Source organism: Psychrobacter sp. 5A.1 (assembly GCF_030407455.1).
GTDB lineage: Bacteria > Pseudomonadota > Gammaproteobacteria > Pseudomonadales > Moraxellaceae > Psychrobacter.
Genome location: NZ_JASDDJ010000003.1, coordinates 1 through 57671, shown reverse-complemented (window position 1 = coordinate 57671; position 57671 = coordinate 1). Strand labels below are relative to the sequence as shown.

General features: G+C 43.8%; 50 protein-coding genes (1 of these 50 running past the window's edge). 39 read left to right on the top strand and 11 right to left on the bottom strand.

Annotated elements, in window-relative coordinates; all coding sequences use genetic code 11:
- Both QL982_RS01165 and QL982_RS01160 read left to right on the top strand, forming a co-directional pair.
- Positions 1–826 carry the 3' portion of an FAD-dependent monooxygenase gene (locus tag QL982_RS01165; RefSeq protein WP_290161701.1) on the top strand. 461 nt of this gene lie to the left of the window's left edge, so the window shows 826 of its 1287 coding nt (coding positions 462–1287); its start codon lies beyond the left edge, outside the window; its stop codon occupies positions 824–826.
- Between the two features lie 56 nt (positions 827–882).
- A complete protein-coding gene (locus QL982_RS01160; RefSeq protein WP_290161699.1) occupies positions 883–2166 on the top strand; it encodes a hypothetical protein in 1284 nt (427 codons plus the stop codon).
- 67 nt (positions 2167–2233) lie between these two features.
- On the opposite strand, the gene QL982_RS01155 is transcribed toward QL982_RS01160, so the two are convergent.
- On the bottom strand, positions 2234–3145 hold the full coding sequence (locus QL982_RS01155; RefSeq protein ID WP_290161697.1) for a lysine exporter LysO family protein: 912 nt from the start codon (positions 3143–3145) through the stop codon (positions 2234–2236).
- A gap of 360 nt (positions 3146–3505) precedes the next feature.
- Between QL982_RS01155 and QL982_RS01150 the strand changes: the two genes are divergently transcribed.
- From QL982_RS01150 to QL982_RS01140, 3 genes are read left to right on the top strand one after another with little or no spacing between them, the layout of a single operon-like run.
- Complete coding sequence (locus QL982_RS01150) at positions 3506–6346, top strand: alpha/beta fold hydrolase (protein WP_290161695.1); 2841 nt, start codon at positions 3506–3508, stop codon at positions 6344–6346.
- 3 nt (positions 6347–6349) lie between these two features.
- Positions 6350–7537, top strand: coding sequence for a patatin-like phospholipase family protein (locus QL982_RS01145; RefSeq protein ID WP_290161693.1), 1188 nt, complete (start codon positions 6350–6352; stop codon positions 7535–7537).
- Complete coding sequence (locus QL982_RS01140; RefSeq protein ID WP_290161691.1) at positions 7534–8349, top strand: SDR family NAD(P)-dependent oxidoreductase; 816 nt, start codon at positions 7534–7536, stop codon at positions 8347–8349. Before QL982_RS01145 ends, QL982_RS01140 begins: the two co-directional genes overlap by 4 nt.
- A gap of 79 nt (positions 8350–8428) precedes the next feature.
- Here the strand turns inward: QL982_RS01140 and QL982_RS01135 are convergent, their stop codons facing one another.
- The 3 genes from QL982_RS01135 to nadA all read right to left on the bottom strand — a co-directional run bounded on the left by QL982_RS01135 (position 8429) and on the right by nadA (position 12405).
- Positions 8429–9304 carry a phosphatidate cytidylyltransferase gene (locus QL982_RS01135; RefSeq protein ID WP_290161689.1) on the bottom strand — a complete coding sequence of 292 codons (876 nt, stop codon included), beginning with the start codon at positions 9302–9304 and terminating at the stop codon, positions 8429–8431.
- Positions 9305–9383: 79 nt separating this feature from the next.
- Positions 9384–11294, bottom strand: coding sequence for an L-aspartate oxidase (gene nadB, locus QL982_RS01130; RefSeq protein WP_290161687.1), 1911 nt, complete (start codon positions 11292–11294; stop codon positions 9384–9386).
- A 1-nt stretch (position 11295) separates the two neighbouring features.
- Positions 11296–12405 (bottom strand): quinolinate synthase NadA, encoded by a 1110-nt coding sequence (gene nadA, locus QL982_RS01125; RefSeq protein ID WP_290161777.1) that lies wholly within the window; start codon positions 12403–12405, stop codon positions 11296–11298.
- 333 nt (positions 12406–12738) lie between these two features.
- Between nadA and QL982_RS01120 the strand changes: the two genes are divergently transcribed.
- The 4 genes from QL982_RS01120 to QL982_RS01105 all read left to right on the top strand — a co-directional run bounded on the left by QL982_RS01120 (position 12739) and on the right by QL982_RS01105 (position 17369).
- A complete protein-coding gene (locus QL982_RS01120) occupies positions 12739–13770 on the top strand; it encodes a hypothetical protein (RefSeq protein ID WP_290161685.1) in 1032 nt (343 codons plus the stop codon).
- Positions 13771–13930: 160 nt separating this feature from the next.
- The gene (nadC, locus tag QL982_RS01115) at positions 13931–14791 is read left to right on the top strand and encodes a carboxylating nicotinate-nucleotide diphosphorylase (RefSeq protein ID WP_290161683.1); all 861 of its coding nucleotides are present in this window, start codon (positions 13931–13933) and stop codon (positions 14789–14791) included.
- A 280-nt stretch (positions 14792–15071) separates the two neighbouring features.
- Positions 15072–15713, top strand: coding sequence for a MarC family protein (locus tag QL982_RS01110; RefSeq protein WP_197100642.1), 642 nt, complete (start codon positions 15072–15074; stop codon positions 15711–15713).
- A gap of 273 nt (positions 15714–15986) precedes the next feature.
- Positions 15987–17369 carry an NAD(P)/FAD-dependent oxidoreductase gene (locus tag QL982_RS01105; protein WP_290161679.1) on the top strand — a complete coding sequence of 461 codons (1383 nt, stop codon included), beginning with the start codon at positions 15987–15989 and terminating at the stop codon, positions 17367–17369.
- Between the two features lie 197 nt (positions 17370–17566).
- On the opposite strand, the gene QL982_RS01100 is transcribed toward QL982_RS01105, so the two are convergent.
- Positions 17567–18169 (bottom strand): LysE/ArgO family amino acid transporter, encoded by a 603-nt coding sequence (locus QL982_RS01100; protein WP_290161677.1) that lies wholly within the window; start codon positions 18167–18169, stop codon positions 17567–17569.
- A gap of 182 nt (positions 18170–18351) precedes the next feature.
- Here QL982_RS01100 and QL982_RS01095 point away from each other — a divergent pair, with 182 nt between their 5' ends.
- The 3 genes from QL982_RS01095 (at position 18352) to QL982_RS01085 (ending at position 20568) form a co-directional block, all read left to right on the top strand.
- Positions 18352–19083, top strand: a complete 732-nt coding sequence (locus tag QL982_RS01095; RefSeq protein WP_290161775.1) for a hypothetical protein — start codon at positions 18352–18354, stop codon at positions 19081–19083.
- A 204-nt stretch (positions 19084–19287) separates the two neighbouring features.
- Positions 19288–19971: a hypothetical protein gene (locus tag QL982_RS01090; RefSeq protein ID WP_290190124.1), complete on the top strand. Its 684-nt coding sequence runs from the start codon at positions 19288–19290 to the stop codon at positions 19969–19971.
- A gap of 45 nt (positions 19972–20016) precedes the next feature.
- Positions 20017–20568, top strand: a complete 552-nt coding sequence (locus QL982_RS01085) for a hypothetical protein (protein ID WP_290165253.1) — start codon at positions 20017–20019, stop codon at positions 20566–20568.
- Between the two features lie 135 nt (positions 20569–20703).
- Here QL982_RS01085 and rluB read toward each other — a convergent pair whose 3' ends face one another.
- Complete coding sequence (rluB, locus tag QL982_RS01080) at positions 20704–21651, bottom strand: 23S rRNA pseudouridine(2605) synthase RluB (protein WP_290165255.1); 948 nt, start codon at positions 21649–21651, stop codon at positions 20704–20706.
- 431 nt (positions 21652–22082) lie between these two features.
- Here rluB and folD point away from each other — a divergent pair, with 431 nt between their 5' ends.
- A complete protein-coding gene (gene folD, locus QL982_RS01075) occupies positions 22083–22961 on the top strand; it encodes a bifunctional methylenetetrahydrofolate dehydrogenase/methenyltetrahydrofolate cyclohydrolase FolD (RefSeq protein ID WP_290165257.1) in 879 nt (292 codons plus the stop codon).
- A gap of 99 nt (positions 22962–23060) precedes the next feature.
- Positions 23061–23579: a phosphate-starvation-inducible PsiE family protein gene (locus tag QL982_RS01070; protein WP_290165259.1), complete on the top strand. Its 519-nt coding sequence runs from the start codon at positions 23061–23063 to the stop codon at positions 23577–23579.
- 74 nt (positions 23580–23653) lie between these two features.
- Here QL982_RS01070 and corA read toward each other — a convergent pair whose 3' ends face one another.
- Both corA and QL982_RS01060 read right to left on the bottom strand, forming a co-directional pair.
- On the bottom strand, positions 23654–24868 hold the full coding sequence (corA, locus tag QL982_RS01065) for a magnesium/cobalt transporter CorA (protein WP_290165262.1): 1215 nt from the start codon (positions 24866–24868) through the stop codon (positions 23654–23656).
- Between the two features lie 85 nt (positions 24869–24953).
- A complete protein-coding gene (locus tag QL982_RS01060; protein WP_290165264.1) occupies positions 24954–25343 on the bottom strand; it encodes a DUF2237 domain-containing protein in 390 nt (129 codons plus the stop codon).
- A gap of 488 nt (positions 25344–25831) precedes the next feature.
- Here QL982_RS01060 and QL982_RS01055 point away from each other — a divergent pair, with 488 nt between their 5' ends.
- The 13 genes from QL982_RS01055 (at position 25832) to QL982_RS00995 (ending at position 42989) form a co-directional block, all read left to right on the top strand.
- Complete coding sequence (locus QL982_RS01055; RefSeq protein WP_290190123.1) at positions 25832–27127, top strand: ATP phosphoribosyltransferase regulatory subunit; 1296 nt, start codon at positions 25832–25834, stop codon at positions 27125–27127.
- Positions 27128–27308: 181 nt separating this feature from the next.
- A complete protein-coding gene (locus QL982_RS01050; RefSeq protein WP_290165266.1) occupies positions 27309–28598 on the top strand; it encodes an adenylosuccinate synthase in 1290 nt (429 codons plus the stop codon).
- A 218-nt stretch (positions 28599–28816) separates the two neighbouring features.
- Positions 28817–29233, top strand: a complete 417-nt coding sequence (locus tag QL982_RS01045; RefSeq protein ID WP_290165267.1) for a lysozyme inhibitor LprI family protein — start codon at positions 28817–28819, stop codon at positions 29231–29233.
- A gap of 795 nt (positions 29234–30028) precedes the next feature.
- Complete coding sequence (gene ndk / locus QL982_RS01040; RefSeq protein ID WP_194362836.1) at positions 30029–30460, top strand: nucleoside-diphosphate kinase; 432 nt, start codon at positions 30029–30031, stop codon at positions 30458–30460.
- A 401-nt stretch (positions 30461–30861) separates the two neighbouring features.
- Positions 30862–32091: a 23S rRNA (adenine(2503)-C(2))-methyltransferase RlmN gene (rlmN, locus tag QL982_RS01035; RefSeq protein WP_290164707.1), complete on the top strand. Its 1230-nt coding sequence runs from the start codon at positions 30862–30864 to the stop codon at positions 32089–32091.
- Positions 32092–32303: 212 nt separating this feature from the next.
- Complete coding sequence (gene pilW / locus QL982_RS01030) at positions 32304–33239, top strand: type IV pilus biogenesis/stability protein PilW (RefSeq protein ID WP_290164708.1); 936 nt, start codon at positions 32304–32306, stop codon at positions 33237–33239.
- Complete coding sequence (locus QL982_RS01025; RefSeq protein WP_290164709.1) at positions 33230–34051, top strand: helix-turn-helix domain-containing protein; 822 nt, start codon at positions 33230–33232, stop codon at positions 34049–34051. The genes pilW and QL982_RS01025 overlap by 10 nt, the downstream gene beginning before the upstream one ends.
- Positions 34052–34193: 142 nt before the next feature.
- A complete protein-coding gene (ispG, locus tag QL982_RS01020) occupies positions 34194–35309 on the top strand; it encodes a flavodoxin-dependent (E)-4-hydroxy-3-methylbut-2-enyl-diphosphate synthase (protein ID WP_290164710.1) in 1116 nt (371 codons plus the stop codon).
- Positions 35310–35426: 117 nt separating this feature from the next.
- Positions 35427–36716, top strand: coding sequence for a histidine--tRNA ligase (gene hisS / locus QL982_RS01015; RefSeq protein WP_290164711.1), 1290 nt, complete (start codon positions 35427–35429; stop codon positions 36714–36716).
- A gap of 84 nt (positions 36717–36800) precedes the next feature.
- Positions 36801–37595 (top strand): tetratricopeptide repeat protein, encoded by a 795-nt coding sequence (locus QL982_RS01010; RefSeq protein WP_290164712.1) that lies wholly within the window; start codon positions 36801–36803, stop codon positions 37593–37595.
- Between the two features lie 126 nt (positions 37596–37721).
- Positions 37722–38930: an outer membrane protein assembly factor BamB gene (bamB, locus tag QL982_RS01005; protein WP_290164713.1), complete on the top strand. Its 1209-nt coding sequence runs from the start codon at positions 37722–37724 to the stop codon at positions 38928–38930.
- Positions 38931–39403: 473 nt separating this feature from the next.
- Entirely contained in the window at positions 39404–40825 is a 1422-nt protein-coding gene (gene der / locus QL982_RS01000) for a ribosome biogenesis GTPase Der (RefSeq protein WP_290164714.1), read from the top strand.
- Between the two features lie 193 nt (positions 40826–41018).
- Complete coding sequence (locus QL982_RS00995; RefSeq protein ID WP_290164716.1) at positions 41019–42989, top strand: HAMP domain-containing sensor histidine kinase; 1971 nt, start codon at positions 41019–41021, stop codon at positions 42987–42989.
- 337 nt (positions 42990–43326) lie between these two features.
- Here the strand turns inward: QL982_RS00995 and QL982_RS00990 are convergent, their stop codons facing one another.
- Entirely contained in the window at positions 43327–44493 is a 1167-nt protein-coding gene (locus tag QL982_RS00990; protein ID WP_290164717.1) for a D-alanyl-D-alanine carboxypeptidase family protein, read from the bottom strand.
- A 774-nt stretch (positions 44494–45267) separates the two neighbouring features.
- Entirely contained in the window at positions 45268–45702 is a 435-nt protein-coding gene (locus tag QL982_RS00985; protein ID WP_290164848.1) for a hypothetical protein, read from the bottom strand.
- Between the two features lie 501 nt (positions 45703–46203).
- Here QL982_RS00985 and surE point away from each other — a divergent pair.
- The 12 genes from surE (at position 46204) to modB (ending at position 56911) form a co-directional block, all read left to right on the top strand.
- Entirely contained in the window at positions 46204–47070 is an 867-nt protein-coding gene (gene surE, locus QL982_RS00980; protein ID WP_290164847.1) for a 5'/3'-nucleotidase SurE, read from the top strand.
- 64 nt (positions 47071–47134) lie between these two features.
- On the top strand, positions 47135–47890 hold the full coding sequence (locus QL982_RS00975) for a peptidoglycan DD-metalloendopeptidase family protein (protein WP_290164846.1): 756 nt from the start codon (positions 47135–47137) through the stop codon (positions 47888–47890).
- A 69-nt stretch (positions 47891–47959) separates the two neighbouring features.
- Complete coding sequence (locus tag QL982_RS00970; protein WP_290164845.1) at positions 47960–49258, top strand: lytic murein transglycosylase; 1299 nt, start codon at positions 47960–47962, stop codon at positions 49256–49258.
- Between the two features lie 578 nt (positions 49259–49836).
- Positions 49837–51132, top strand: a complete 1296-nt coding sequence (glp, locus tag QL982_RS00965; protein WP_290164844.1) for a gephyrin-like molybdotransferase Glp — start codon at positions 49837–49839, stop codon at positions 51130–51132.
- Between the two features lie 130 nt (positions 51133–51262).
- Entirely contained in the window at positions 51263–52375 is a 1113-nt protein-coding gene (moaA, locus tag QL982_RS00960) for a GTP 3',8-cyclase MoaA (RefSeq protein WP_290164843.1), read from the top strand.
- Positions 52376–52504: 129 nt separating this feature from the next.
- The gene (gene moaB, locus QL982_RS00955; RefSeq protein WP_290164842.1) at positions 52505–53035 is read left to right on the top strand and encodes a molybdenum cofactor biosynthesis protein B; all 531 of its coding nucleotides are present in this window, start codon (positions 52505–52507) and stop codon (positions 53033–53035) included.
- Positions 53036–53092: 57 nt separating this feature from the next.
- Entirely contained in the window at positions 53093–53797 is a 705-nt protein-coding gene (locus tag QL982_RS00950; RefSeq protein WP_290164841.1) for an NTP transferase domain-containing protein, read from the top strand.
- Positions 53798–53827: 30 nt separating this feature from the next.
- Positions 53828–54334 (top strand): cyclic pyranopterin monophosphate synthase MoaC, encoded by a 507-nt coding sequence (moaC, locus tag QL982_RS00945; RefSeq protein ID WP_290164840.1) that lies wholly within the window; start codon positions 53828–53830, stop codon positions 54332–54334.
- Positions 54335–54419: 85 nt separating this feature from the next.
- Positions 54420–54701 (top strand): MoaD/ThiS family protein, encoded by a 282-nt coding sequence (locus tag QL982_RS00940; protein ID WP_290164839.1) that lies wholly within the window; start codon positions 54420–54422, stop codon positions 54699–54701.
- A 77-nt stretch (positions 54702–54778) separates the two neighbouring features.
- Positions 54779–55270 carry a molybdenum cofactor biosynthesis protein MoaE gene (locus QL982_RS00935; protein ID WP_290164838.1) on the top strand — a complete coding sequence of 164 codons (492 nt, stop codon included), beginning with the start codon at positions 54779–54781 and terminating at the stop codon, positions 55268–55270.
- Entirely contained in the window at positions 55263–56135 is an 873-nt protein-coding gene (gene modA, locus QL982_RS00930) for a molybdate ABC transporter substrate-binding protein (RefSeq protein ID WP_290164837.1), read from the top strand. The genes QL982_RS00935 and modA overlap by 8 nt, the downstream gene beginning before the upstream one ends.
- Before the next feature lie 74 nt (positions 56136–56209).
- Positions 56210–56911, top strand: coding sequence for a molybdate ABC transporter permease subunit (gene modB / locus QL982_RS00925; RefSeq protein ID WP_290164835.1), 702 nt, complete (start codon positions 56210–56212; stop codon positions 56909–56911).
- A gap of 289 nt (positions 56912–57200) precedes the next feature.
- Here modB and QL982_RS00920 read toward each other — a convergent pair.
- Positions 57201–57671: hypothetical protein (locus QL982_RS00920; RefSeq protein ID WP_290190122.1), on the bottom strand; the 471-nt coding region annotated here is incomplete at its 5' end.

The following is a 57671-nucleotide window of genomic DNA, read 5'->3' as shown; positions in this document are numbered from 1 at the left end:
AGTCACAAACATGGATTGGCTGGGTGCGCAGCAAGGCTATCGTGTGACTTTAGACAATCATACGACTATTGACGCAGCACTACTGGTCGGTGCTGATGGTCGGGGTTCATTTGTGCGTAAACAGGCAGCGATTGGTCTAGACACACTCGATTATAATCAAACCGCGATTTGTTGTGCGATTCATACCGAAAAACCGCATCAAGCAACCGCGCGTCAGGCGATGTTGCCCACGGGTACACTGGCGTTATTGCCATTAGCGGATATTACCGATGACGATAAAGCCAATCCACAGCATTGGCAATCGATTGTATGGACATTGCCACGCAATCAAGCATTGGCGTTGATAGAGGAAGATGGCCGCGTTATCGCTGATAAACTGGCTGCTGCCTGTCATTATGAGCTAGGCGCTATCAGTCAGATTGAATCCATTGCTAGCTTTCCGCTAACCGCGCAACAAGCGAAAAGCTATGTCGCTGATAACTTGGTATTAATCGGTGATGCGGCACATGGTGTGCATCCGCTGGCGGGTCAAGGGCTGAATCTGGGCATGCTTGATGTGCAAGTATTGAGCGAGCAATTAGCGCATGATTTTACTCGTAGTGGCGGTACGATTTGGGGCAGTAATCAAACGTTGCGTCGTTATGAGCGTCTGCGTCGTCCGCATAATAGCCTGATGATGCACAGCTTTTCTGCCCTTAACTGGTTGTTTGCAGGGTCGCTGGCGCAATTACGTCCCGTACAGCAGATACGTAGCGAAGGCATGTACCGTGTTGGCAAAATGAAGCCATTGATGCGCTTGTTTGCTAAGCAGGCGAGTGGGGTCTAAGCGCCTAAAGCTTAACCACCGTCTATCTTAAACCAAATACCCTAAGGTAACCCCTTATGCTCATCCCTAAATACTGGGCGCAATATAAGCAGCGCTTTGAATTGTCAGAAACAGCTGATAACGCATCCGATGACTTTAATTCTAAGCAAGCAACTATTAAGCGCTATGGTTGGTCAGATATCAGTCAAGCAGATGCCTTGGCTCATGCTAAGGCTCGAGTGAAAGAAGCTCATCAACGCTGGCTAGATGGTGAGGATATTGTCAGACGTGAGCGTAGGGAAGAGTATAACGAAAGTAATGGCATTCCCATTCGTGAGCAGATTATTTCTGAACAGAATTTTTCAGAGAATGGCTTAACTACAACTGGTTTAGAGAATAAGGCCTATAATACGCAGTTGATTGTCACGCGTAACAGTTACGGTGCACAGGTTGCCAATGTCAATGATATTGCGATTATCGATGTTGATAATAACGACTTATTGCATCAAAAATATCCTGATGAGTATGACAGTCATGGCTTTATAGGGGTAGTTAGGAAGTCGAATAATGTCTCAAATAAATCTAAGGCAAACGACCCGGATCAGTCATCACTAAATAACTATGATAAACCAGTATCGATGAAATCATTTGTATGGACTGTCGTGATTGCGGCAATTATTTTAGCAACTTTTATCGCGATGAAATCATTATCATGGCTATGGCTGCTTTTATTTTTAGGAGTAGCGACGGCAATACTATGGCAGCAAGCCAGTAAGTATGATCAGGAACAGCATCAAAGATATATGGGTCATATTGCCTCATTGCAGACCTATATAATGGACTTGATTCAACAACGCATTATCAGCCATCCACAGGAGTCCTTTCGTTTATATGAGACACCTGCAGGCTTTCGTATTATTGCTACCCACGATACTATCTCGTCAAGTGATGCATTAGTTGCGGACTGGTTTGAGTATTTTCATGCAGACACTAATTACGTGCGTCTCTGTCAAGCGCAGCAGTGCTTTCGAGCGCGGCTAACTGCTAAGCCGTGGCGTATGGCTGAGGTTGAGGATAAAAAACTGACTAAAGAGATCCCTGCCAAAAACTTTTGGTTTGATGTCGAGAGTATGAACGTAGATAGTAGTATTGAGCAACGTCAAAAAGAGTTAAAGGCTCGGAAAGAGTGGATTAACAATTACGATAAGTATGCTAAAAACTATAGAGCCTGTCGCTATGTGGAGCGCTTTACTGGTAAAGAAGGTATTGATAGAAATACAGCCTCTACGCAAGCCATTGATGCTTTTATCAAGTGGCATGACGATGCCTGTCAGGTGGATAAAGAGCTGGAGATGGCTTAGGGCGTGTTCAACGCGCCCTAATCACTAATCATAATGACACGCCCTATATGTGAGTCAAAACTTAACGTTACCCCAAAGACGAGAACAACACCATTAGTACGGGCGAGACAATATTAATCAAAAAGCCAAAACTAATCGCCAATGGCACGACCTTTAGACCGCCTGATTGTTGAATGATTGGCAAGGTAAAATCTAGGCTGGTCGCGCCACCAAGCCCTACCGCTGCTGATGGGTATTTGCGCATAAATACGGGAATAAATAGTAACGCAAAGAACTCACGTACCAAGTCATTGAATAAGGCGACACTACCCCAGACCGCGCCATAAGCGTCTGTCATCACAATGGCGGATAGGGAGTACCAACCAAATCCTGATGACAGTGCCAAGCCTTTCGTCCACGATACATCCGTAAACAATAGCGCAAAAACAAGCCCACCGACCAATACTGATAGCGTAAAAATGATGCTCATTTCTACGCCGCGTTTATTGAGGAGCACTTCCTTTAAGGTAATTCCTGAACCTTTTAAACCGATACCGACCAATAAAATCAAGATCATCAGCATGACGGTCATAGAGTTTTCGTGCGGCATATAATCAGCGGGTAGGAAATAGCCAATTGCCATGCCGATTACTACGCAAACGACTTGGGCGAGGCTGCCTCGAATACTGACGCGATGCTCTTTGGATTTTACGCTGGGTTTTTTGGCATGCCATGGGCGCAGGTGATCGAACAACATCAGCCCAAATAAACCCATGCCAATTGTCAGTATCGATAATACAGTGACATACAGCGCAATTTCACCCAGCTGATTACCTAGCCCTTCTACCTGTGACAGCTCAATACCGATCAGTGCCAAGATGACGTAAACCAAATAAGATAAGCCTTTGTCAGCCAACTTCGTCATGGTGGGATTAGAAGGAATGGCAAAGCCAATAAACATTGGCATTAGGACCAGAACAAGGGTAATGAGGCTTTGCATGATGATAGGCTCGCAGCGTTTTTAACAAGGCGTTTTTAAGAAGCTGAAGATTGTATCATATCAGGCTAGCAATACTGACATGAGCAACTGATATTCATGGTAAATCAGGGTCTTTATTGATGCAGAAGTGAAGGCTTAGACGGTTATATAGTCAATCCACTATGAAAGTATGACAGCGTTAACCTCGCTTGAGGTATCACACATACAGCTGCACTCGGTTGCCTGGACTCTCTTCTAAACTATAGTCATGATAATAGTTGTCTTTTTAAACATATTTGAGCAATTTTGAATGATTGGTAATGCTTTACCTAACAAACTTTTGTTGTTACATTATGGCATCAAAAATATTTGGCTAGCATCATGTCGCTATATCAGCTCAAATCTCAATTTCAAGATCAATTGCGCCCGATAAGCGATACCTTAGTTGAGAAAAATTTTACGGCCAATCAAGTAACCGTATCCGCAGTATTATTGAGTGTGGGTACAGCGTATGTGATTGCCAAGCCAGCAGCTGAGCAGCAAGCGCTATGGCTTTTACTGCCATCATCATTGTTCGTGCGTATGGCGCTCAATGCCATCGACGGTATGATGGCGCGTGAGCATGGTCAGGCGTCAACGCTAGGAGCCATGCTGAATGAAATGGGCGATATTATTGCCGATACGGCATTATTGGCGAGCCTGACCCCTCATGTTAGTAATAAAAAATGCTCAAGCGCAGTAGTTGATTCACCGACTAATTCATCGGCTAATGTATTAACTAATGTACCAACCCATCAGCACCATATTGCCAGTCTCATCGCGCTTAGTATTGGCACCGAGCTACTTGGTATCGCTAGCCATACGATGTTAGGCATGCGGGCTAACCAAGGGCCATTGGGCAAAAGTGATCGTGCTTTGGTGCTAGGCGTGCTTGGTGCTTTTATGGGTGTTAAAGCTAAAGCACCAGTATGTATTAAAGCACCGATGTCATTGCCTCATATCAGAAAGGGTCGATTATTTATACTGACAGAGGTAATGCTACTAAAGACTTGCCTCAACCGCATGCGTTATATGGCAGCGTTGTACTTGATGCGTGACCCACCTTTGCTTCGGTCTGTGAATTCAGACAGTTTTAAATTGACCAAAGAAGCGTCAGATAACTCCATTTCTCTCATGAGTCGTCATACTGAGTTTGGTCAAGCTGATACGTTATCTGTTGATGGTTCTACAGCAACCCTTTCTATGTCAAATTCTGCTACTCAAACTTCCTTTTTGGAGTCCAACACGATGCCCGTTACACCTAGCAACGATCAACTCAATAACCAAAATCAGCTCAAGAGCCAATCAACACTCGCACAAGATGACATTGGTTTTGACTCGCCTGTAATCAAAATCATAAATGGTGAAAGTTGCTACAACGCTTATGACGGCACTGCTATTTATTATCGCTATTGGTTAACGATGCCTTTAGCCGATATAAAAAAATCGCACATAAACAAAGCCAGTCAGCCTCTGCGTCAAGTTATTCTATTGCATCGTGGACACGAGCATTCGGGTCGATTAGCAGAGTTAGGAGAGCAGTTTGCAACAGCTGGCTATCAAGTCTTTGCTTGGGATGCGCGCGGCAATGGGCGCTCGGGTGGTATCAAAGACCATGCCGAGAGCGTCACTGAGCTTGAGCGCGATTTAGACGGTTTTGTGCAGTTGGTCATCGGGCAAACGGGTATTGCTATCGAGGATACCTTAATCGTCGCCAGCAGTATCGGTGCGGTGCTTGCAGCAGCATGGGTACATGACTATGCGCCCAGTATTCGCGGGATGATACTCGGCACACCTGCGCTAAGCATTCGCTTATATATGCCTTTTGCGATACCGTCATTAAAGGTAGCACGGACATTGGGTTTGATGTCGCGTGTTAGTAGCTATGTCAAAGCGCAAGTATTGACTCATGATAAAGACGCGCAGCAAGCTTATAATGCTGATCCATTGATATCGAATAGCATTTCAACCGACTTACTCATCGATACCCATGCGACGGGTCAGCGCTTGCTAGACGATGCAGGGGCTATCACTGTACCGACGTTTGTATTGTGTGCAGGCAAGGACTATGTGGTCGATAAGCAGGCTGAACGCACGTTTTATGAAGCGATTAATACACCTACCAAACGCTGGCAGTTGTACCCAGACAGCTATCATGCGATTTTTCATGAGACCAATAAAGCAGATGTCTTTTCCGACTGCATTGATTTCGCTGAGCAAGTATTTAGCACACACGTCCAAGCACCTGATTTGAGTACCGCTCATTTGAATAGCGCCAGTAAAGACAAGGTAGACCGCTTAGCGATTAAGCCGTTTAATCCGAGTTTTGCCATTACGCGTTTTGCGATGCAGAAGTTCGGTCATGTCAGCGATGCGATTGCGACAGGGCTTGAGCATGGATTTGACTCGGGTCATTCGCTGGATCATGTTTATTATAATCAGCCCAGTGGTCAGAATAAATTTGGTCACGCAATCGATAAATTTTATTTGAACAATATCGGCTGGCAAGGTATTCGTATTCGCCGTGAGCATATATTAGAGCTGGCACGTTTAGCACTCGCAGATATCGAAGAGAAAAACCAGAGTAACGCCAAACCATATCAACCAAAACTGTTGGATATCGCTAGTGGCCATGGTTTTTACGCATTTGATTTGTTGACAGCGTTTACCGATTTGCATGCGGAGCTACGAGATTATGAGATGCATAATATTCAGGCACTGCAAGCAAAAGCGGAGCAGTTAGCGATTGCTGATCGAGTCATTGCTTGTCAAAAGGATGCGTTTGATGCCAAAAGTTATCAGTCGGTAGAGAAGGTAAGCACAAACGTTAAAGGAAAACCGTTGAAAACGTCAGGCTTTGATATTGCCATCAGCTCAGGCGTGTTTGAATTGTTTTCTGACAATACACTACCCGAAACGGCATTGGCGGGGATTTATGACAGTTTAAAAGCGGATGGCTATTTAATTTATACCAATCAGCCGTGGCATCCTGAGCAAGAGTTTATCAGTAAGACGTTGAACAATCATCGTGGCAGCAGTTGGGTGATGCGTTGTCGCTCGCAAGCCGAGATGGATCAATTGGTTGAGCGTGCTGGCTTCAAGAAAGTCGCCATGCGTATCGACCGTTTTGGTATCTTTACCGTATCATTGGCGATTAAAACGGCACCAATCGATGATAAGTAACAAATGACTAATAACCGTACCAAGCCGTACGAGCGTGTCCAACTTTTTTCCGGAGGTGGCTCACGTTTTGGTTACTATCTGGGTAGTTATGCAGCCCTAGTGGCACATGATTTGACGCCAGATATTATTGTCGGTACTTGCGGTGGGAGCTTATCCGCTTACTTGGTGCAACTTGCGCCTGACCCCAAAGATTTGCAAGCGCTGATGTGCAGTCGCGAATTGTCTCGTACCATTGCTGCGATTAGGCATGTCGCGCCAGATGAAGCCAACAGGCGTGCAAAAATGCGTTATATGACCAGTGCGCTCAACCGTTGGCGATTGTCAAAGCAACAAGGCAATGGACAAAGACAGCAGCAAGCAGACAGCTATGGGCAATTATTAGACGAGTTACAGCAGTTGGCTATGTTTCGTATCGATGACGAGGCGCGATGGCTTGATGAGCTGTCTAGCTTTGCATCTAGCGAAAATGGCAGTCGTCAGTCTAATGCTAGCATCCCTGAGATAGCCATCATTGCCAGTCGTCTTTATCAAGCGCCTATTGATGGTTTATATAATGAACAATTAAAGCTACAAGAATTATTATTTGCACCGCCACGCTTTGAGCATTCTGCATCAAATCTGACTGACGAGAAATTGAGATCACCAGCGCAGGCATTTGCAAATGAGCGCATACATCCGTCTGTAAAGGTAGAAACACAATGGGATTTTGCCCCAGTGGTTCGTGCTTCTATGGCAGACATGTATTACTTGCCGCCCACACACATCACAGCGGTTGGCTGGTGCTTAGGTGGGGTGATTAATCTCACACCGATTGAGCTAGCCTGTCAGTTGGGTGATAGCGTATTTGCAGAGACTAAGGCAGGGTATGACTCATGGCTGGCTGCTCCCGCGATTCAGCGTGTTTTTGGTTTTGATCCTAATGAGCGACTGGCAGCAGTACACGGTTATCAACCGATGGAAGTGTCGTCGCACACTAATACTGCTAGCGAAAAACATTGGCTACACTGGCTACCCTTTGCCGATAATGCGCAGCAGTTAGCGGGCCAAAATGTGCAAAAGCGTTTTAATATAAAACAAATGACTGTTGAGCTGATACACAGTAATTACGACGGCTTTGTGCAGCAAATGCAGGCGCAATGGCAATATGGCTACCAGCGTACGGCTGATTACATACAGCAGCATAATTTATGAAAACTCACGTAGAAGATACCGCTGAAAATCATACGCCGCATATTATTGTCGTTGGTGGTACGAGTGGTCTTGGCTTGGCATTGGCTCTGCATCATTTGCAGCTTGGCTGGCAGGTGAGCGTTGTTGGTAGTAACGAGGCAAAGATAGCCGACATTAATAACCAGCATCCTACCATCGTGACTTATGCTTGCGACTTAACGGATGTTATCCAAACACAGAGTTTGTTAGATAAATTGTCAGCTACAAGCTTTCAAAGGCTTGTCTATAGTGCTGGCAGTTATACCAATGAGCGTGTTCATCATCTAAACCAAGCAGACAGTGATAAAATGCTAGCGATTAACTTGCAGGCATTTGCGCAGGTTTTTAGATGGGCAAGCGCGCAGTCAAAGCAGCAACATCAGTCATTGGGCGTTAGCAAAAGCGATAGACCAAGCCTAATTTGTATTGCCTCTATCGCTGGCACGATGGATTATCCTTATGCCAGTCTTTATGCAAAGAGTAAGCGCGCGATGATTGCGGCTGCTAGCGCTTATCGAGCAGCACTTGCGCCTTATAATATCCAAGTGAATTGTATTGCCTCAGGCTATATCGATACCCAAGCATTGCGCGATTTAAATGACGGTGATGCCAGTCATAAACCCTTTATCATGAGCACGCCAACAGCGGTTGATGAGGTTATGCAGGCGATTTATAATGATGTTGCATTGGCAATATTCCCACGCTCAATGCGCTATATTACTCGGGCGTTAAACCACTTACCCAAGCCATTACTCAATTGGATATTGCGCAGTAAGCTAGATAAGTCTTCTTAACCAAGCATTGTCTTAATCAAGCATTGTCTTAATCAAGCATTGTCTTAATCAAGCACTGTCCTAATCAAAAATGGGCTGCTCATCCAAACAGCCAATAAAGCAAGGTAAATACGGGCACTCCAATCAGTAAGCTGTCTATCCGATCTAATACGCCGCCATGTCCAGCGAGCATCGTTCCAGTGTCTTTTACGCCATGTTGACGCTTAAATGCTGACTCTAATAAATCTCCCGCGATACCACTAACTGCCAAACCGTAGGCTGCTAATAAACAAAGCCACCCGCTAAAAGGCGTGAGCCATAATCCTAACGATGAAGCCAATATAGCAGCACACAAACTGCCAAAAATCGCCCCTTCAATGCTTTTATTTGGGCTAACAGTAGGAGCGAGACCTCGCTTAAACAGTTTGCGTCCCAGTAATCGCCCACATAAATATTGGGCAATATCGTTGAACTGGCTGGCAAAAAATACAAAAAGTAAGATGCCATATTGCTCACGCTGCCATGTCAATTGCTGCAATACGATAAGGCTCAGAATCAGAGAGATAAAGGCGCTACTAAATATGATGTCCAATAGATTGAGACGCGTATAGGCGTGTATCAGTACTGATTTTGGTTTATCAGGTATTATTTTTGGTTGTAGCCCGCGTGCTTGGAGTTTGCTAATCAGCCCCGCTTTGTCATATATGCTCCATACGCGTTTAATCTCATAGCAGCCACGTAGCCCGATTAACATAAAAAACGCAATGAGTACCCATTGATAAGGGTGGCCATGCTGACTATTATCTATTTTGGCGATAACGTAGCATGCGCACAGAGCCACTAACATGAGCCACCAAGAGCGAGCAATCAGATAAATCTTAGGCAAGCGAGTACGTAGACGAGGGATAGCCAGTATGCCCCAAACCAAACTGACCACCGTCATCAGGGCAATCACAAACAACGTATCAGTAGACATGTTTTTAACACTTTGAGAGATATAAAAAGCAGTCATCAACCACTTTAAGAATGACTAGAATGCCAATTGACTACTGCTTTTAGGTGGCAGTCGTCGCTTTTATTGTTCTAGCTCCTGAATGAACAATTATAGGCTGAATGAGCCAGTCAATACTACCTTCTCTCGTGTTTAATAATGGATTAATCACACTCGTCTGAGGTGTGACGGCTAGATTTGGATAATCCTCTCGATAATGCCCACCACGACTTTCAATGCGCTGAGAGGCAGACTGTACAATCAATGTCGCTAATTGTAATTGTCTTGCTAACTGTAAATGTGTAAGCTCATCAATGCTGATATTGCTCTTTTTGCGATTGATATTGCTATCACTATCATTACTATTGAGCGAACTTAACTCAGGTTTTGTCAACCATTGCTGCCATTGTTGTATCTGTTCAAGCGCTTCCTCTAACTCTTTAGCACTACGTGTGATACCCATATTGGCGGTCATCAGCGCTTTTAGTTTTGCAATGATGTCTGTCATATCAGCATCAGAACGGCAGTGCTTATTAGCTTCATGATAATCGTATAAATTTGATGTCGATGATGCAAAATATGGCAGAGTAATAGTTTGGGTGTTTTTCAGTATGGGTGTTTTCCAAATATCATCAGCGCTTACATTCAAATTATGACGATACGCCGATGTATGTAGCTCTGCATCTAATACTTCAATTTCTGTCAAATAACGAGGCAAGTCAGCAGCGATATTTCGTCCTACGACCACACACTCCAATAATGAATTACTTGCTAAGCGATTTGCTCCATGCAAGCCGGTATGAGCAACTTCACCTGCTGCATACAGCCCTGCGACATCGGTCATACCGTTCACAGATGTGACGACACCCCCGCAACTATAGTGGGCGGTAGGAGCGACTGGTATTGGATCCGTCGTGATATCAATGCCAAGCGTTAGCAACGTCTGATAAATTTGCGGAAAATGCTCTTGTAAAAATGGCGCTGGTAGATGACTGACATCAAGATGTACGTAGCCAAGACCATTTACATTAATCTGCTCAGCGATCGCTCGTGCAACGATGTCTCTGGGTGCCAATTCAGCACGCTCATCAACGTCTAGCATAAATCGTCGACCTGTCTGCGGACAGTACAGCCGTCCACCTTCACCGCGTAACGCTTCAGAGATTAAGAAACTGCTGTCATCTAATGCTAAGCCCGTGGGATGAAATTGAATGAATTCTAAATTTGCCAAACGGCAACCCGCTTGCCAAGCCATCATGACGCCGTCACCGACACAAACATTGGGCGCGCTAGCACGTTGAAACAGCTGCCCTAGGCCGCCACTGGCCAGTACGACTGCGCGACTATAAACAGTGAGTTGACGATGACTATTGTGGTCAAAAACGCGTGCACCTTGGCAGTGGTTATCTCTATTGTCTTTCAGCAGACTTAACGCTTCATGATACGGTAATATCGTGATATTACTTGCAGCATGTGCCTTTATAATTAAAGCTTCCATAACGTGCCGACCCGTTGCGTCATCAGCATGAGCCACTCGCCTGCAGCCATGACCACCTTCTTTGGTAAGGTGTAAGCTGTTAATTTCTAAGTTACTAGTATTCAAATCAGTACTATTTAAATCAGTTAAAGTTCTTTGCTTCGTATCTTGTTGTGAGTTCTGAGTAAAAGGGACACCTTGTTCGCATAGCCACTGTATGGCCTGCTGTCCTTCACTTAGTATCTCCGTCGTATTATCAGCATCGCATAACCCTGCGCCTGCGATTAAGGTGTCAGCGACATGGTCGGTCACGGAGTCATTTTGGTCCAAACTTGCAGCGATACCACCTTGCGCGTAATGGCTTGAGCAAACCTCCAAAGCGGCTTTGCTCAGTACCATGATACTTAGCGATTTTGGTAATGATAGCGCAGTACTTAAACCCGCCAATCCTGCACCGATAATAAGTACGTCTGTTTGCCTGACATTATCCGCGCTCATACTAGGCAGCCCCAACATTAGCAAACAGCACACGGTCTTTGACAATATCGCCACTGGCGGCCACGCGTTGCTTTTGTGATTCGGCAAAATCGAGCATCCGTTGTAAAGGTTTTTTGGCTGCTACGGCCAGCTCAGGTGTCATCAGAACCTCACCGCTTTGATTGGTCAAGCATTGCTCGATACCTTTTAAGCCGTTCATTGCCATCCAAGGGCAAAACGCACAGCTCTTACAGCTTGCACTTTCACCAGCGGTTGGCGCTGCCAAAAAGCGTTTGTTTGGCGAGCGTTTTTGCATCTCGTGCAATATGCCCAAATCGGTAGCAACGATAAAGGTATCGGCATCCATCTCATAGGTTGATTGCAATAGCTTGCTAGTAGAGCCGACCACATCCGCTAGCTCAACGACGCTATCAGGTGACTCAGGATGCACCAAGACTTTGGCATCTGGGTATTCCTCTTTTAGTTGCAGGAGTTCAGTTGCCTTAAACTCATTATGTACAAGGCAAGATCCTTGCCAAAGCAGCATATCTGCGCCAGTCTCACCAGCGATGTATTTACCCAAATGGCGATCAGGCCCCCAAATGATAGGCTCGCCTTGAGCATGTAAGTGACGGACGATGTCGATACCAACGGATGAAGTTACTACCCAGTCTGCGCGTGCTTTTACCGCGGCGCTGGTATTGGCATAGACTACAACGGTACGTTCAGGATGGGCATCGCAGAACGCTGAAAATTCATCAGCAGGGCAGCCCAAATCAAGTGAACACTCGGCTTCCAAATCTGGCATCAGTACGGTCTTTTCCATGCTCAATATCTTTGCCGATTCACCCATGAAGCGTACACCTGCTACCACTAATGTCTGTGCACTATGTGCTTGACCAAAGCGTGCCATCTCAAGCGAATCGCCGACACAGCCACCCGTTGCCAATGCCAAATCCTGTATAAAAGGATCGACATAATAATGCGCGACCAATACAGCATTATTGTCTTTCAATAATTGTTTAATATTTTCTTCAACCACGATACGCTCTGAACGCGGCAGATCCACTGGCATCTTAGCTTTGGCATATTCGATATTCATCTGAGTGGCGATGCGATTGTCCGTACTCATGATGGGTGCGTCGTAAGGATAGTTTTTCATAATGGCAGCCTTTGTTGGTGCGATAACGATAAATGTGTGTGCTAAAAATGTGGGAATTGAACATAGTCAATTTATAAGTTGTCTTAATTATGCTCATTTTGAGCATAATTACAAGTATTTTTTTATACTGATCTATTCAATACATTCGGTTTTAGCCTTTCAAAACGGTATATCGATATTGATTTTTTATACTTACAACGACAGACTATGATAGTTTTAGATTCAAGCTATACTAAGCCGTACGGTAGCTATTAACCTTGATAGCCTTTTGTTTTTCAGAGAAAAAGGATAATCCCCAAAGCCATGACGTTGTCTTATTCACATGCGCACCAGCAAGGTAGCGGCACGACAGAAGTGGTCGCCGTGTTGGTCGCTATCACAGATCATATCGCGCGTGTCCTAACCGTTGACCAAGGCAAGCTGTTGCCAAATGGACCACTTATGCCGCTACATCGCTCGCTACAGGCAGGCGTGCGTCAGTGGGTAGAAGAACAAACACAGCAACCGCTCGGATATTTGGAGCAGCTATATACCTTTGTTGACACCAATAGACGTAACATCGACGGTCATGCGTTGGTGTATGTGAGTTATTTGGGCTTGGTGCAAGAGACGCAAACACGGGCACTCCAAAGCAAAGCGCTATGGCGAGATTGGTATGATTATTTCCCATGGGAAAATCACTTGGATGGTATGCCCAGTATCATCATGGACTTCATTGTGCCTGTACTGTTGGAATGGGCCAATACCGCAGAGGATTCGATTGTTCAACAGCGCCGACGTCAGCGTATTGGTTTGTGTTGGGGACTCAGTGAAGCATTTTTGGCAAATGGTCAACTGCCAGACAGCCAATCAGTTAGCGAGCAGGATAATGAAAGCAGAGAATGGATCGCAGAGCATGTATTGCTACGTTATGAGATGCTCTATGAAGCAGGACTGATACCCGAAGCGCCCAATTATCCACCCAACCATCAGGCCGTTGTTTTACCAGAGGACTGGTCACAGCGCATAGGTGTACCGATGTATTACGATCACCGTCGCGTGATTGCCACGGCTATCTCAAGACTGCGCGCAAAGATTGAATACAGGCCGCTTATTTTTGGTTTGATGCCAGATGTCTTTACCTTATCGCAGTTGCAGCAGAGTGTTGAGGCATTATCAGGGGTGCGCTTGCATAAACAAAACTTTCGTCGCTTGCTTGATTCACAGAATCTAGTGATGGAGACTGGGGAGAGTAGCAGTGCTCAGCGCGGTCGCCCTGCCAAGCTGTATCGTTTTCGCCATGATATCGAGCTACAGAGTTTATTGATGGACAGCAAACTTCCCAAGCGCAAATAGTCATTTCAAGCCAGTCCGTTTTATCTCTAAAGTGGTTTGTAAAACGAAAAACTTGTCACCTTTCCTTGCAGGGTCGCTAACTTTGCGCTATATTTATGCTCATTTTGAGTTTAAATATTGAGACGTTTCTATCAATATCATGCCTACATAAGGGTTAAAGATGACAATTGAAAAAGAGCCAGCATTGGATGTGGTATTGCTTAAACCATTGGTTGAAAATGCGCTAATTGAAGACTTGGGTAGGCGTGGTGATGTGACGTCACAAGCCACTATTCCAGCTGAGATGCAAGCGCAGCTACAGATCAAAGCGCGGCAAGCGGGCGTGATATGCGGTATAGATTTGGCACGGTTGTCATTTGCTTTAGTCGATGCACAAATTGAGTTTATTGCACAAGTACAGGATGGCGAGTTGGTTGAAGCTGGCACAGTATTGGCCACCGTTCGGGGTAACGCACGCCACTTGTTGACAGCAGAACGCACCGCACTGAATTTTATGACCCATCTCAGCGGTATTGCGACAGCGACCCGTCAAATTGTTGATAGTGTGGTGCAATATCCTGCGCAAATCACTTGTACACGTAAGACCATCCCAGGCTTGCGTATCGTACAAAAATACGCAGTACGCTGCGGTGGTGGGCGCAATCATCGCTTGGGGTTGGATGATGCGATTTTGATCAAAGACAATCATATCGCCATTGCGGGTGACATCACGACAGCCATTCAGCAAGCACAGAAATTTGCTGGGCATTTGATTCCCATTGAAGTCGAAGTTGATACGCTAGAGCAATTAGCACAGGCACTGGATGCAGGTGTGAGCTTGGTGTTACTAGATAATATGTCGCCTGAAACTTTGTCGCAAGCGGTTGCTATGTGTAAAGGTCGAGCCAGAACAGAAGCTTCAGGTGGTATTACCCCTGAAACGGTACAAGCGGCTGCCAGTACGGGGGTTGATTTTATCGCTATGGGTTATCTAACGCACAGTACCACTGCATTGGATATTGGTCTGGATTTTAGCGCATAAGTAACGGCGTACCAAAAGCGAATAACACGGCCTAGTTTTATCGAAGGCATTATCACTGAACTGATAGATTCACCGCTTATTAAAGGCTTGTTTTCACACAGAAGATTCGACAAGATAGTATATAGGGTCTGTTGAGCAAAGTTAATGATTTAATTGGCTTATCTGCCTATGTTACAATATAAGCGACAAGGCCATTTTAACCATCTATTGGGTCATCGTTGCACTCGCACGATGACCTTATCTTTTTGCCCGGTTTGACGAATAGATAAGCGAGCGCTCAGTGAATACTGAAATCATCAAGATAATCCTAGCCTTTATGGTGTTGATTAATCCCTTTAGCGCTTTGACGTTATTTTTGGATTTGACCCGTGGTTATTCAATGAATAATCGACGCAAAGTGGCGCGTGTGGCTTGTTTAACAATTTTTATCACGATCAGCTTTTTTACGGTCGCAGGTGAGACGCTCCTAAAAGCGCTTGGTATCTCAATTGGCTCGTTTCAGTTGGCGGGTGGTATTCTGGTGTTTTTGATTGCCCTGAATATGATGAATGGTGAAGGTAATCCCGTTAAGCCTGATCAAGAAAACTTCGATGTCGATCATGTACAAGATTCGCCAGTATCAATGGCAGCTGCTGTCGTTCCACTCGCTATCCCAATGATGATTGGGCCGGGCGGTATCTCAACGGTGATTATTTATTCTTCACAAGTTTCTGGTGTACTACAAGTATCGGCCATATTAATAGCTGGGTTGTTGATCAGTTTGTTTTGTTATTTGGCATTGATGGCAGCAGGTCGTATTAGCCGTTTATTGGGTGATACGGGTCTGAACATTATGAGCAGAATCATGGGCATGTTGTTGGCGGCAGTTTCTATTGAAATCATCGTTAATGGTCTACGCACGCTGTTTCCTGCTTTAGTTTAACGAAAAAATTGATTGCCTGTACCTTTGTTTATTTTATTTAGAGTTACCCCTCAATTTTTAGGTTGTAAAGAAAGCTTATATCTTACTTCTACTATTAGCTAAAAACCTCTAAAACGCCCCAAAATCATAAATATTCTATAAAATGGCTAAAAGCGATTTTTATAGAATAGCTATGTCTAAAATAATGTTATCAATCACCAAAAGTATCCGAAAAAATGCTACCTATAAAAACATGTTACAGTGGAGGGACAACTAATATTATAGGAGTTAAACTTGAGTAATAAAAGAATTGCTATTTTAGGGGCAGGTCCAAGTGGTTTAGCACAATTACGCGCTTTTGAGGCAGCACGATTGGCTGGTGCAACCGACCTACCTGAGATAGTTTGTTATGAAAAGCAAAATGCTATCGGCGGTATGTGGAATTATAGTTGGCGTACTGGTTTGGATAGAAACGGTGAACCCGTTCACGGCAGTATGTACCGTTATTTGTGGTCGAATGGCCCAAAAGAATGCTTAGAGTTTGCTGATTATTCATTTGATGAGCACTTTGGTGATGCCATCCCTTCATATCCGCCACGTGAAGTTCTAAAAGACTACATCATGGGCCGTATCGATAAGCAAGACATTCAAAAGTATATCCGCTTTGAATGTCCTGTGCGTTGGGTCTCATTCGATGATGATACGCAGAAGTTTACTGTGACAGTCATGAGCCATAAAACGAACGAGCAAGAAGTCGAAGAGTTCGATTATGTCGTGGTAGCGACCGGTCACTTTTCAACGCCAAATATGCCATATTTCGAAGGTCTAGAGACTTTCCCAGGTCGTATCTTGCATGCTCATGACTTCCGTGATGCGCTAGAATTTAAAGACGAAGATATTTTACTCATTGGCAGTAGTTATTCAGCCGAAGATATTGGCACGCAGTGTTATAAATATGGCACCAAATCAGTGACCATTAGCTATCGCACACAAGCACTGGGTTATGACTGGCCAGAGGGTATCAAAGAAGTGCCGCTCGTCACTCACTTTGAAGATGACGTGGCGCATTTTGCCGATGGTACTAGCCAAAAATTTGACGCAATCATTATGTGCACAGGTTACCTGTTCCATTTCCCGTTTATGCCGGATGAGCTACGCTTACAGACCCATAACTGCTTATATCCAGCCAATCTATACAAAGGGACTTTTTGGCAGCCCAATCCAAAGCTCATTTATTTAGGCATGCATGATCAGTATTTCACCTTTAACATGTTTGATGCTCAAGCGTGGTATGCACGTGATGTCATCATGGATGATATCGAGCTGCCTGATTTGGCGACTCGTGAGGTCGACGAAAAAGAATGGTTGGCAACGTATGCTAAGTGTGTCACGGTCAGCGACTCAATTGACTTCCAAGCTGCCTATATTCGCGATTTAACCAATGCGACAGATTATCCAGAGTTTGCCGTAGAGAAGCAGGGTGAAATCCTAAAAGAATGGCAAAAAGATAAGACCGACAATATTATGACTTTTAGAGAAAAAGGCTATCGTTCAACATTGACAGGTACGCTATCACCCGAATTGCCAGAGCCTTGGCTAGATGTCCTTGATGACTCGCTTGAGCATTTTTTGAACTTAAGCTTTGTTAAGCCTAAAAAGCGCAAGAAAGCATCGTAGATAGATAGTCGCTGCTACAAAGAGCAGTGGCCGTAAAAAATTAGTTGCTATTAAAAGCATCTGATATAAAAAATAAAAAGCCAAATACGTTTAGATGTATTTGGCTTTTTTGTGCGTGGTACATTCAGCGACTATAGTCGGTTCAATATAATGTGGAGACTGACACAGTATCCAATTTATAGAGGATTGGCTATATATCAACTATGATATAAGTGCCAAGCTAAGTAAAGCATCAATATACCCACTAATCCATCAAGTATATTCCATGCCTTTGGTTTGGAAAATAACGGTCTAAGCAGTCGTGCAGCATAACCCAAAGCAAAAAAGAAAAAGAACGAAGCACTGACAGCACCCACACCAAAGGCCAATTTGCTACTAGCACCCGTTGAAACCATACCGACGAGCACCAATGTATCTAGATAGACGTGTGGATTGAGCCAGGTAAAGCCAAAACACAGCAACAGTGCTTTTTTCAAACTAGTGACGGCCTGACCATCGACGGTTAATGCATGTGAGCGTTTGATACTGGCGTATAAACTTTGCAAACCGTAAACCAGCAAAAACAACGCACCTGCGAATCTGGCGATATCTACTGCATGTGGATAACGAGCGGTTACAGCACCAAATCCAGCAACGCCCGCTGAGATTAACAACGCATCACTAACGGCACAGAATAAGCAGATAAAAAAGATGTGTTCACGTTTAATGCCTTGTTTAAGTACAAAAGCATTTTGTGATCCAATTGCTAAGATAAGCGATAGCCCAAGCAAAAAGCCAGAGGTATAATCAGTCACGTTCATAGTAAAGTGCTTATCATTTAGAGAGTAGATGTTTTAGGGTATAGGAATATTGACACTTTGCTTACTGGCAGTGCCAAAAAAAGCTGTTAAGATACGTCATTGAATCAATATATGCAATACTTGCACAATACGAGTGCACGGAACGAGAGGCAAAGTAGGTCATGGTGGTAAGTTTGACAAGAATGCTAAAGTCATTTGGGCAAGCTCAAGAAGACCTGCCAACACAAGCGGCTAAAAATGCTCAACAGATGAGTGTCAGCCAAGATGTAGAGGTGGAGGATAGCAATGATGAAAACGATCAAGCTATCAGTCAGCGCTCTGTGCTAACACCACCTGAGCGTGCAGGTCGTATTCGTGATGCATTAGCACAAGTGAGTGATATTCGAACGCCGACGCCTTTGACCGATCGCTATTTGTCCAATCGTGCCCAAATGCGCCCGACCAATAGACCTCCTTTTGACCCAGATACTTTATGGTATCTCAAACATGGACGCTGTCCGATTATGACTGAGCTTGTTGATGTGGTCGATGAAGCCACCCTAAATGCCATGCCTATTGAGGCTGTCGCAATTCTAGATCGAATTAATGGTAAATTGAAGCGTTACCGTGAATGGAGCAGCGAGCTCAACGAGCAGCAACAGCAGCAGCATAATGAGCGTCAGTTCGTCATCGATAAGCTGGTGTCTGAGAGTATTCCAGAAGCGCTACATCATTATGAGCAACTACAGCGGTTCAGCCCACATCGTACAAAAAACAACACGGTACAAGGTAAGATGACCGCAGGCGATATGTTGACCGATTTGTTTCTTGAGATTGATTATGAGCTTGACGAGTTATTGGATGAGCTGCACCAAACAGTGATGAATCGTCTGGCCTCAACGCATCGTTATGTCAAAAGCCGCACAAAAAGTTAGTGAGTAATGGCTTTTAGTGATCGTTGCCAACTTGAGACAGTTAGGTGTCATTCGATACAATTGACCCAATACGATATGACGCATAACAGTATGATGCACCACAATATAGGGCTTTAATAGAGCCTTATTTTTTTGTTCAACACGCCCCCATATCCATAATAAGAAACTTGCCGCCATACTCTAAAAAGTAATGAGGAATATCTAATGACCCAAATGACTGCGATGCTAGTGATGTTTGTACTATATGGGCTGCTACCAGCAGCTGGATTGTACCTAGGATATCGTGGTCTCAAAAAATTCACTGCACCCAAAATGCTTGAATATAAAGCGATGCCGCAGTTAGGTTATATTCCCGAAAAGAGCTTACCCGTTGAGGTCAAAACAGCCCTCGACCAAATCAATGAAAAAGGTGAGAAGCTGCGTGTCATTTATGGCGATACCAATAATGATGGAAAAATTGATGATAAAGATACCGTTAACGAAACGTATATCATGATTCAAAATTTAATGGACAGACATATTCCGCTTGCCGTGGCGGACTATCGCCGCTTGCATGATTTAGATGTGGGGGATGGTGCGCTCGCTGATACGACCAAGATTAAGCACTCTAACGTCACTGGTAAAGAAGCATTGTTAGACGTACTTGAGACGATTAATACGCAGTTCGATGACCTGCTCAATGCTTCCTATCATCAAGACGGACAAAAGCTGCTCGCGACCAATCGCTATCTACAAAAACGCTTCGATAATCCTGCTGTGAATACAGAGATTCAAAAGCGCGATAGTAATATTAGCAATGCCAGTAGTGATGTGAGCAGTGATGTAAATATTCAAGCGATTGAAAATCCAATGGGTGCTAATGTAAGTGCCGAAGACATTAAACTATAAATGCAGAGTTTTATAATTAAAGGACAAGATGAAGAGTAAGCGTATATGAGCATCTTAATAGGCATTGGCATTGTAACGACAGTCACTACCTTTTATTTGGGTAAAAAAGGCTGGCAAGCTTTCCATAAGGCCGTTGGTATTTCGCCAGGTGTGCTCGTCTATCAGAATGATAATGCACTATTGCCATTATCCAAACTCAGTTGGCAGCAATTAAATTTGCATAAGAAACATCTAAAAAATTTGCCAGAGCTTCAATTGCGCCAATTAAAACGTATTGATGAAAAAGTGAATCACTATCAAGCGTATCAGAAATCACTAAAAGCTCAGCATAAGACGCCTGCGATAACAGAGCAGCAGTTTGTATTGAATAAGATGCTGCATACTCGGCTTCCAGAAATTTTATCCAGTCATTACCATTTAACAAATATAAGCGCCGATAATATAAGTAATGACAATGAAGCGGAAGCCAATGAATTATTACAGAGCGTGTTAAATAATATTGAGCAGCGTTTAGATAATTTGCTGGCGCAAATGGACACGCAGCAGTTGCAGGAGTTACGAGTCATGAAAAACTATATTAATAGTCATGATAGCTAAGTCTACGTCATTAGATTTACAACGACTTGCTATAAATGATACAAAAAAAGCTGCCAATGATGAATAATCACTGGCAGCTTTTTTATGTTTATGCTAAACCTATCAAAGATTTAGAATAATGTTAAACCAACTTAACTAGCGCTTGTCGTCGCGGTCACGGGTATTGCGCGTACCACGGCTGGCAGGGCTAGCACTGCTTTTAGGTTTTGCGCTGCTGTTACGATTGTCGCTACCACTACGGGTATCGCTACGACTGTCAGTAGCGCGACGCGCTTTGAGCGGCTTGCTTCTGATACGCTCTTGCTTTTCTTTGGCTGCGCCATGTAGACCAGTGCCATAACGTGGGCGTAAGCTCACCAAATCCGTCAACGTGTTGATTTCTTTTTTGTCGAGCTCTAAGAAACGACCAGTACGCAACTCTTTTGGTAGGGCAATCGTACCGTAGCGCGTGCGTAGTAGACGGCTAACTTTCAGACCTTGCGACTCAAATAAGCGACGTACTTCACGGTTACGGCCTTCTTTTAGTTGGACGTGATACCACTTATTGACACCTTCACCGCCACCGTCTTTGATATCTTCAAACTTTGCAAGGCCATCTTCTAGCATGACGCCAGCTGTTAATGCACGGGCAATCTCAGGTGTCACTTCACCCAATACACGTACCGCATATTCACGAGTCACTTCACCAGAGGGATGCATCAAGCGATGCGCCATTTCACCATCATTGGTAAACAATAACAGCCCCGTTGAGTTGATGTCCAAGCGTCCGACCATGACCCAGCGATCATGAGTCAGCTTTGGCAAGCGCTCAAAAACGGTTGGGCGACCTTCTGGATCTTTAGCAGAGCAGACTTCGCCTTCAGGTTTGTAATAAGCGATAACACGGCGACGCTTCTCGTTTTCAGAGGTGTATTTAATCTGACGGCCATCAACGCGAATCTCATCGCCTTGCTCGACGCGATCACCAATGGTTGCAGGGCCGTTATTGACAGTGACACGACCAGCTTTGATGACTTCTTCCATCTGACGGCGTGAGCCAAGTCCCATGCGGGCGAGGGCTTTCTGTAATTTTTCGTCTTTCATAATCATAACCTTGAGTCGGTGGGTTTACATTTCTCAATGTAAAAAAATTGGATTGACTATTCTACGCTATTTTGATGGCTTTAGCACGCAAACCTGTTGTTACTAATGGTCGATATCAAGAAAAAGGTGAACGTTAACAAATGAATGCTTATGATAAGGTAGACTCAACACGCCCTAGCCAGAATGATATCTCGCTTGCACTCGGTTTCCTTGTATCGATATGATTGTGGATGGACTATATCTATGAATCATGCCAAACGTAGATAAGTTACTCAAGTACAGTGATGCTGGCTGTATCTTACGCTAGGATTTTTAGCCGCAGGCAGGTACAATATCAGTATAAATCACCCCTTGATCAAGGATAAGACAGGCATGCAAGTAATTGCGGCACTGTCTTTCTTTTTTTTATCGCACCCTCTATTGGAGTTACTATGTCTACTACCCAAGAGTCAGCCACTGTTTTGGACGGCAAAGCCCTTGCCAAACAAATAGAACAACAACTACGCACACGCGTGGATGCTATCAAGGATAAGACTGGACGTACCCCAAGTTTAGCGACGATATTGGTTGGTGACGATCCAGCCTCTGCCACTTACGTCCGTATGAAAGGCAATGCTTGTCAGCGCGTTGGTATGGACTCTATACGTGTTGAGATGCCAAGTGCCACGACCACTGAACAGCTCAAAGCAAAGATAGATGAGCTAAATAACAATCCAGATGTACACGGTATTTTACTACAGCATCCTGTTCCTGAGCATATCGATGAGCGTGCTTGCTTTGAGCAGATTGATTTGGCAAAAGATGTCGATGGTGTGACTTGTCTTGGTTTTGGTCGAATGGGTATGCAGCAGCCTGCCTATGGCTCATGCACACCGCAAGGTATCATGCATTTATTAGAACACTACGGTATCGAGCTTGCGGGCAAAGAGGCGGTAGTCGTGGGTCGCAGTGCCATTTTGGGTAAGCCAATGGCGATGATGCTATTGAATGCCAACTGTACAGTGACTATGTGTCATTCAAGAACCCAAGATTTGGCGTCACATATCCAGCGTGCTGATATCATCGTGGGTGCTGTGGGCGTGCCTGAACTGATTAAAGCCGAATGGATTAAAGCAGGCGCTGTGGTTGTCGATGCTGGTTTCCACCCGACGGATAATGGCGGTATGGGTGATATTGAAATGCAGGGCATGGAAAATATTGCCAGCGCTTATACGCCAGTACCAGGCGGCGTTGGCCCAATGACCATCAACACACTTATTCGCCAAACTGTCGATGCTGCTGAAAAATCAGCAGGTTTGAACGTCCGCTAAAAATATGGCTATATGAATGCTGATTGCCGATAGATAAGGGGCCTGAGGCAACACCGACTCAGGCTACATCAACCACATCTCAGTTGATAGGACCTAAGCATGGCTAAAAAAAACATAGGGGTTCATGAGCGATTACAAAGTATTGGTAGAGAGTTTGTCGATATCTGTCATTACGTTATTTTATTTTTAATCAGTGTGGTAGTCGTTTGGACGGCTGGCAAAGAGTTTGTTGGTATTATTCAAAAAGGTTCAGCGGATTTAAAAGACATATTGATGTTGTTTATTTATCTTGAACTGTTGGCCATGATAGGTATTTACTTTAAAACCCACCGACTGCCAGTACAGTTTTTGATATTTATTGCTATCACTGCATTGTCGCGACATTTGGTGGTTGATGTGCAGGCGGTTTCAGACTATTTTCATTTGTGGCTGCTGGCGACGATTTCTTTGGCTATTTTGATGTTAAGCGCCTCTATCGTAGTGCTGACATGGACGGCAAGGACGTTCGGTCGTCCCGAAGACAATCTCGACCAACAGCATGCAAATCTAACGGTTAAAGCGCTTTTACCAGATGATGCGAAAGTACCAGATAGTCATACGAAACATCGCCGTGAATAATGATCGAGTCGCGGCAAACGGCATAAAAAAAGAGCGACCACTGGTTGCTCTTTTTTTATGCATAGCACATGGTATTACAACCACTTGAGTCTTTTAAAATTGTAGTACAGATAGCTACACAAGGTAATAATTATGGCCATAATAACAAGGTAAGCATACTTCCAATGCAGCTCAGGCATAAAATCAAAGTTCATGCCATAGATGCCAGCGATGGCAGTTGGCACGGCTAAGATACCTGCCCACGCAGCGAGCTTACGTACCACTTCGTTCTGACCCATATTGACCATCGCCATATAGGTATTCATCACCACGCTCAACATCTCATTAAGACCGTTGATGGCATCTAGTGAGTGTAAGAGATGGTCATTAACATCGCGGAAGTAGGGCTTGGCTGCTTGAGAAAACCCAGAGACGATTTCACTCTTCTTATGATTGATAAAAAAGCTACAGATGTCTTGTACGGGCAAGATAATAGCGCGCATATGTACCAGTTGCGACTTGAGCTCGTAGAGGTTTTTTAGGGTGCCTTTATCAAACTCGGAAGTAAACACATAGCGCTCTTGTTCGCGCAAATACCGACCCAATCGATCGGTGATTGGCATATAGTTATCAACGATAAAATCGAGTATGGCGTGCAGCACAAAGATAGGGCCCATACGCAGCTTCTCGGGGCGACGGTGGCAGTGTTCACGGACAGGGGCGTAGGAGTTTGACGGGCCATTACGAATCGTAATCAGGTAGTTTTTGCCCATAAATATCGCAGTCGTGCCATAACGAATGACATTGTCTTCGAGCTTGGCCGTACGTAGCACCACGAATACCATGTCATTGTCGTAGTTTTCGACCTTAGCACGTTGATGATCAGCAAAGGCATCTTCAATCGCCAGCTCATGCAGGCCAAAGGCTTCTTTTACTTTGACCATGGTTTTTAGACTTGGATCATATAACCCAAGCCAAATAAACTGACCATTGTTACTCAGCACACGATGCACATCATTGAGCGCCACTCTGTCAAGATTCTCACCTGTTTTTCGTGAGTAAGCGTAGCAATTGACCACTTCATCCGCACTCGATGATTCAATATCCTCATAGCGCTCGGAATCAGGATCGTAGACCGTCATGGTCTCGATGGTATCCTCAGTGGTGGCGTCTACATCACCATAGATGTAGCTATCATCATCGTCTAGATAGAGATGTTTGTCATCCATGTTGGCATAGATATGACTCATATTGGAGTCAGGAGCAATACGAGCTGTTTTTTTAATCAATTGATTATTATCATTTTCCATATACTTTCCTGTCATATAATAAAAAACTTCAATAATCCAAATATGTCGTGAGCGCTACCACTGTCTTATCGTGTGCCAATGTTAGCTATAAGGCATAGCTTTTTAGCGTGTCGATGTCTACCAATGCCAAGAGGCTCTCATGACAAGCTTCTAGCTTTATTTTCGGTGCAATATCAAAGTCCAATGCTTCAACCCAGCGTAGGGCACAGATGCACCAGTAATCACCAGGTTTGAGACCAGGAAAATTGTATTCAGGTAATGGGGTAATAAGGTCATTACCGCGACTGGCAGAAAAGTTTAAAAACTCGCTGGTCATCTTGACACAAACGGTATGCTGACCGACATCATGGTTGCCAGTATGACAAAAGCCATTGCGATAATAGCCAGTAATAGGATCAAAGCAGCAGCTGGCAAGTGCAGTACCTAGGACGTTGGTTTGATTGGTGGCAGGGTTTGGGTGGTAATCAGATGACATAAGGCTTCCGAGATAAAAATATGTGTTAGTGTATCATGAGTCTGTGCCGAAGACGCTGCCGCAATGACACTCATTATCTTATGGATAACAAAAAATAAATCTCATCGTTATCAATGCAATATCGAGCTAAATATATCACTTATCACGGTGGCATCGACTAAGGTAATAAGTGGCAATTAGGCAGTAATTAGATAGTGATTGTGGCTAATTGTCACTAGGCGAACCTTGAGTGCTATGCTAAACTAAAGCATAAAGTGCCTTGATTATTTGTCGCAATTTTTTAGCGCATAAAGATATTCGTCTTATCATTCTAAATTATACTTATTATTCACCCTTTTGCGGTTACCTGGTTTGTTTATAAATAATTGGGTCAATGATGTTGCGCGTTAAAAATAAAAACACACGGCGTCAATACCTGGCAAAACACCTTTTAAGTACCGCATCAGTACCGCGTTTTTGGTAAGCGATACACCAAACAAGGATTTATTGTGTCTGTTCGTTCTGATTCTGCAAAACCTGCCCAGCCAAATGCTATCAATGAAACAGTGACTCAGTCTGCTGAAAGCAATGCTGCACCCAATCGCATGCCATATTTGAGCAACTTTGGTAGTGATGTTGCCAATAGCTGGTTGTTGCCTGATGGGGTGGTTGACGTGTTGTTTGAAGATGCCCATAAGCAAGAAATGCTTAGACATCAATTGATTGAGCAGCTTATCACTCATGGTTATCAGCTGGTTTGTCCGCCGATGATCGAGTTTACTGAGTCGTTGCTGAGTGATGCCTCAGAAGATCTTAAGCGTCAAACCTTTAAGATTATTGATCAGTTGACTGGCCGTCTAATGGGTGTACGCGCTGATATTACCCCGCAGATTTTGCGTATAGATGCGCATCATGGCGGTACGGGTATTGCGCGTTATTGCTACGTTGGTGATGTGATTCACACTTTGCCATCAGGTCTGTTTGGCTCACGAACACCACTACAATTGGGTGCTGAGATATTTGGCTGTGCGTCATTAGCCGCAGATATTGAGCTGATAGACGTACTATTTACAATGATAAATAAGCTCAATATGAGTGCAGTGCTTCATATTGACTTGGGTCACGTGGCGATATTTAAGCGCTTGGCTGAATTGGCCGAGTTGTCAGACAGTGATACTGAGCAATTGATGTACTTATATGCCAATAAAAACTTGCCAGAGCTCAAGCGTGTTTGCCGCGCCTTACCGATGGGCGATGATTTTTATGTGTTGGCACGTTTTGGTCATGATATCGCAAATTTATTATCAAAATTGTCAGATGCGGCGCAGCAAGACAGCCAAATCGCAACGTCTATCGACGAGTTGCAACGCCTAAAGTCTTACTTAGAAAACCAATGGCAGTGCCCAGTCAGTGTCGATGTGACAGAGCTATCAGGCTATCACTACCATACTGGCATCGTCTTCAATGGCTATATCAATAATGAGACTCAGCCACTGGTACGTGGTGGTCGCTTCGATGGTATGCAAAGTCAGACACAAACGTTGCGAGCAGCCACGGGCTTTAGTATGGATGTCAGCCGCTTGCTGGCTCATACGCAGCTGGATGCACCCGCCGTTGTCTTGGTAGACTTTGCCGCATTGACTAACGCAAATGAAGATGAAATGCAGACGTTATTACAACAAGTTGAGAGTCTGCGTCAGAAAGGCTATCGCGTCACGATGCCATTAGATGCACAGGACAGTCCAGATGACGTCACTCATCGGTTGAGCATGGCAGACCATCAATGGCAGCTAAAAACGGTTTAATTGCTGATGCATTAAGTACAACTGTATTCGACACATGCTATTAAAACGTTAAGTGATTCATTAAATATCTCAGTTTTTCTATTTCATGAATCACTGAGATAAAAAGATATAGTTAACAAAGTCATTTTAATTTTTCAACTGTTATCGCACACACCTCAATACATAAAGGTAAGGATTGATCATGGGTAAGAATGTCGTAGTTTTGGGTAGCCAATGGGGCGATGAAGGTAAAGGTAAAATCGTTGATTTACTAACCGAAAAAGCCTCAGCAGTCGCGCGCTTTCAAGGCGGCCATAACGCTGGGCACACGTTAGTTGTCGATGGCAAAACCACCGTCCTGCATTTAATCCCATCAGGTATCTTGCGTGAAGGCGTGACGTGCTTCATCGGCAACGGCGTCGTGTTAGCCCCTGACGCATTGCTAAAAGAGATGAAAGAGCTAGAAGACAACAACGTACCTGTACGTGAGCGTCTGCGCATTTCACCGAATTGCCCACTAATCATGCCATATCACGTAGCGCTTGACCAAGCACGTGAAGCCAAACGTGGTAGCGGTAAAATCGGTACAACAGGTCGCGGCATCGGTCCTGCGTACGAAGACAAAGTTGCACGCCGTGCCATCAAACTTGCTGATTTATTCCGTGAAGACTTAGAAGAAAAACTACGTAACCTAATCGAATATCATAACTTCCAATTGACTCAGTATTATAAAGTTGAAGCGATTGATTTTGATGAAACGCTTAAGCTTTGCAAAGAATGGAAAGAAGAGATTCAAGGGATGGTTACTGATGTAACTGAAGACCTAAATCAATTGCGTTTGGCTGGCGAAAACCTAATGTTCGAAGGTGCTCAAGGTACGTTACTTGATATCGATCATGGTACTTATCCGTTTGTGACCAGCTCAAGCGTCACTGCTGGTGGCGTGTCTACTGGTACGGGTATCGGTCCATTATATTTAGATTACGTACTTGGTATCACCAAAGCTTACACCACGCGTGTTGGTAGTGGCCCGTTCCCAACTGAATTGTTTGATGATGTTGGTGCTCATTTGGCCAAAGTCGGTCATGAGTTTGGTGCGACCACTGGTCGTGCGCGTCGCTGTGGTTGGTTCGATGCCGAAGCATTACGCCGTGCCGTGGTACTGAACTCTATGTCAGGTATCTGCTTGACTAAGCTTGACGTATTAGATGGTCTTGAAGAGTTGCTAATCGGTGTGGGTTACAACCTACCTGAAACTGAGTGTGCAGGCGCACATGATGCTGAATTCTATGAGTCAGTCACGCCTAAGTACGAAACCATGCAAGGCTGGAGTGAGTCAACCGTTGGTGTAACCAACTATGACGATCTACCAGAGAACGCCAAAAAATACATCAAACGTATCGAAGCCTTGATTGGTTGCCCAGTTGATATTATCTCAACTGGTCCTGACCGCGAAGAGACTATCGTATTGCGCGATCCATATGACGCTTAGTTTTTGCTATAAAGTTGATTAAATTGCTTTTAGTATTAAAAAAATCCCAGTGCATGAGCATTGGGATTTTTTTATGCCTGCTGTCTCAAGACAGGCCCTAGGATAAGAAGAAAGTTATAAGTAATTTAAACAGAATTTACTGACATTATTTTGGTTTAATTTTGTATAATATGCCATAAATGAATGTACTCTTATCAATATATGAAAAGGAATCTGCTATGACAACGAATGTGATTAAGCGCTCTATTCGTAATACTTCTCTTGCAATCATCACATCCGCAGCCTTTATGCTACCTATGCTGTCTTGGGGTGCAGAAAATTGTGATAGACCTAATAATGACTTTGATGGGTTATATTGTTTGACAAAAGTTTATTTGGAAGCAGATAAAGAGCTCAATAACTCTTACAATAAATTAAGCAAACTCCTGAACAGACAGCAAAAATCCACGCTAAAACGTGGACAGCTTGCATGGATGCGTGAGCGCAACGATCGATGTAGCTACAATGATGATGGCGGTTTTTTTGTTAATATGAGCTGTGCTACTAACAAGACAACAACTCGAGTTAACTTTTTGAATGAACGTGTGCGTGAATGTAATGCGGGCAGCTGCCGAGACAGTCGCTTAGATGATTAGTTATTTTGGGTGATAGCGTTAGGGCCTGTCCTCAATTCAAACAATAGTTATCTAACTGGGCTAAAAATGGCTAAATTTTGCCAAACGTTGTCAACAAACATCATCAAATAGCTGGTCAATATAATGTGCGATTAATAAAACCCTTGGCGTGATGTGCTGAGGGTTTTTTCGTTAGTGACATTTATAGAAAAATCTCACTCAGTCTTGCTACTATAAATAATAAATGTGATGAGTAGGGTCTGTTGAACATTCAAATGTGGTGCTGGCAGTCACTATTTTTTAGACAATATGCAGTGAAATTTTTGACGCCTAGTCATTCTAGGTTAAACAATTTCGCCATATATTGGCAGAAAATAGTACTGCCCTGAAAGGCTGATGCTAAAATCACCCCAAACGTTGTTGCAATCCTAGTTAAGGTCTCGACATTATCGTCGGCTTGCGCCTAATTTGGTGCAATTTTAGCAATCAGCAGCCCTAATATTTGAATGTTCAACAGACCCTAATAAAGCAAGTAGATGGATAGTGTGAGCATTCGCTATTGATGAATACTCACCTTGTGGGGAGATTAAATACTGTTATAAATTTACTTTTATGCAAGGTATGGTCATAAATTAACCCTATCATTTATAGCCTTAATCATTATAATAGGCAGCAATCCTATGTTGATGCTCATGGTTATGTATTGATATGACATGAGTTGTGCCAATCAGCTAAAGTCAACATGGTGGCCAAAGCTAAAACAAAGTATCAACCTTTTCATTCTTTATTGAATTTATCATTTATTAGGAGCTTCTCATGGCTAACGAACGTACTCTATCTATCATCAAACCTGATGCAGTTGCTGGCAACCACATCGGCGCTATCTATAGCCGCTTCGAACAAGCTGGTCTAAAAATCGTTGCTGCTAAAATGATGCAACTTGATGATGAAAAAGCAGGCGGTTTTTACGCTGAGCACGCTGAGCGTCCATTTTACAATGATCTAAAATCGTTCATGATGTCAGGTCCAGTATTGGTATCAGTACTAGAAGGCGAAAACGCTATCGCTCAGCATCGTGAAATCATGGGCGCAACTAACCCTAAAGACGCTGCTGAAGGCACTATCCGTGCAGACTTCGCTAGCAGCATCGACGAAAACGCAGTACATGGTTCAGATTCAGCTGAATCAGCAGCACGTGAAATCAGCTACTTCTTCAGCGATGATGAAGTTTGTGCACGTACGCGCTAATATAGTAAACCAACTATAAACAATGACGGCATTAGACTTGTTTGCTGTAACTGCTATAATTAGCTAGTTAGGATTTACACTGGTCTTATTCGTACTGGTTTTATATTTGATTCACTGTATACGACTGACGTAGCAAATTAGCTGTCAATCAGTCGTGTCGCGAGACGGCTTATATCTTATGGGTATAAGCCGTTTTAGCTATTATTCATTGAAATTTTTAATGGCTTGCCTCATTATTAATTTTACGTAGCGTTATCAATCCCTTATCAGCATGTTTTTGTCACTTTGAAAAACCGCGCTCATAACGGATTGCTCATGCACTCATATATTATGTATGTATGACAACATCCATATAAATAATTGCACCGCTTATCTAAGCTCCTGCAAAAAGGTTACCTATTATGTCTACTGTTCAAGCACCCATCCAGCACGTACCTGCTAAGATTACTGATAGCATTAAGTTGGTCGACGAGGCACATGCCAAAACTAATCTATTGGGTATGACGCAAGCGCAACTTGCAGAGTATTTTAAGAGTATTGGCGAAAAGCCTTTTCGCTCAACACAGGTGGTTAGGTGGATATATCAGCAAGGCGTGACAGATTTTGAGCAAATGACCAATTTGAGCAAATCATTGCGTGATAAATTATCTCTCAACGCTTGTGTGATTCCGCCAAAAGTGATTCATCGTCAATATAGTGATGATGGCACGCGTAAATGGGTATTTGAAGTCACGGGTGGCTCATTGGTTGAGACCGTGCTTATCCCTGCAGATGACAGCAAGCTGAATGGACGCAAGACACTATGTGTGTCTTCGCAAGTGGGCTGCGCGCTGGACTGTAGTTTTTGTAGTACCGGCAAGCAAGGGTTTGAGCGTGACTTAACTGCTGCTGAGATTATCGGGCAGTTGTGGGTGGCCAATGCGTCATATATGACTGACGAAAATGACAGCTTAGAAAACGTCGACCATAGCCTATGGGAAAACAATGTCACCAACGTCGTGATGATGGGTATGGGTGAGCCGCTATTGAATTATAAGCCTGTGGTTGGCTCAATGGAGCTGATGTTAAGCGATCATGCTTACGGGTTGTCAAAGCGTCGCGTTACCTTATCGACTTCAGGTGTTGTGCCAAAAATGTATCAACTAGCACAAGATATCGATGTGGCATTGGCTATTTCATTACATGCACCAAATGATGAGCTGCGCAATGAGCTAGTGCCAATTAATAAAAAGTATCCTTTAGAAGAGTTGATTGCTGCGGCAAAAAACTATGTGTTTGACGTCAATCCACGTCACAAAAAGCACGTTACGATTGAGTATGTGATGCTTGATGGCGTCAATGACAGCAACGAGCATGCTCATCAGTTGGTTGCATTACTAGAAGGGCTACCAAGTAAGATTAACTTGATTCCGTTCAATCCGTTTCCGCATGCAAACTATGACAAATCAAGCAACAACCGCATTCACGCTTTTAGTAATATACTGAGCGAAGCAGGTTTTGTTTGTACCATTCGTCAAACCCGTGGCGATGACATTGATGCGGCCTGTGGCCAATTGGTTGGGCAAGTGGCGGATCGTACCAGACGCTCAGCCGCATGGCAGCAGAGTATCAAAGACCGTGAAAACGTTTAGGGGATTCTTCAGAAGATAGCCTTAATATCTGATTGGTATAGATTTTTAGCTCTCTTTTATCTGTCGCAATGGTAATGAAAATGTATCATTAACGGTCGAGATTGAAGAACACAGCAATTAATAACAACTAAATTGTACTTATAGGGGTTAAATCTATTAAACTGATGTTTCTTTGATCGAACGCATTGAATCACAGTTTTATGATGGCGGCTATGATGACTTCTAAAAATTCTTGTCAGTTCAAATATCAAACATTATTTTCTAAAGATGGTAAGCAGTTGATGACAGCAACTTCCCAGATGGCGACGTCGAAGCATGTGATGCTGGCAACGGCGTTTGCGGTGGTTCTGCTGACTGGTTGCCAAAGCACATCGACCAATGATTTGCTGGGCAGCTCTCCTTATCAATCGTCCACGCGCCCAAATAATGATCGGAATTTAGATCAGCAGGAAATTGCCCGTGTGCGTACCTCACTTGCCGCGCAATACATCCGAAAAAACGAGCTTGATACGGCTCAGCGCCAACTCGAAAAAGCCTTTGCTGCTGATAGCCGTTATGCGCCAGCCTATGATATGATGGGCGTTTTGTTGCAGCAAGAAGGCAGCCGACTCAATCTCGAAAAAGCCGATGAGTACTTTAAAAAAGCGATCACGCTCGATAAAGAGTTTGTGCAAGCGCACAATAATTACGGTGTTTATCTGTCACAGACAAAGCGCTACCGTGAAGCGGCAGAGCAGTTTGAGATTGCAGGCGCATCATTAGGCTACGAAGGCCGTATTGGTGCGTTAGAAAACCTCGGGCGCACTTACCTTCAGTTAGATGACCGTAGTGCCGCTTCAAAGGCATTTTTGCGCGCGATTGATGGCAATCGTAATAGCATCATTGCCCATATCGAGTTGGTAGATTTGCTGCTTGAACAGCACCGTGTACCGCAAGCACAGAGACTGTATGACGAGACATTGATGTTGGTGCAGGGGCAGGGTATTAGCCCGCGTTTGCTCTTACAAGGTATCAAACTTGCGGCAGCACAAAACAATATAACGACGCGCCAGCAATTGGCACAGAAGCTTTTATCCGCTTATCCACTAAGCGATGAAGCAAAACAACTTAAGACTTGGCTTAACAATCCAGAGGCACCATGGAAATGATCACCCCATCAACTAACACTCAATCTAACGCTCAGGGATCATTTGGTGCCATGTTGCAGCAAGCCCGCAAAAATAAGCAAGTAAGCTTAGAAGCGGCGGCGGCCGAGCTATTTATTTTAAAGCGTCATTTGCAAGCGCTAGAAAACGAAAACTTTGCTGAGTTACCACAAGCTGCATTTGCCCGTGGTTTTGCGATTAACTATGCCAAATATCTGGGCTTGGATTCAGTCAGAATCGCTAGCAGCTTTGATGCCGCTTATCCCAATGAGCTAAAGGCCAAGTCAACGAGCAACATTGATACACCACTGCGTCCGATGGGAACTTTGCAGCGCGATACCCATAACCGAATTCGTTTTAATCCCCTATTGATCATAGGTGTCATTGGGTTAATTATTTTGGCGGTATTTTTATTCCGTATGGTGAGTAACGCTAGTAAAGAAAACAATCAAGAGCCTGTCTCTACCCTCGAAGATATGTCGTCTATAGAGCAAGCGCAAGGTGCTGCATTCAATAGTGATGCCAATGGTGTTGGTGCCTCAGGTTCAGCATTGAATGTAGGGGATACCAGTGCAACCACTGCTTTTTTGAATGTTAAGCTGACAAATGATGCGGTTATCAGTATTACAGATGCATCTGGCAACAGCCTCATTAGTGGTACTCAATCTCCTGGGGATTATGATCTGTCTGGTATGCCGCCATTTAATGTACAAATTGATAATATCGACAATGTCAGTTTAATGCTCAATCAAAAATCGATTGCCCTAGGGACTTATGCAACTGACAAGCAAGCCACCTTTGAGTTGACACCTTAATGGGTCTCTTAGTTTCATAAACGCTGATTTTTCAATAAAATGCTCACGTGTGTAAGCCGATTTAGCTGGTTTATACCATATGTGCAAACGTCTAATGTGCAAAAGCCTAGCGCTTTTCAATTTTTGATTCAAGGATTTATGTATGTCAATGCCATCGCCTATTAATCGCCGTCTGACCAAAAAAATCTATGTCGGTGATGTCGCGATTGGTGGTGATGCACCAATTAGCGTACAAAGTATGACCAATACCGATACTTGCGATGTGGCAGCAACCGTTGCTCAAATCGAGCGCTGTGTTGAAGCGGGTGCGGATCTGATGCGCGTATCAACGCCAACGATGGATACCGTTAAAGCCTTTGGTGAAATTCGTAAATTGGTGAGCGTGCCTTTAATCGCTGATGTGCATTTTGATCATAAAATTGCTCTGGCGGTCGCTGAAGCAGGTGCGGACTGTTTACGTATCAATCCTGGCAATATTGGCAGTGATGCGAAGGTACGTGAAGTGGTCGCTTGTGCCAAATATCACAATATTCCCATTCGTATTGGTGTCAATGCAGGCTCTTTAGAAAAAGACATCCAGCGTAAATATACTGAACCGACTGGCGAGGCAATGCTTGAATCGGCAATGCGTCATATCGATATCTTAGAGCGTCTTAACTTTGACCAATACAAAGTGTCTGTCAAAGCCAGTAATGTGTTTTTGACATTAGATGCTTATCGTTTGATATCAGCACAAATTGACAACCCTTTACATTTGGGTGTGACGGAGGCGGGTGTATACCGTACGGGTGCCGTTAAATCTGCTATTGCACTGGGTGGATTGTTGCTAGACGGTATTGGCGACACCATTCGTATTTCTTTAGCAGCTGAGCCTGAAGAAGAGATTAAGATTGGTTTTGATATTTTAAAATCGCTTAATATTCGCTCGAACGGCGTAAACTTTATCGCTTGCCCAAGTTGCTCGCGCCAAGAGTTCGACGTGATTAGAGTGATGACGGCTTTAGAATCGCGTCTCGAAGACATTCGTGAGCCGATGAACCTATCCGTGATTGGCTGTAAGGTCAATGGCCCAGGCGAGGCAAAAGAGGCGGATATTGGTATCGTTGGTGCTGCACCTAGATCATTGGTATACCGTATGGGCGAAAAAAGCCATCTTATCGATACAGACAATTTAGTCGATGAAATAGAAAGTATGGTTCGTGCTCATGCCGATGATTTGGCGAAAAAGCGTGAAAATGAAATCATTCGCGTAAAATAAGCCATAGAGCGATGTGATATTTTAGGCCATGACATTCAAGTCAGGTATAAAACTCATTTGAGTGTTTAGACAACAATAATAGAATACTTGTCAAAAATTTAAGGATATGACCGTACCATGATCAAAGCTATTAAAGGGTTCAATGATATTTTGCCTGATCAATCAGCAAAGTGGTTGCATTTAGAAGCGATATTGGCTGATGTACTTGGCAGGTACGGTTACGAGCATATTCGCTTGCCTATCGTTGAACAAACTGATCTGTTTGCACGTGCCATTGGTGGTGCTACTGACATTGTCGAAAAAGAAATGTACAGCTTCACTGATAAATCTGAGCCACCAACGCCATTGGCGCTACGTCCTGAAGGCACAGCTGGGGCAGTGCGCGCGGTTATCGAGCATAACTTATTGCGCGGTGATACCCCGAAACTTTGGTACATCGGCCCGATGTTCCGCTATGAGCGCCCGCAAAAAGGCCGTTACCGCCAGTTTCATCAGTTGGGTGTCGAGAGCTTTGGTAGTGCATTACCAGATGCGGATGCTGAGCTGATTGCGATGACTCACTTGATGTGGCAGGAGCTAGGGCTAAAAGATGAGATGCGTCTGCAATTAAATAGCCTAGGTGAATTGGACGAGCGCTATGCTTATCGCGAAGCGCTGGTCACTTATCTGACGGATAAAAAAGATCAGCTAGACGAGGACAGTAAGCGCCGTTTAACGACCAATCCACTACGTATCCTAGACAGTAAAGAAGCGAACACACAGGCAGTATTGGCAGATGCGCCAAAGCTGGCGGACTTCTTGGGTGAAGAGAGTGTGGCGCATTTTGAGCAAGTCAAAGCCTATTTGACTGCGCTGAATATCGATTTTGAAATCAACCCGCACTTAGTACGTGGCCTTGATTATTACAATAAAACAGTTTTTGAGTGGGTAACAGACAAGCTCGGAAGCCAAGCAACCGTTTGTGCTGGTGGTCGTTATGATGGTCTGATAGGGCAGCTAAAATCAATCGGTACAGATGGTAGTAATCCTGTGAAATCCGAGCCTGGTGTTGGGTTTGCGATGGGGCTGGAGCGTCTGTTATTACTGATGGAAGCGGTAGCACCAATTGCTGATATGCCTGCTTGTGATGTATTCGTTGTGGCGCATCCTGATGTATATAGTGCTGGTATAAGCTATGCACAAAACTTGCGTTATAACCGTTCAGATGTACGAGTAAAAATGGCAAGTGCAACGAGTTTAAAGGCGCAAATGAAAAAGGCAGATAAGTCAGGTGCGGCATTGACGGTTATCATCGCACAGCAAGAGCTAGATGATAATACGATTAGTGTCAAAGACATGCAAACGGGTGAACAACAAACCGTCGCACAAGACTGGCTATCAAGTAAAGACAATTTTTCTCGTAGCTAATGTCTTCTAGCTAAGCATCTCGTAATTGATCGGTTTTGATTTTAGCACTCGCAATTTAATGTAAATTTTATCAGGTAAACATATATGGCTCTGACACCTAATTCGCCGAATGCAGATAACTCTATGCAAGCATTAAAGCAATATGGCAGTTATATCGTCACTGCGATTTTGTTAGCATTGGCCGCCTACTTTGGGTGGACATACTGGCAAGACAATCATGCGCGAGTAGATACCGTCGCTGCCGACCAATATGCCGATATCCAGCAGTTGAATGAAGAGGTCAATTTGGCCTCACAAAACCCAGACTTAGAAACAGAAGCTCAAGAAGCACTTGCAAAGAGTCGCACGCAGTTAGACAAAGATATTGATACTTTGGTGAGCACGCATGGTGAGTCAGTTTATGCGTGGCAAGCACTGATGATAAAGGCGCGCCAACAAGTAGATAGTGATGATTTTTCGGCGGCAACTGAGACATTTAAGCAAGCATTGGCTATCGATTTGGGTGATGCAGGTTTGGAGGCGATTACTCGTTTACGCTATGCAAAAACACTGTTGGCCGCAGGCGATGCTGATGCAGCGTTAGCGCAAGCAAACAATGATATGCCAAGCTCGTTTGAAGCCAGTCAGCAAGAGCTGCTAGGCGACATTTATTTGGCGCAAGACAATAAAGATTCAGCGATTAAGTCTTATACCAATGCTTGGGAGCTATTACGTAGCCGTCAAGAAACGCGTGCAGTATTGGCATTAAAGATGGAAAGCTTGGGCATCACTGCTGAACCGATTGCTGAGCAAACGAGTCTTATTCAAGTGCCCTCTGTTGCTGCGCAGCCGTTAGCTGTGGATAGTTCAAATGATGCAACGGTTGAAGCTGGGCAGTAAGTCAGTAGGATAGTATTGAGAATTGGTAATCATCCAAAGCCCCTTTTTAATATGACCTAATGATTACTCATTTGCTGTTGGCCAATGTACCAATTAATAATAATTTATTTGTAGTGAGAACATATAATGACTCAATCTATTCGCTCTAGCAAAATGTTAAGCACCAAGACCATCAAAAAGACAGTCATGCATGTGGCCGTATTGGCAGTAATGAGCACGGCAGTCATTGGGTGCAACCGCGGTATTAAGCCTGTCGTCAATGATCCCGTCAAATTGGTACAGATTGCGCAGCCAATCAGTGTGCTACAGCCCGTTTTTAGCACCGATGTCGGTAATAAAAAAGTCAGCAAAAAAGATCCGCTTGATTTGCAAGTTGGCTATGCCAATGGTCAGATTGTTACCGCATCACGTGGTGGTGAATTGACAGGATTTAATACTAAAGGCGAGCGTTTGTGGTCAATCAATGTTGGTGATCAAATCACAGGCGGCGTTACGGTAGATGCGCTAAGCCAAACGGCTGTCGTTAGTACTCGCGGTGGTCAAGTAATGGCATTTGACAGTGCAACTGGTGCAAAGCGCTGGCAGCAACAGTTATCAGGCTCTGTTTTGACACCAGCGCTCATTTCCAACAATCGTGTGATACTGTCAGCGAATGATGGATTTTTGCATGGTCTGTCTCTACAAACTGGGCAATCAGTATGGCAGTTTGCGACTCAAGTACCTGCTATCAGTGTCCGAGGTGGTGCTGCGCCAACGCTATTAGATAATGAGACAGCACTACTGGCCACGGCTGATGGTCGTCTGCACGCGATTACGATCGATAATGGTCTTCCACTGTGGTCCAGACGTGTTGGCGTAGGCGCTGGTAGTAGTGAAGTCGAGCGCATGAGTGATGTCGATGGCAAACCTGTCGTAGATAAAAGCCAACTGTTTGCGATCAGTTATAGTGGGCAGTTGCTAGGCATTGATTTGGCCTCGCGTCAGGTCATGTTTGTCAATGAAATGGCAAGTCTCAAATCACTTGCGGTCAACTCTCAGCAAGTCATTGCTACTAGCTTAGAGGGTAAAGTAGTCGCTTATAATCGTAGCAATGGTGAGGTTCTTTGGGAAAGTGACGCCTTGGCGTATCGCGATCTGACCAACCCTGTGATGATTGGAAACTATATCGCGATCGGTGATTTCGATGGCGTCGTGCATTTGTTCGATCCTGCCAGTGGTGATATCGTGAGCCGTGTACAAACAAAAGGCGCGTTGACTAATTTGCAAGTACAAGGCAGTCGCTTGATGACTCAAAGCGCGTCAGGACAGGTTGCGATTTGGCAATTGGCCCGCTAAGGTTTTGATTCATAAGCATTAAATTAAATAGTATGTTTTAATATAGTTGATTCAGTTTAAAAGAGAGCCAAGGCAACCGAGTGCAGATGTATATCTGATACTTCAAGCGAGGTTAACGCTGCAACTCTTTTATAGAGGATTGACTATAGTGCTATTATGCGATTGGGTTGACCTTGATGTTATAAAATACAAACGCTGCTCAGTCAGCGTTTAGTGCCTTGTGTAAATTGCTTGTTTAAACACAGGCTTTCGCGTACTCTATGCGACCGATGCGCTATCCATATGTACTGTATATAATGAGGTCATCTTATATACTATTTTTTGTCGTAAAATAGCCATCTATTATTTTTGCTATTGTTCTATCATTCATTTTAATTTGCGGTCAAGTGCAGCATATTCGCTACTAATGCTATGTCACTGGTTATAAGAATAACTGTACGGCCCGTCATTGTGCCTTTCACTGAGAGTAACCCATGAGTATCAAGCCTGTGGTCGCCTTAATTGGTCGTCCAAACGTCGGTAAATCCACCTTATTTAATCAGTTCACAAAAAGTCGGCAGGCATTGGTTGCTGATTTATCAGGATTGACTCGTGACCGTCAATACGGTGATGCGACCTATGAAGACAAATCCTTTATCGTTGTAGATACTGGTGGTATTGGTGAAGCAGACGACGGTAGTGGCAACATCGATGACTATATGTCTGAACAGTCGCACACGGCCATTCACGAAGCGGACATCATTGTATTCGTCGTTGATGCCCGTGCGGGTATGATTGGCGCTGATGCAGAAATTGGCAAATTTTTGCATACGCTAGGCAAGCCTGTGTATGTCGTTGCCAATAAAGTCGATGGTGTACACGATGCTGCGCCTGCTGAGTTTTATGCATTAGGATTGGGCGAGCCGTACCCAATGGCGGCCAGTCATGGTCGCGGTGTGGGTAATTTGCTTGAAGTATTGACGGCAGATATGCCTGAGCAAGAGAATATTGTAGAGCCAAGAGGCTTGAAGCTTGCCATTATTGGTCGTCCCAATGTTGGTAAATCAACGCTAGTGAACCGCTTGTTGGGTGAAGACCGAGTAGTGGTATTCGATATGCCAGGCACGACGCGTGACAGTATCTACATTCCTTATCAGCGTGAAGGTAAAGATTACGTACTGATTGACACCGCTGGTGTGCGCCGCCGTGGTAAAATCGACGAAAAAGTAGAAAAATTCTCTGTTATCAAAACATTGCAAGCGATTGAAGATTCTAACGTCACCGTTATTGTTATTGATGCCCACGAAGGCATTGTCGATCAAGATTTGCATATGATTGGTTATGCACTTGATGCAGGTCGTGCTTTGGTGGTTGCGATTAATAAGTGGGATGGTCTCACGCAAGATCAAAGAAACTATATCAAGATTGAAATGGATCGCCGTTTTAGCTTTATTCCTTATGTAAAAGTGCATCTGATCTCAGCATTACATGGTACGGGTGTTGGCAATTTATATCCGTCTATCTTGCGCGCGTACAAATCGTCAATGTTTGAAGTATCGACCAATCGTTTGACCCAGATTTTGCAAGATGCTGTGACGGCCAATCCGCCACCGACAGTTGCTGGTCGCCGTATTAAGTTGCGTTATGCGCATATTGGTGGTCACAACCCACCTGTGATTGTTATTCATGGTAACCAAACCAGCGCGCTTCCGAAGAGCTATCAACGTTATCTAGAGAATCAATTCCGTCAAGTATTTAAGCTAGAAGGCACACCTCTTAACGTTATCTTGAAGCAAAATGACAACCCATATGCCAATAAGAGCGATACGCCAACCAAGGCTAAAGCGCAGCAATTGCGTCAGCGTGAGCGTAATCGAACTCAGAAATTCACCACCAAAGACAAGAAGCCTCGTTAATCATAAAGTTATCTGATGTATTATTTGCTTTATCGCATCATAGGGTGCGATAAAGTAAGCTTAGTTTGACACTGTCCTGATGGCTTTTTTTAACGTCCGTCAAGTTGATACCAAAATACCTGAATGTTTCACTTATCACACCGCCTAAATACCTGTAATATAAATAAAAGTTGTCTTAACTCAGTTGAGTGATATGAACAACCGTTCTTCTCAAACCATTCCCATACTTATTTGGCGTTCTGTCATACAGGCTGTAATTTTAGCCGTACTGGCAGGTTTTTTGCTGCCTTTTATTTATGGTTTAGTGCATCACTATCAAGATAAAAATCAGCAGATTCAACAGCTGGCGACACTGCTCACCATTAGTGCATCGACCGCAGATGGGGCAGATATCGTTGCTGAGCAAGTGAGTGTCTTGTTAGAGAATGAGCCGACCATTCAGAGCATCGTATTTTATTCAACCTCTGAGCCAATTGATGACATCAATCAGTCGCTTGATGACTGGAAAAACGCATTGTTTGCCGATACCGTCAGTTTCAACTATCCAGTGATTAGTAAAGATATTGATACCAGTAGTGTGGTGTCAAATAAGTTTGATACCAATCAAGTCTTGGCGATGACTTTATCAGATATTATGAGCGAAGCGTCGGTGACAGATGCATCAACGGATGAAGCGACCCAAAACAGCACATTGATTGGTTATATCAATATTACGATGGATGTTGAGTTACTACGCTTACATTGGTTTCGCAATATTTTGTGGTTGTGGTTAGCAGTAGTCGTGCTGATTGTTATTTTTGCGTTATATATTTTTCGAAAGCTCAATTGGCCTATCAAAGATATCGAAGCATTAACGGATGTTTGTGACATCGTTATAAACAATGCAAATCTAGCGCAGTTACCGGTTATTCAGCAGCGGTTTAATTTTCAAGAATTGGTGCGGGTTCAAAAAGCATTGATTGTGTTGTTCAGTCGTTTACAGGAAGCCAGACAAGGTTATGAAACGCTTGCTGACTTTGAGCAGCAACTGCACAACAAAGATGTATCGCTCGATGTACAACTGCACAATTTTCAAAGCATGATTTCTCACGAGTTAAAAACCTCCTTAAATGCCATCGTGGGCGGGTTGCAGCTATTAGATTATGAGACCCTCAGCAGAGAGCAGAAAGATGCGGTAGAAATTATCAGTAATGGGAGTGATAAGTTGGTGTTGTCCTTAGACAATATTATACAGTTGAACCAAATACAAAAAGGTCAGATTCGGATTCATAAAAATGAATTTAATCCCCTGCAATTAATTGCCGATCTCCTAGCAAAGTTTGAATCCATTGCCACTCAAAAAGGGCTACAGTTCATTAGTAATATTCATCATATAGACTATAGTCTTTATGGTGATTCAGAAAAAATACATCAAATCTTATCGATATTGCTCAATAATGCGATTAAATTTACTCCTATCGGACAGATTACGATTACATCGCAGCTCACACATTTCAATAAGAGTAACCGCTGGCAGATTAGTGTCAAAGATACAGGTATTGGTATCGATAGCGAACATATAGACGATATTTTTAATCCATTTTTTCAGGTAGATTCGTCACAAACACGCCAATATGAAGGGTCTGGAGTTGGCTTACCTATCGTCAAGCAAATGGCGCAGCTGATGGGTGCGACTATTGAGGTCGATAGTGTGTTCGGAGTAGGTTCGCAGTTTACTCTGACCGTAGCGATGCCCAATCAGCAGCAATCCAAACAGCAACGCTTATTGTCTGGGTTGCGCATTGTTTATTACTATTATCATGAGACAGGTGCTTTGTTAAGTGAGTTGGAGTATTTAGGGGCAACGATTGTTTGTCACCAAAATTCACAATTGGTGATGGAGGAAGTGAATAAACGTAAGATTGATATGGTGATGTTTGCTGAAGACGTGTTGCCGAATAAAGCTGAATCATTAGCCAAGCGTATTCGTCAATATGAAGGTGATGAGAGTAATAAGAACGAGCACCGTGCCTTATTGGTCTATTGGTATCCGCACCATCGGGCCCGCTATATAGACAGTTTTGATTATGGTTTGAAAGCGGCAGGCATTGATTATTGTCATATTGCGACTTATAGAGAAAAAGCGCTGAGCGATTTATTAAAGCAATGGTTGGTTTGGACATAGTGCTATTCTTATGAGACCTGCTTAGCCCATTTACCGTTTAGGGTTTAGATTGAGAATATGCTCTAGTCAGGCTTGCTTGGCCTACTGGAGATGGTACTTTATGCTTTTGACCTTTTTTATTATCAATGCTGTTATAAGTCAGAGTAGCCATAAAAAAAGACGCCCATATTAAGGCGTCTTTTTTATTAACGAACGTTCAATCAGCACTATAGTCGGTGAACTACTAAACCGCTACGGCGTTATCCTCCTTAGATGTACTATTTGTACAATCTGCAGTCGGCTGCCTTGTGCCCATTTTAGAGTTCTTTGACTATACTATCTATAGAGGATGTTTTTCTTAGAAAAGGTTCTGTGCCCAACGTACGATATGCTCCCAAGTACGACTCATAAAGCCTGATTGTTCGATATCATTGGTTGCGATGATAGGTACTGAGGCGACTGCTTTACCATCGATAACAGCCATCATCTTGCCAATTTCTTGACCTTTTTTGATAGGTGCTTCTAGGCTCTCAGGAATATCGACCACTGTCGTGATTTTATTTTTTTGTGTTTTACTGGTCAGAATTTGCAAGTTGTCAGCAGTTGCCAGCTCTACTTCCTCTGCTTCCCCAAACCATACGGGGACTTTGCTGACGAATTGGCCTGCTGGTGCCTTGGTAACAGTCGTGAAATGACCGAAGCCCCAGTTCAGTAATTCGCGTGACTGATCGGCACGAGCTTGCTGGCTCTTTGTACCCATGATAACTGAGATGAGACGCATGCCTTCACGGTTACTTGATGCAACCAAGCAGTAGCCTGCCGCATCAGTATGTCCTGTTTTTAGGCCGTCTACCGTAGGGTCAGTTGAGAGCAGTGCATTACGGTTACCTTGTGTGATGCCGTTATAGGTAAATTCTTTTTCTGCATAAATACCATAGTAGTCGCCGCTGTTTTTGATGATAGCGCGCGCAAGCTTGGCAAAATCTAGAGCTGAGGCTTGGTGACCTTCATCAGGCATACCAGTAGAGTTGACGAAATTGGTGTTTTCCATGCCAATTTTTTGCGCTTGCTCATTCATCAGAATGGCAAATGAGGCTTCGCTGCCAGCAATGTGTTCAGCCATGGCTTTTGATGCGTCATTGCCTGATTGAATAATAATACCGCGTAGCATGTCGATGACGCTGGCGGTTTTATTGACTGGTACATACATACAAGACTGGCTACTACTACCACGGCACCATGCGTTTGCACTCATTAGCACTTGTTCATCTTCTTTGAGATCACCTGATGCTAAGCGTTGCTCAATGATATAACTGGTCATCATCTTAGTAAGAGAGGCCGGTGGTAGCGCCTCGTTTGCGTTCTTTTGTGCCAAAATTTCGCCAGTGTTATAGTCCATCAACACATAGGCTGTATTATCCATTTCAGGTGGCTGTATGGCTGCGTTTGCCATTACTGCACTCATCGAGATACTTACACCAACTACCAGCTGTACCAGCTGATTTTTTACACGCTTTACTGTCATATATCATTACACCGCATCATGGAACTAAATGTATCTATCGCTTATGTTCTGTACCAATTTCCATACATTATTTTAAGCAGCATGTCTAAAATGCAATGTTTAAAATAATGTATCACCGAAAATAGTAACGACTGCGCAATAGACATAAAATTAACGCCTTATCTTAGCAAAATGCCTATCGATGGGGAATCGATAAATGCAAAAAATAAGGCAGGTTTGAAAAGAAAAAAGTGTGCCTATTTGAGCGTGGTTTTTACGGCACTTTAAGGGGTATGTGATAGTGGCAAAGCCAACGCTCACAAAAAAGCCTGCTGCACGGCTTGTGATTTACAAGCAACATTACAGCAAGCTTTGATGCTACAGATATCTAAAAAATCAACAGATGATGCTGACTTGTCCAACGTTCTAAAGATAATATTACTTTTGTTTTATTGTCGTTGTTTTTGACTGGGAATATCATTTTAATTATAAGTATCGACTTAATTGAACGTTGACTCATGTCTCTGTTTATTAAAACCACCCTAGGGCGTGTCCTCAATTCAAACGAGTGTTCTCTAAATGGGCTAAAAATAGCTAAATTTTGCCAAACATCGTCAAATAGTTGGTCAATATCTCGATATTATCTGCACTATTTTCCTCGTTTGACGGCAATTTATCTCATTTTCATCACCATTTTTAAAATGAGGACACGCCCTAATATAACGGAAGTCATAAAAAACATGACCAATAGATTAAACAGACCGTTTTAACCATTGAGACTGACTCGCCAGTCTTTTAGTAATCTGCGTTTGCTAAATCTTCACACAATGCTTTGTTTTCTTGTTTTGAGAATCCCATCGTCCAGCTACGAATACCCTGCAATATCTGGCGATAGTCTTGCTGTGTAGACAGATATTGAATGGCTGCTTTTGGATCTTCTAAAGAAGGCATCAACTCATGCAACTGCACAGTGTACGATTTATAAAACCGCTGCTTTTGCTTACCATTTAACATCGGTGGGCATATCTCTGATAATACCTGCATCACAGCAATCTCATGCTTAGTAATATTGACACCAGACAGGTCGAGCGGAATGGTAGTCGCAGGGTTGTTGGCAGCATTGGAGGCTTGAGACAGCATCGCCACAGACGTTATCAATCCTGCAATCCCAACTTTTGAGGCAGTCTTTGCTATCACAGAAGCTATAGATAATATCGATTGATTCTTCATTCAGTATTACACTCGCTCATCTTTATTGAATGGTCATATGTTAATCGGTAAGAAAACAAAAGTCACATAAAATATTGATTTATGTGTAGATATCTTGTGAGCCAAAGCCATTTTTTAGCAACATATCAGTAGCATACACTAAAGACGTTGCCTTAGTATCAGCACATCTGTTTGTATTGTTGTGGGGTGTTGCTGATTGTAACGTAATACTTAATGTGATGGTTGTCGTTGAATCAATACCAACGCGGTGGTGTGATTGTGGGTATAGAATGAGACATCGCCTAGATAAAGACGGCGTTCGTATCGATGGGTTATTGAGTTATAATCGGCCATGCTATGATGATTTATTCTCGCGATGGCCTGTCCTCAATTCAAACGACAGTCATCTAAATGGGCTAAAAATGGCTAAATTTTGCCAAGCATCGTCAAATAGCTGATCAATATCTCGGTATTATCTGCACTATTTTTATCGTTCAACAGACCTTAACATATTGAGCAAAAATGAGATTTTTAGTTAGTAATGATGATGGGGTATATGCGCCAGGGTTGTTGGCGTTGTCTCAGGCGCTATCGACCATTGGAGAAGTGGTGGTCGTTGCTCCAAATGACGAACAAAGCGGCTATGCCAGTGCCCTAAGTGTCTCGAAGCCATTGCACACGCATCAACTGCCTTCTGGATTTATGGCAGTAAATGGCTCACCAGCTGACTGTGTGTATCTAGCGCTGCATGAATTGTATCGTGATAGGGACTTTGACTGCGTGATTACTGGTATCAACTCAGGTGCTAATTTGGGACAAGATGTGATGTTTTCTGGTACCTTTGGTGCTGCACTGACTGCGCAATTATCTGGAATCCCTGCCATCGCAACGTCTTTGGTCGGTGCTGGTGTCAAAAATGGCGGGCAAGAATCGGCCCTTGATTATCAAGTGGCGGCCCATGAGATTGTCAAGCTGCTTACTGAAACCTCAGTTTTAGAGGTTCTCAAAAATTTGCCCTATCATGTATTAAACGTTAATATTCCTGATGTGGGCAATAGCAGTGATATCAAAGGTCGAAAAATTACCTCGCTAGGGCACCAGCAAGTTGCTCAGCCAGTACGTCATATGATTGATCCACGTGGTCGAGATGCGTATTGGTTGTCACTCCGCAAGCGTAAAAATGAGCGACCATTAAACACGTCAATTGACACGGTAGCGCCAGAACAGAGTGCGATGGCAGGCGCAACCATGTCATCAGCGTTGGATATGACAGATTATCAAGCCGTAGAGGCAGGGTATATCAGTTTATCACCTGTACGTCTACACCATACGCCAACGGCAGCACTGGCTAAACTGTCAAGTGTCATGAGAATACCCAGAGACTTTTGAGTGATATCAAGAGTTTTTAAATGATAAATCAACGGATAAGTAACACAAAGAATAGGAACCTTGTATGAAAAAAATCATAGCTGGATCGCACCTTGTCAAGGCAGCGTTGATTGGTACTATGGCAGTCGCTACTCTGTCTGTCGTCGGCTGTGCAACCAAGCCCACGTATCAAGCAGCCAGCCAAGCGGGACCTAAGATTACGACGAATGCGCAAGGCGTCCCTAACTATCATCGTGTACAACGCGGCGATACGGTCAGCCAGATTGCGACGCGTTATCGTCTCAGCTATCGCCAAATTGGGGCGATGAATAATTTAGACAGTAAATATACGATTCATAGTGGCCAGTGGCTTAAGCTATGGCAAGGCAGCGCAGCACCACAGTCGCAACCAACCTATACGCCGCCTGCCACTCAGTCTCAAACCCCAGCATATGAAGTCACTGCCAACTCGACCTCAGGATATGAGTATCCCACCAGCAATAAAGTAACTCGTAACATTGATCCAGCTGCGGGCAACATGGGAATGTGGTTTGCAGGAAACGTGGGTGATCCAGTGCTTGCCAGCCAATCAGGAACGGTGCTTTATTCAGGCAACGGGTTATCAGAATATGGCAACTTAATTATGATTCGCCATAGTGATAACTATATCACTGCCTATGCACACAATAGCCAATTGCTCGTGAAAGAAGGGGATGCAGTACAGCGCGGTCAACGTATTGCCAATATGGGTAGCAGCGGTCAAACCAATCAAGTAGGCTTAGAATTTCAAGTTCGCTTAAATGGTAATCCTATTGACCCACGTAGCGTACTTGGGCGTTAGGCTTAAAATATAGCGACGGATAGCTTGGCGACTGTGAGCCATTTTACTTATTCATGTTTGAGACTTTTTATGAGATTAAAAAAGCAATACCTCACCTTTATGCCAGCGTTAGTGATGGTTGGGTGTACAAGCCAGCAGGCGATGCAAAATAAGCCCGTTCGTCAGGGCAGCGTCGAGATTACTCAGACCCAAACCATTCAGGTAAAGCCGACACCCGCGCCAGTCGTGACGCCAAAACCAGCTCCCAAGCCAAGCTATAGTAACTTCTCTGATTGGAAGTCGGACTTTTATATGCGTGCCATATCATCAGGTTATGATGCACAGGTTATTGGCCGATTGCTTGATTCTGCTTATCTTAATCAGCAAGTCATCTCACTAGACTCAGGGCAGCCTGAGTTTTCTAAGATGCCATGGGAGTATGTGGATTCTGCGGTATCGAGTGGGCGCGTCAGTACTGGTAAGCGTAAGTTTGCCGAGCAGCGTGCTTATCTCTCTCAGCTAGAATCTCAGTATGGGGTTAATGCCGAGATTGTCGCTGCGATATGGGGTATGGAATCATCGTATGGCGCTGTGACGGGTAGTAGCGATTTGCCAAGCTCGCTTGCCAGTCTTGCTTATGACGGTCGTCGTCAAGCGTTTGCGGAAGCGCAACTACTGTCACTGGCGACCCTGCTACAACGTGGCGATGTGTCTTGGTCACAGCTGGATGGCTCTTGGGCAGGCGGAATGGGACAGACGCAGTTTATCCCTGAGACTTGGCTCAAGCAAGGCGTTGATGGTGATGGTAATGGACATCGCAACCCTTGGGCCACTGGTGATGCATTGGCTTCGACGGCCAACTATCTCAGTAACTCAGGTTGGGTTCGTGGTTTAGCGCCTTTTTATGAGGCGACTGTGCCAGCTTCGTTCGATTACTCAGTGGTTGGTACTAAGCAACCTGCTGCTAAATGGGCGTCGATGGGTGTTGATACAATCGCGGATGTTTACTTAGATGCCAATACCCAGATGGAGCTATGGTTGCCAGCTGGGAAAGACGGTCCAGTATTATTGTTAAGCCCAAACTTTGATGTGATCAAAGTCTATAACAACTCATCAAGCTATGCGTTGGGTGTTAGTTTACTAGGCAAAACGATTAATGGACAAAGCGGTTTGCAAAAATCTTGGCCTCGTTATGAGCGCCCATTATCGACCACGCAAGTCACTAACCTACAACGTCGTTTGACAGGCATGGGCTATGATACCAAAGGTGCGGATGGTATCGTTGGTACCAATACGCGTCTGGCGTTCCAACGCTGGCAAGCTGATAATGGCCAAACGCCAGATGGATTCATTACGCAAAGTAGTGCGTCTTCATTGGCTGGGTGGTGAGGTAGGCTGACGGTATTTATACACTGTATAAAAGTTGCCATTTCTAAACGTTTTTAGTCACTAGGGTGTGTCCTCATTTTAAAAATGGTGATAAAAATGAGATAAATTGCCGTCAAACGAGGAAAATAGTGCAGATAATATCGAGATATTGACCAACTATTTGACGATGTTTGGCAAAATTTAGCTGTTTTTAGCCCATTTAGAGAACACTCGTTTGAATTGAGGACACGCCCTAGCCATCAAACGATAATTTACTTTGTTCTACAAAAAGCACCTTGCCAAGGTGCTTTTTTTGCCTCAGTCTGTGTTTGATTTTGTTGAAATTTATCAATGCAATAGACAATACGATAAGTATCAAGCATTGAGATCAGTTCAATTTAGCGTTATTCAAAACTTATCAGGACAAGGTTAATACAAGAAAATTGATACTTTGAATGCTAGACTCTAGATAATGTGTTTTTTAACGATGATTTTTACTCATGGTTTTTAGTGACAGTTTTCAGCGACGGTGACCAGCGACCATTTTTAATAACAGTGTCGATTATAAATAACTAGAACGACAGAAAGAGCGTGACCTTATGATTACCATGGAAGCATTACAAGCTGCGATAAAGCAGCGGATAGACAATTATCATATTACTGACTTTCCGCTACAAAAAAGAGCCGTTAACACTCTAGAGTTGCTGGGCAGCCTAAACCATATACTGGCTCAAGATATCGCTTCACCTTTCGATGTGCCGCGACAAAATCTGTCTGCGATGGATGGCTATGCGATTGCCAAAGGTAGTGAGTTATCAGAAAACAGTACTATCGAAATCGTTGGTGAGTCGCAAGCTGGCAGTGCCTATACTGGTGAGACAGCTGCGGGGCAAGGGGTGCGGATTTTTACGGGTGCGGTCGTGCCAGACAGCTGTGATACGGTCATTATGCAAGAGAATACGAACTTTGCAGAGATTAAAGCGACCGTTGATAAATCTCGACCTTACAACATCACCCTCACGCAAACCGCCAAAGTTGACAATAACATCCGCTCACAGGGCGAAGAGATTGAGTCTGGGGAAGCCGTTTTAAAAATCGGTAAACGACTCAATCCTGCTGATATCAGCTTACTCGCAAATCTAGGCGTTAGCCAAGTCAGCGTGTTCCAGCCGCTCGTCGTAGGCGTATTGGCAACAGGTGATGAGCTCGTGGCTATTGGCAATGAGCTGCAAAGCCTAGCCCAAATATATAACTCCAACACCCCAACGCTTAAAAGTATGTTGTCGGATTTGCCTGTCACCATTCGTGACTATGGCATCATTCCTGATGACCTAGAGCAGACAACGATCGCGGTCAATGAGGCCATGCAGGACTGTGATGTACTGATATCGACAGCAGGTGTTTCAGTTGGCGACTATGATTTTTTGACCACTGTGATCGAAACGCTAGGGCAGATTAATCATTATAAAGTGGCAATGAAGCCTGGAAAGCCTTTTGTATTTGGTGAATTAAGCAAAAATCTCGATAAGCCAGTATTGTATTTTGGCCTACCAGGTAATCCGCTTTCGACAGTCGTTGGTGCGCTACAGTTTGTAATACCTGCATTGTGGCAAATGTCAGGTGCTAGTGTATCGGAGCAACCCCTGCCACTAACTATCAAAGCCTTGCTCACTAGTGACATTAGAAAATCTTCCGGCCGTAAAGATTTTCAGCGCGGCGTATTGTCACAAGACGAGACAGGTCATTATCAAGTTGAGTGCTTTTCAAGTCAGCAGTCACATAGAATCAAACAGCTGAGCCGCGCCAATTGCTTTATCGTCTTGGACAAAGACAGTGGGAACGTAGCAGCTGGCAATGCCGTCGTTGTACAACCGTTTCCTTGGCTACATCGCTAATTCATCGTTTGCCAATTTATTGTAAGGTGGCTAAATAAAGCCAGAGAGTAACCCTATAGCCTTACACTGGTATGCTAAACACGAATAACAAAGTAGTGCTTATAGTAAGCAGTATTGATGGCAGTAACATATGATTGATGACAACATAGATGACAAACATAAAATAGACAGCCCGCAACTGTATTCACCGAGCTTGGCACCGGCATTATCTGATGGCTACATACAGCCTTCCTTGATCGTGCCTACTGAGCAGATGAGTGGCTATCACCAGCCGCTAACCGATGGGTTTGCACGGCGTCTGACATACTTGCGTCTGTCTATTACTGACTTTTGTAATTTTCGCTGTGAGTATTGCCTGCCAAATGGCTATCAAGGTAAGCGCCCTGATGATGAGCTGAGTATCTCTGAAATTGCAACCTTGGTGCGCGGCTTTGCTCAAGTAGGTACCAAAAAAGTTAGAATTACAGGTGGTGAGCCTTCTATTCGTCGTGATGTTGTCGAAATTATCGAAACGATTAAGCAAACTGACGGTATTGAGACGGTCGCGATGACCAGTAACGGCTATAAATTGGGTAAACATATAGCCAACTGGCAAGCTGCTGGACTTGATCAGCTCAATATCAGTATGGACAGCTTCGATGCTGCTACCTTTCATAAAATGACTGGCTTTGATACCTTGCCGCAGATATTGGCTGACATGGATACGTTGTTAGAAACGACTGATATCAAACTGAAAATAAATAGTGTCTTGATGGCAGAGACTGCTTTTGAGAACTTAATCACGGCGATCGACTATGTTAAAGACAGACAAGTGACTTATCGCTTTATTGAATTTATGCAGACCAGTGATAATAGCGATTTGTTTTTTGCTCAGCATGCTCAGTCTGATATTATCACCGATTATTTGTTAGAGAATGGCTGGCAGCCGCACGAGCGCGGTAGTGCCGATGGTCCAGCAGTAGAGTACAGCCATCCTGAGTATGTCGGTCGTATCGGTATGATTGCCCCATATGCGGCGCACTTCTGTGATACCTGTAACCGCTTGCGCGTAAGCAGCCAAGGTAAGGTGCATTTGTGTCTGTTTGACCAAGGCAACTACGATATCCGTCCATACTTACAGCAAGACGATATCCAAGGGCTGGTGAACACTTTACATAGCTTTATGCCGATCAAACCTGAGCATCATCATTTGCATGACTCTAACAGTGGCATCATGCACAATCTGTCGATAATCGGCGGATAGAAGTTTTTGAATCTGTAATTATGACGATGATAGAGATTGTCTTCCAATGAAATCGTTTTTCAACATAGCTTTTTTTGATACAACCGCTTCTTAATACAATTATAAAATGACATCTATAAAGGATTATTTATGAGTAAGCCTGCTGCACAATTTACACCACTTAATATTGCTGTATTGACCGTTTCTGATAGCCGTACGCTGGCAGAAGATACGTCAGGCCAGTACTTAGTAGACAGCTTGACCGAAGCAGGGCATCATTTAGCAGATCGTCAGTTAATTACCGACGATATTTACCAAGTTCGCGCAGTTATCAGTGGTTGGATTGCTAGTCCAAACGTTCATGCGGTTATCACAACTGGTGGCACAGGGTTCTTCATCAGAGATAGCATGCCAGAAGCGGTGAGTGTACTGTTTGACAAGTCGATCGATGGTTTTGGCGAAATGTTCCGTTTAATCTCAAGAGATGAGATTGGCATGTCTACTATACAATCGCGAGCAGTTGCTGGCATGGCCAATGGCACGGGTATATTTTGTCTGCCAGGTTCCTCTGGTGCGTGCCGTACTGGTTGGGAAAATATCTTAAAGGAACAGTTTGATAGCCGTACTCGTCCGTGTAATTTTGTACCGCATTTTTTGGCACAAAACCCTAGCCATGATTGAGTTATAAATAATTGAGCCAAGATTGATATTAAATCAAAACTGATAGGTAATGGCACAATGACAGAGCGCTCAACTAATTTGGACAGATTGGCAGGTGTGGTCATCTTGGCTGGCGGGGCATCTAAGCGCATGGGAACGGCTAAGGCGATGCTAGCGCTACCGTCAGGTGAGCAGCTGCTAGATTATCATGTCCGTCATGCGAGCAAGTTACAGGTGCCTATTTTGATTGCAGATAATGGGCGCGGCTTTCAGACTGGTTTAGATATCCATTCAGAAAAACCTAATGCGCCTGTTATTCACATTGCTGATTATGGTGCTGATGTTGACTCTAGTGAGCATGATGAGCAGATCAAAGCTGGCGGTGCTTTGGTCGCTATCGAATCAGCCTTACAAGGATTGTTCGATTTGACTGATTCAGAGGTGTCAAAAAACCAATACGCATCATGGTTACTGGTCATTAGCTGTGACAGTTTAATACCTGCGACAGATTTATGGCAGACGCTACAGCAGTCAGCATCTAAAGCGCCCGACAAAAGGGTTATTTGCCTAGAAGATGACAGTCATTTGTATCCACTATTAGGGCTGTATCAGTTAAGCATCGAGCCTGATTTGAAGGCCTATATAGATAGTGGTCAGCGTAGAGTGATGCAGTTTATTCAACCGATTGTACACTCCGTACCATTTATCAAAGAGTGGCACAATTTGACCAACTTCAATACGCCCGAAGATTTTAAGCGGGCATGTGCCGCTCTATCAAAATAATAAAGAAATCACCAAGAAAAGGCTATATAAATGAGTGACAGCGTTCAGATAAGTCAGCAATCTACTTTATCCCACTTGGATAGTGATGGTGATATTACCATGGTTGATGTCAGTGGCAAGGTCGCAACGACGCGAGAAGCCAATGCCACTGGGCAAGTACGCTTTCCTGATGAGATTTATACACAGATTAAAGCGGCTGATGGGATGACCAAAAAAGGCAGCATCACGCAAACGGCTCATATCGCTGGTATCATGGCGGCCAAACGCACTCATGACCTTATACCGCTTTGTCATCCGCTACCGCTAGATAAGATTGGTCTAAGCTTTGAGTATAACGACGCGCTCAGCAGTATTACGGTCAGGGCTGTGGTCAAGGTCACGCACAAGACAGGGGTTGAGATGGAGGCACTAACAGCGGTGAGCGTTGCCTGCTTAACTATCTATGATATGACCAAAGCACTATCGCATGACATCGTTATAGATGATATCCATCTGGTTAAAAAAACAGGTGGCAAATCAGATTATAGTCATGCCTAAAGTGACAAAGTTGCAGAGTGCGTCATCAATTAATAAAAATATGCTAAGTGCCAAGCAAGGAAGCTTGCATAAGAGGGAGAGGTTTATGAGTGCTATCGATGTGACAGCTGATATCGAATCAACGATGAATATTAATGTCATGTATTTTGCCAGTTTGGCTGACGAGGCCAATTGTCAGCAAGAGACAGTAAGCTTACAGCAGGATACGTCATTGACTGAACTATATGAACAGCTTAGTCAAAAGCATCGCTTTAGCCGTCCACAGTCAGAGCTACGAGTCGCAGTGAATGACTACTTCGCTAAATGGACTGACCAGATAAACGATGGTGATAGCGTGGTTTTTATTACGCCAGTCGCTGGTGGTTAGACAAGCGTTTATTAGTGTCCATTTTGTCAGGGGCTATTCAGTTGCGATAAAGAGAAAATAATAAATAGAGAAGAAAAATGACCGACAACGTCCATGACCATTCAATGACCATCAAACGTACTGCTGATGACGCTTACCTGATAGCTGAGCGCGATGGTTTTGCGCTATTAGATATTGCGATTGACGAAGATAGGCTAAAAAGTACGTTAGACAATGACAGCTGCGGCGCGTTTGTTTGTTTTGAAGGGCGAGTGCGCAACCATAATAATGCCACGAGCGTTGATCGTCTTACCTATTATGGTTATGAAGATTTGGCCATCAATCAAGGCCGTGCCATTATAGAAGAGGCCAAAAAGCGTTTTGAAATTACGCATGCTATTGCGATACATCGTATCGGTGCGTTAGAGATTGGCGATGTGGCTGTGTGGGTTGGGGTAGTGTCAGCGCACCGTTATCCAGCATTCGATGCGTGTCGCTGGATATTAGATACTATCAAAGCGGACATTCCTGTGTGGAAGCAAGAGTACTACGAAGACGACTCGTCTAAATGGCTTAGCAATAATGGTTAAATTAACAGCCGCTGTCTGTGTATCTGCTTGCTTGCTATTAGCTCTAAATGCGTGTACACAAGACAGGGGAGCGAATATAGCAAATGCTGCTGATACAACTGAACCAGTCCAGACATTGCGTATCGCTGCCGCCGCTAATTTATCCGATGTACTCCCTAATATCATTGATAGCTACCAAGCGGATAATAGCTCATCTGTCCAAAATATTTCAGGTATCTCAGATATTGAAGTTACTTATGCCTCTTCTGGTAAGTTATATGCGCAAATCAAAGCAGGGGCACCGTATGATATATTCTTGTCAGCCAATCAAACGTTTCCTGCCAAATTGGCTAATGAACCCTTAACTGACGGCACTGATGAAAATAATAAGTTAACCAAGCCCTTTACGTATACCAGAGGTCAATTAGCACTCTATAGTGTCACCAAACCTTTGAACGATTTCACGCCAACATCGCTAGGTTATGTGTTTACCAGTGCTGACTTTACTCAGGATAGCAAGGTAGCTATCGCGAACCCTGACCTTGCGCCTTATGGTGCGTCTGCAAAAGCCTATCTACAATCACAAGACATGTACGATAAGTTAAATGCTCAAAAAAGCTTGATACAGTCAGAGAATATCGGTCAAGCGTTCCAATACGCTCATACAGGTAGCGTAGACTATGGTTTTGTAGCACAGTCTCAGCTTGTGGCGATTAGGGCCAAGCCTGAACAGTTTATTACCTTACTGCCAGCGTCCTATCCAGCTATTTTACAAGATGGCATAATTATCAATAACACCGCTCCAGCAGCAGACTTCACCAATTACTTGCGCTCAGAAGTAGGGCAGCGGCACTTCTTACAAGCAGGCTATCTGGCCATTCAGTAATAGGTTAGACTAGGGTTATTCGAATGTTCAACAGACCCTAAACCCTCTCATCATAGAACGAGCAGTGACATTATATGATCGACCCGTCTCTTATGTCAGATATGCTCAGTCCGTTTTGGGTGAGCATTAAGCTCGCTTGCGTGACCACCTTCTGCTTATTGCTATTTGCGACGCCTGTGGCTTATTGGCTTGCCAAGCCGAGCCGCAAGCAAGTTGTGTCACGTCTCAAAGTCCTACTCATGGGCATCATTGCCATGCCTCTTGTGCTACCGCCTACCGTGATTGGTTTTTATTTGTTATTGTTGCTGAGTCCTAGTGTGGGTATTGGTAAATGGCTGAATGAACATGGTATTAGCCCATTAATTTTTACCTTTGAAGGTCTGGTCATTGGCTCCATCATTTACTCATTACCTTTTTATATACAGCCTGTGTATGCGCAGTTTTTGCGTATTCCAAAAAGCGTTACGGAAGTCGCGCACCTATTGGAACCCAGTCGAATGCGACGGTTTGTGAAAGTCGCCTTACCGCAAGCGCGCGTAGGTATCATTTTGGGTGGTTTGGTGAGCTTCGCACATACGATTGGCGAGTTTGGTGTGGTATTGATGATAGGGGGTAGCATCTCAGGCGAGACTAAGGTGGTGTCGATTGCGATATATGAGCAAGTAGAGGCGCTCAACTATGAGGCGGCGCACATGATGTCTGGCATTTTGATTGTCATGGCCGTGGTGATGGTGGCTTTGATTGCCAGTGTGAGCCGCATGAGTCAGCGTCCGTAGCGCTAAAACCTTGATTGCTAATTAGGTAGTGCAGCATCTACATAAATCAGTTACTTATACCAATTCACAGACACAAAAAAACCTCAAACAATTTAATGCTTGAGGTTGAAACTTGTATAAATTTTAATTCCAAAAGATGACATCTCTATACGTTTACTAAAACGGCTTCTTAACAATAATGTAAAAGATAAAAAAATACTGAAAAGCTCATCAGTTAAATTATAGTGAAATTATTGAAGTGTCTAGAGAGATAAATTCTACTTATTGACTACAAACCTACTGAGATGTATTATTCTCTATTTATTACGATCAAACTCCCCAACTCCTTTACTGATATATCATTATTAAGTATCGCTGATTCTATTTCTTCAGATATCAATATAGAATTTCTCTCATCTGTAAAATCGTCAATATATGAACCAATATATATATCCGAATCGTCTATATCTCCTTCAGAAAAATCAATACGATTAAATCCATATTTTTTAACTAAAGCGTATAACTCCGCCAAAGCGGGTTTATTTATATTGTCAGTAAATGAGATAGTTAGGTGTTTAGGAGCCGTTTTAGTGTGGCTAGATGAGCCAAATGTTTCAGATATCTTATACCCTGATTTCACCAAATCCGTAGCTATCTCTTTATAATTAGTAACTAAGTCATTTAAGGCTATCTTAGTTATATTTTTGTTTTTAATAATTTCAGCTTCTGATAGCGTGTTTTTTGCTTCATTTAGTTTCTCAAATATAGCTTTAATATCTAT

What these genes read in the sequence shown, in the direction of transcription:
- QL982_RS01160 (WP_290161699.1), top strand. Translation starts at nt 883, where the DNA reads ATGCTCATCCCTAAATACTGGGCGCAATATAAGCAGCGCTTTGAATTG.
- QL982_RS01155 (WP_290161697.1), bottom strand. Translation starts at nt 3,145, where the DNA reads ATGCAAAGCCTCATTACCCTTGTTCTGGTCCTAATGCCAATGTTTATT.
- QL982_RS01150 (WP_290161695.1), top strand. Translation starts at nt 3,506, where the DNA reads ATGTCGCTATATCAGCTCAAATCTCAATTTCAAGATCAATTGCGCCCG.
- QL982_RS01145 (WP_290161693.1), top strand. Translation starts at nt 6,350, where the DNA reads ATGACTAATAACCGTACCAAGCCGTACGAGCGTGTCCAACTTTTTTCC.
- QL982_RS01140 (WP_290161691.1), top strand. Translation starts at nt 7,534, where the DNA reads ATGAAAACTCACGTAGAAGATACCGCTGAAAATCATACGCCGCATATT.
- QL982_RS01135 (WP_290161689.1), bottom strand. Translation starts at nt 9,304, where the DNA reads ATGTCTACTGATACGTTGTTTGTGATTGCCCTGATGACGGTGGTCAGT.
- nadB (WP_290161687.1), bottom strand. Translation starts at nt 11,294, where the DNA reads ATGAGCGCGGATAATGTCAGGCAAACAGACGTACTTATTATCGGTGCA.
- nadA (WP_290161777.1), bottom strand. Translation starts at nt 12,405, where the DNA reads ATGAGTACGGACAATCGCATCGCCACTCAGATGAATATCGAATATGCC.
- QL982_RS01120 (WP_290161685.1), top strand. Translation starts at nt 12,739, where the DNA reads ATGACGTTGTCTTATTCACATGCGCACCAGCAAGGTAGCGGCACGACA.
- nadC (WP_290161683.1), top strand. Translation starts at nt 13,931, where the DNA reads ATGACAATTGAAAAAGAGCCAGCATTGGATGTGGTATTGCTTAAACCA.
- QL982_RS01100 (WP_290161677.1), bottom strand. Translation starts at nt 18,169, where the DNA reads ATGAACGTGACTGATTATACCTCTGGCTTTTTGCTTGGGCTATCGCTT.
- QL982_RS01095 (WP_290161775.1), top strand. Translation starts at nt 18,352, where the DNA reads ATGCTAAAGTCATTTGGGCAAGCTCAAGAAGACCTGCCAACACAAGCG.
- QL982_RS01090 (WP_290190124.1), top strand. Translation starts at nt 19,288, where the DNA reads ATGACCCAAATGACTGCGATGCTAGTGATGTTTGTACTATATGGGCTG.
- QL982_RS01085 (WP_290165253.1), top strand. Translation starts at nt 20,017, where the DNA reads ATGAGCATCTTAATAGGCATTGGCATTGTAACGACAGTCACTACCTTT.
- rluB (WP_290165255.1), bottom strand. Translation starts at nt 21,651, where the DNA reads ATGAAAGACGAAAAATTACAGAAAGCCCTCGCCCGCATGGGACTTGGC.
- folD (WP_290165257.1), top strand. Translation starts at nt 22,083, where the DNA reads ATGTCTACTACCCAAGAGTCAGCCACTGTTTTGGACGGCAAAGCCCTT.
- QL982_RS01070 (WP_290165259.1), top strand. Translation starts at nt 23,061, where the DNA reads ATGGCTAAAAAAAACATAGGGGTTCATGAGCGATTACAAAGTATTGGT.
- corA (WP_290165262.1), bottom strand. Translation starts at nt 24,868, where the DNA reads ATGGAAAATGATAATAATCAATTGATTAAAAAAACAGCTCGTATTGCT.
- QL982_RS01060 (WP_290165264.1), bottom strand. Translation starts at nt 25,343, where the DNA reads ATGTCATCTGATTACCACCCAAACCCTGCCACCAATCAAACCAACGTC.
- QL982_RS01050 (WP_290165266.1), top strand. Translation starts at nt 27,309, where the DNA reads ATGGGTAAGAATGTCGTAGTTTTGGGTAGCCAATGGGGCGATGAAGGT.
- QL982_RS01045 (WP_290165267.1), top strand. Translation starts at nt 28,817, where the DNA reads ATGACAACGAATGTGATTAAGCGCTCTATTCGTAATACTTCTCTTGCA.
- ndk (WP_194362836.1), top strand. Translation starts at nt 30,029, where the DNA reads ATGGCTAACGAACGTACTCTATCTATCATCAAACCTGATGCAGTTGCT.
- rlmN (WP_290164707.1), top strand. Translation starts at nt 30,862, where the DNA reads ATGTCTACTGTTCAAGCACCCATCCAGCACGTACCTGCTAAGATTACT.
- pilW (WP_290164708.1), top strand. Translation starts at nt 32,304, where the DNA reads ATGATGACTTCTAAAAATTCTTGTCAGTTCAAATATCAAACATTATTT.
- QL982_RS01025 (WP_290164709.1), top strand. Translation starts at nt 33,230, where the DNA reads ATGGAAATGATCACCCCATCAACTAACACTCAATCTAACGCTCAGGGA.
- ispG (WP_290164710.1), top strand. Translation starts at nt 34,194, where the DNA reads ATGTCAATGCCATCGCCTATTAATCGCCGTCTGACCAAAAAAATCTAT.
- hisS (WP_290164711.1), top strand. Translation starts at nt 35,427, where the DNA reads ATGATCAAAGCTATTAAAGGGTTCAATGATATTTTGCCTGATCAATCA.
- QL982_RS01010 (WP_290164712.1), top strand. Translation starts at nt 36,801, where the DNA reads ATGGCTCTGACACCTAATTCGCCGAATGCAGATAACTCTATGCAAGCA.
- bamB (WP_290164713.1), top strand. Translation starts at nt 37,722, where the DNA reads ATGACTCAATCTATTCGCTCTAGCAAAATGTTAAGCACCAAGACCATC.
- der (WP_290164714.1), top strand. Translation starts at nt 39,404, where the DNA reads ATGAGTATCAAGCCTGTGGTCGCCTTAATTGGTCGTCCAAACGTCGGT.
- QL982_RS00995 (WP_290164716.1), top strand. Translation starts at nt 41,019, where the DNA reads ATGAACAACCGTTCTTCTCAAACCATTCCCATACTTATTTGGCGTTCT.
- QL982_RS00990 (WP_290164717.1), bottom strand. Translation starts at nt 44,493, where the DNA reads ATGACAGTAAAGCGTGTAAAAAATCAGCTGGTACAGCTGGTAGTTGGT.
- QL982_RS00985 (WP_290164848.1), bottom strand. Translation starts at nt 45,702, where the DNA reads ATGAAGAATCAATCGATATTATCTATAGCTTCTGTGATAGCAAAGACT.
- surE (WP_290164847.1), top strand. Translation starts at nt 46,204, where the DNA reads ATGAGATTTTTAGTTAGTAATGATGATGGGGTATATGCGCCAGGGTTG.
- QL982_RS00975 (WP_290164846.1), top strand. Translation starts at nt 47,135, where the DNA reads ATGAAAAAAATCATAGCTGGATCGCACCTTGTCAAGGCAGCGTTGATT.
- QL982_RS00970 (WP_290164845.1), top strand. Translation starts at nt 47,960, where the DNA reads ATGAGATTAAAAAAGCAATACCTCACCTTTATGCCAGCGTTAGTGATG.
- glp (WP_290164844.1), top strand. Translation starts at nt 49,837, where the DNA reads ATGATTACCATGGAAGCATTACAAGCTGCGATAAAGCAGCGGATAGAC.
- moaA (WP_290164843.1), top strand. Translation starts at nt 51,263, where the DNA reads ATGATTGATGACAACATAGATGACAAACATAAAATAGACAGCCCGCAA.
- moaB (WP_290164842.1), top strand. Translation starts at nt 52,505, where the DNA reads ATGAGTAAGCCTGCTGCACAATTTACACCACTTAATATTGCTGTATTG.
- QL982_RS00950 (WP_290164841.1), top strand. Translation starts at nt 53,093, where the DNA reads ATGACAGAGCGCTCAACTAATTTGGACAGATTGGCAGGTGTGGTCATC.
- moaC (WP_290164840.1), top strand. Translation starts at nt 53,828, where the DNA reads ATGAGTGACAGCGTTCAGATAAGTCAGCAATCTACTTTATCCCACTTG.
- QL982_RS00940 (WP_290164839.1), top strand. Translation starts at nt 54,420, where the DNA reads ATGAGTGCTATCGATGTGACAGCTGATATCGAATCAACGATGAATATT.
- QL982_RS00935 (WP_290164838.1), top strand. Translation starts at nt 54,779, where the DNA reads ATGACCGACAACGTCCATGACCATTCAATGACCATCAAACGTACTGCT.
- modA (WP_290164837.1), top strand. Translation starts at nt 55,263, where the DNA reads ATGGTTAAATTAACAGCCGCTGTCTGTGTATCTGCTTGCTTGCTATTA.
- modB (WP_290164835.1), top strand. Translation starts at nt 56,210, where the DNA reads ATGATCGACCCGTCTCTTATGTCAGATATGCTCAGTCCGTTTTGGGTG.